The organism is Moorena sp. SIO1F2, from assembly GCF_010672755.1.
GTDB lineage: Bacteria > Cyanobacteriota > Cyanobacteriia > Cyanobacteriales > Coleofasciculaceae > Moorena.
Window position 1 is genome coordinate 1 of the sequence record NZ_JAAHFV010000025.1, and the last position, 44676, is coordinate 44676.

35 protein-coding genes and 1 pseudogene are annotated in these 44676 nt (G+C 44.3%); 14 read left to right on the plus strand and 22 right to left on the minus strand.

The window, feature by feature from the left end; genetic code table 11:
* From F6J94_RS05495 to F6J94_RS05520, 6 genes are all read left to right on the plus strand, one after another.
* On the plus strand, positions 1–303 hold a 303-nt coding region (locus F6J94_RS05495; RefSeq protein ID WP_367142167.1), incomplete at its 5' end, for a glycosyltransferase.
* Between the two features lie 282 nt (positions 304–585).
* Entirely contained in the window at positions 586–1752 is a 1167-nt protein-coding gene (locus tag F6J94_RS05500; RefSeq protein ID WP_293037813.1) for a class I SAM-dependent methyltransferase, read from the plus strand.
* Between the two features lie 105 nt (positions 1753–1857).
* Positions 1858–2550, plus strand: a complete 693-nt coding sequence (surE, locus tag F6J94_RS05505) for a 5'/3'-nucleotidase SurE (protein ID WP_293037816.1) — start codon at positions 1858–1860, stop codon at positions 2548–2550.
* 426 nt (positions 2551–2976) lie between these two features.
* A complete protein-coding gene (locus F6J94_RS05510; protein ID WP_293037820.1) occupies positions 2977–4893 on the plus strand; it encodes a vanadium-dependent haloperoxidase in 1917 nt (638 codons plus the stop codon).
* Positions 4894–5125: 232 nt separating this feature from the next.
* Positions 5126–5290: a hypothetical protein gene (locus tag F6J94_RS05515; RefSeq protein ID WP_293037823.1), complete on the plus strand. Its 165-nt coding sequence runs from the start codon at positions 5126–5128 to the stop codon at positions 5288–5290.
* Between the two features lie 74 nt (positions 5291–5364).
* A complete protein-coding gene (locus F6J94_RS05520) occupies positions 5365–6423 on the plus strand; it encodes a GDSL-type esterase/lipase family protein (RefSeq protein WP_293037826.1) in 1059 nt (352 codons plus the stop codon).
* Here F6J94_RS05520 and F6J94_RS05525 read toward each other — a convergent pair.
* The 6 genes from F6J94_RS05525 to F6J94_RS05550 all read right to left on the minus strand — a co-directional run bounded on the left by F6J94_RS05525 (position 6415) and on the right by F6J94_RS05550 (position 11051).
* Positions 6415–6621 carry a hypothetical protein gene (locus F6J94_RS05525; protein ID WP_293037829.1) on the minus strand — a complete coding sequence of 69 codons (207 nt, stop codon included), beginning with the start codon at positions 6619–6621 and terminating at the stop codon, positions 6415–6417. The two genes, F6J94_RS05520 and F6J94_RS05525, sit on opposite strands and share 9 nt — an antisense overlap.
* 308 nt (positions 6622–6929) lie before the next feature.
* Complete coding sequence (locus F6J94_RS05530; RefSeq protein ID WP_293037832.1) at positions 6930–7964, minus strand: polyprenyl synthetase family protein; 1035 nt, start codon at positions 7962–7964, stop codon at positions 6930–6932.
* Entirely contained in the window at positions 7961–8683 is a 723-nt protein-coding gene (locus tag F6J94_RS05535) for a trans-aconitate 2-methyltransferase (protein ID WP_293037834.1), read from the minus strand. Before F6J94_RS05535 ends, F6J94_RS05530 begins: the two co-directional genes overlap by 4 nt.
* Before the next feature lie 51 nt (positions 8684–8734).
* The gene (locus tag F6J94_RS05540) at positions 8735–8992 is read right to left on the minus strand and encodes a hypothetical protein (RefSeq protein ID WP_293037837.1); all 258 of its coding nucleotides are present in this window, start codon (positions 8990–8992) and stop codon (positions 8735–8737) included.
* 269 nt (positions 8993–9261) lie between these two features.
* Positions 9262–10287 carry a Gfo/Idh/MocA family oxidoreductase gene (locus F6J94_RS05545; RefSeq protein WP_293037840.1) on the minus strand — a complete coding sequence of 342 codons (1026 nt, stop codon included), beginning with the start codon at positions 10285–10287 and terminating at the stop codon, positions 9262–9264.
* Between the two features lie 182 nt (positions 10288–10469).
* Complete coding sequence (locus F6J94_RS05550; protein ID WP_293037889.1) at positions 10470–11051, minus strand: DUF1997 domain-containing protein; 582 nt, start codon at positions 11049–11051, stop codon at positions 10470–10472.
* A 195-nt stretch (positions 11052–11246) separates the two neighbouring features.
* Between F6J94_RS05550 and F6J94_RS34155 the strand changes: the two are divergent.
* Positions 11247–11318: pseudogene (locus F6J94_RS34155) on the plus strand (calcium-binding protein); the annotation flags it as partial.
* Between the two features lie 6 nt (positions 11319–11324).
* Positions 11325–11573, plus strand: coding sequence for a hypothetical protein (locus F6J94_RS05555; RefSeq protein ID WP_293037844.1), 249 nt, complete (start codon positions 11325–11327; stop codon positions 11571–11573).
* Positions 11574–11739: 166 nt separating this feature from the next.
* Here F6J94_RS05555 and dnaE read toward each other — a convergent pair whose 3' ends face one another.
* The 4 genes from dnaE to infC form a co-directional block, all read right to left on the minus strand.
* Positions 11740–15579, minus strand: coding sequence for a DNA polymerase III subunit alpha (gene dnaE, locus F6J94_RS05560; protein ID WP_293037849.1), 3840 nt, complete (start codon positions 15577–15579; stop codon positions 11740–11742).
* Positions 15580–15687: 108 nt separating this feature from the next.
* Positions 15688–16179: a Crp/Fnr family transcriptional regulator gene (locus tag F6J94_RS05565; RefSeq protein ID WP_293023467.1), complete on the minus strand. Its 492-nt coding sequence runs from the start codon at positions 16177–16179 to the stop codon at positions 15688–15690.
* Between the two features lie 249 nt (positions 16180–16428).
* Positions 16429–19422: an MFS transporter gene (locus F6J94_RS05570; RefSeq protein ID WP_293037852.1), complete on the minus strand. Its 2994-nt coding sequence runs from the start codon at positions 19420–19422 to the stop codon at positions 16429–16431.
* A gap of 200 nt (positions 19423–19622) precedes the next feature.
* On the minus strand, positions 19623–20153 hold the full coding sequence (infC, locus tag F6J94_RS05575) for a translation initiation factor IF-3 (protein ID WP_075901071.1): 531 nt from the start codon (positions 20151–20153) through the stop codon (positions 19623–19625).
* Between the two features lie 216 nt (positions 20154–20369).
* Here infC and F6J94_RS05580 point away from each other — a divergent pair, with 216 nt between their 5' ends.
* The gene (locus tag F6J94_RS05580; RefSeq protein WP_293037855.1) at positions 20370–21281 is read left to right on the plus strand and encodes an alpha/beta fold hydrolase; all 912 of its coding nucleotides are present in this window, start codon (positions 20370–20372) and stop codon (positions 21279–21281) included.
* 18 nt (positions 21282–21299) lie between these two features.
* On the opposite strand, the gene F6J94_RS05585 is transcribed toward F6J94_RS05580, so the two are convergent.
* Entirely contained in the window at positions 21300–21641 is a 342-nt protein-coding gene (locus F6J94_RS05585; protein ID WP_075901075.1) for a BON domain-containing protein, read from the minus strand.
* Positions 21642–22267: 626 nt separating this feature from the next.
* Between F6J94_RS05585 and ilvN the strand changes: the two genes are divergently transcribed.
* On the plus strand, positions 22268–22786 hold the full coding sequence (gene ilvN / locus F6J94_RS05590) for an acetolactate synthase small subunit (RefSeq protein WP_293037858.1): 519 nt from the start codon (positions 22268–22270) through the stop codon (positions 22784–22786).
* A gap of 18 nt (positions 22787–22804) precedes the next feature.
* Here the strand turns inward: ilvN and F6J94_RS05595 are convergent, their stop codons facing one another.
* The 10 genes from F6J94_RS05595 to dnaK all read right to left on the minus strand — a co-directional run bounded on the left by F6J94_RS05595 (position 22805) and on the right by dnaK (position 36508).
* Positions 22805–24421 carry an ATP-binding protein gene (locus F6J94_RS05595; RefSeq protein WP_293037861.1) on the minus strand — a complete coding sequence of 539 codons (1617 nt, stop codon included), beginning with the start codon at positions 24419–24421 and terminating at the stop codon, positions 22805–22807.
* Positions 24422–24624: 203 nt separating this feature from the next.
* On the minus strand, positions 24625–25578 hold the full coding sequence (locus F6J94_RS05600; protein ID WP_075901081.1) for a lysylphosphatidylglycerol synthase transmembrane domain-containing protein: 954 nt from the start codon (positions 25576–25578) through the stop codon (positions 24625–24627).
* A gap of 102 nt (positions 25579–25680) precedes the next feature.
* Entirely contained in the window at positions 25681–26130 is a 450-nt protein-coding gene (locus tag F6J94_RS05605) for a helix-turn-helix domain-containing protein (protein WP_293037864.1), read from the minus strand.
* A 182-nt stretch (positions 26131–26312) separates the two neighbouring features.
* Positions 26313–27905 (minus strand): hypothetical protein, encoded by a 1593-nt coding sequence (locus F6J94_RS05610; RefSeq protein ID WP_293037867.1) that lies wholly within the window; start codon positions 27903–27905, stop codon positions 26313–26315.
* A gap of 127 nt (positions 27906–28032) precedes the next feature.
* On the minus strand, positions 28033–29079 hold the full coding sequence (locus F6J94_RS05615) for a glycosyltransferase family 2 protein (RefSeq protein ID WP_293023494.1): 1047 nt from the start codon (positions 29077–29079) through the stop codon (positions 28033–28035).
* Between the two features lie 121 nt (positions 29080–29200).
* Positions 29201–29323: a hypothetical protein gene (locus F6J94_RS05620; protein WP_293037870.1), complete on the minus strand. Its 123-nt coding sequence runs from the start codon at positions 29321–29323 to the stop codon at positions 29201–29203.
* 500 nt (positions 29324–29823) lie between these two features.
* Positions 29824–30435: a hypothetical protein gene (locus tag F6J94_RS05625; protein ID WP_293037873.1), complete on the minus strand. Its 612-nt coding sequence runs from the start codon at positions 30433–30435 to the stop codon at positions 29824–29826.
* A 1299-nt stretch (positions 30436–31734) separates the two neighbouring features.
* Positions 31735–32985 carry a transposase gene (locus F6J94_RS05630; RefSeq protein ID WP_293037876.1) on the minus strand — a complete coding sequence of 417 codons (1251 nt, stop codon included), beginning with the start codon at positions 32983–32985 and terminating at the stop codon, positions 31735–31737.
* 230 nt (positions 32986–33215) lie between these two features.
* The gene (locus F6J94_RS05635; protein WP_293037879.1) at positions 33216–34259 is read right to left on the minus strand and encodes a J domain-containing protein; all 1044 of its coding nucleotides are present in this window, start codon (positions 34257–34259) and stop codon (positions 33216–33218) included.
* Positions 34260–34486: 227 nt separating this feature from the next.
* A complete protein-coding gene (gene dnaK, locus F6J94_RS05640; RefSeq protein ID WP_293037892.1) occupies positions 34487–36508 on the minus strand; it encodes a molecular chaperone DnaK in 2022 nt (673 codons plus the stop codon).
* 418 nt (positions 36509–36926) lie between these two features.
* Here dnaK and F6J94_RS05645 point away from each other — a divergent pair, with 418 nt between their 5' ends.
* The 4 genes from F6J94_RS05645 to F6J94_RS05660 all read left to right on the plus strand — a co-directional run bounded on the left by F6J94_RS05645 (position 36927) and on the right by F6J94_RS05660 (position 41363).
* Positions 36927–37910: an alpha-ketoacid dehydrogenase subunit beta gene (locus F6J94_RS05645; RefSeq protein WP_293023500.1), complete on the plus strand. Its 984-nt coding sequence runs from the start codon at positions 36927–36929 to the stop codon at positions 37908–37910.
* A gap of 266 nt (positions 37911–38176) precedes the next feature.
* Positions 38177–39568: a protein translocase subunit SecD gene (gene secD, locus F6J94_RS05650; protein WP_293023503.1), complete on the plus strand. Its 1392-nt coding sequence runs from the start codon at positions 38177–38179 to the stop codon at positions 39566–39568.
* Between the two features lie 362 nt (positions 39569–39930).
* The gene (gene secF, locus F6J94_RS05655) at positions 39931–40932 is read left to right on the plus strand and encodes a protein translocase subunit SecF (protein ID WP_293037882.1); all 1002 of its coding nucleotides are present in this window, start codon (positions 39931–39933) and stop codon (positions 40930–40932) included.
* 26 nt (positions 40933–40958) lie between these two features.
* Positions 40959–41363 (plus strand): hypothetical protein, encoded by a 405-nt coding sequence (locus F6J94_RS05660; protein WP_293023509.1) that lies wholly within the window; start codon positions 40959–40961, stop codon positions 41361–41363.
* A gap of 1 nt (position 41364) precedes the next feature.
* Here the strand turns inward: F6J94_RS05660 and F6J94_RS05665 are convergent, their stop codons facing one another.
* The gene (locus F6J94_RS05665) at positions 41365–44136 is read right to left on the minus strand and encodes a hypothetical protein (RefSeq protein WP_293037885.1); all 2772 of its coding nucleotides are present in this window, start codon (positions 44134–44136) and stop codon (positions 41365–41367) included.
* Between the last annotated feature and the right edge of the window lie 540 nt (positions 44137–44676).

The window sequence follows — 44676 nt, forward strand, 5'->3', positions numbered from 1 at the left end:
TTTGATCCCAGTGATCCAGCAGATATTGCTAGAGGAATCAGGGAAATACTTTGTGATCAACACCTGTGGCAAAGGTTACAGAAACGTTGTCAGCAGTATGTTTTGGAATATTACACCTGGGATAGCACCGCTTTAAACTACTTGAGCCGAATCAAACAAATTCTTTCTCAACCATCAGCAAATCCTGCTGCTGAATTACTTCCGCTCCATTCCTATTTCCGTGTTCCACAGCCAGAAAATGATATTTCTTTGGAAGAATTGAGCTACTGGTATTTTGTTGAAGATTATAGCAATCCTATCTGATTCGTCAAATCTAGTAGCCGAATAGTGGCGAAATATATCGCTATAACCCTTGCCCAGCAATGATTTACGATTTGACAGATTTTACAAATAATTGAGGATTGCTATAGCTGTCGCGCTTTCTTTTGATACATTTTTTTGTGGTTACGATTTTTTATGATACAATGCTTTAGGAACGAATTTGAAATTCCTTACAAGCCTGATCCAGAGAGACTTAGCAGTTGATTGAAGTGACAGAGTTGAGTCGATAGACGTTTGAAGTTCTAGTAGAAACCTACATTGGTTATGAAAGTAACTCCAGAGCAGATTAAGACTGTATACGACCAAAGCAATGCTGTTCAACATTACTTATCTAAAAGTCGCCGTGACGGTGTAAAAGTTGATTGGGAGGAGCCGTTCTCTCGTTCAGTGTTTAAGCAAGCAATCGCCCCAGTGAGCAAAAATAAGGGGGAGAAACTACGGGTTGTTGATATTGGTGCAGGCACAGGTGATGGATATGTTTTGCTGTCAACGCTATTGTTAAAAGACCCAGAACTAAGTGGTAGCTATGAGCTAGAGTACTTGGGAGTTGATATTAGTACCCAAATGGTGGAAACTGCCATAAATTTATATGGTAACCACAGTAACGTTGGGTTTGAATGTGCGGATATTCGGACTAGCAAGCTCGCTCGGCCCTTCGATTTATATCTTTCTTGCGGCGTTCCCTACTCTCATCTGACTCACAAGGAGCTTGACCAAGCCTTAAAGATGATTGTGACCAATGTTTGCGAGAATCGCTCCCGTTGTGCTGTGATTGTGGATGTTTTGGGGCGCTACAGTATCGAGTGGACACCCCAATGGCAGAACAGCCGTTGGAATTACTCCATGAGCTTTTTCCAGAGCGAAGGGGATAAAGACCCTACATGGATGAGTTTTTACTCCCATCAACACTTGCAAGAAATTATGCAGCAGGCAGCGAATGCCGTAGGCTGTCCTGTTGAGAAGTTTGAGTTTTTCGATCGCTCGATTATGGTTGGTCGCCATACCTCAACAAGGCAGTTTAACCCAGGGTTGCCCAACTATCGCGACCTAGTCAATAGTTTGCTCTCACCCTCACAACAGACAGACTTAAGCCAACTGATCTTCCAAGTGGAGTTAGGAGCGGCACCAGAGCACATCTTAGATTTCTTCAGGAAATTCTCTAGTTGGTGGAACCGTTTGGTGAGTGACGCCACAGAGCTATTGGGTGAGCCTTTGGCGATCGCGACCGTTGAGTTGCCCCCTGAAGTTCAAGGATTTAAGGCAGCCGCCCAGAAAGAATTGCAACAGATTTCTGACAAACACCTGTACCGACAGAAGCTAGAGTTTATGCTAGCTCAAGTGTTGCGGAAATTGGAGGCAACTCAGCAACCAGGCTATGGTGTGGGTCATGACCTATTTGGGGTGATGTGGTTAGACGCAACCAGACTCTAGCTTTTGTAGCTTCTTGATACTTTAAGTGGTTAGTAGGTCAGTAGAGATGGTATTTGCTCTGACTGATCTGCTATCCTCATTTTGTTTATCGGTGGAGCTGGGATTATGGCTTTTTTAGTAACCAATGATGATGGGATTGATGCTCCCGGCATTCACGCATTGCACAAAGCATTATTCCAAGTAACAAGCGATCGCATAGCGGTAGTTGCGCCTAAACACCACCAGTCCGGCTGTGGCCATCAGGTCAATATTCGCACAGTGATTCCAGTGGAATGGCGATCGCAGACTGAGGTGAGTGTAGACAGTACGCCCGCTGATTGTGTGCGTTTGGGGGTCAACTATCTCTACGACGATATCGAGTTTGTTGTCTCTGGGATTAATGGGGGCTGCAATCTGGGCTCAGACATTTATCCCTCAGGAACCATAGCGGCGGCTAGAGAGGCGACAATACACGGCCTTCGGGCGATTGCCTTTTCTCATTTTAAGAGAACTGACTGGGAACTTGACTGGGAAAGAGCAACACCATGGACGGTGCAGGTATTGCAAAAGTTATTAGACCAACCGTCTGAGCCTGGCACCTTCTGGAGCGTCAACTTTCCCCACCTAGAACCAGACGCACCCGAGCCAGAGATAGTCTTTTGTTCCCTCTGTACCCGTCCTCTACTGACAGAATTTGTAAAGCAAGAGGACGGATATCTTTATGTGGGAGATGACATCAACCGCAAATCTGATTCAGGAACAGACGTTGATGTGTGTTTGTCAGGAAATATTGCGATCGCTCAGGTTAGTTTATGGTAAATTTTGTCAAATAAGCCCATTATAACATTTATCCTAAGGTTAGGGAAAACCCATTCAATATACTACTTCAAAGCCTTTTACTGCCTATATTCTGCGTAAGCATATGCCCTACTTCACAGGCTAGAAGCCTGTGCCACGCACGCTACTTGAGGTGCAGTCACCCCTCAGCCGTTGGCCTTGGGCTTTTCTCTAGACTTTCAATTCTCTAAAATCTCGAAGTATAAAATTCTCTCGCAAGAGATTTATTTTCAGCCCTTAGCTGTCAGCTATCATGCTGTCAGCTAAGGGCTGAATGCTTACAAACCAACCCATTTTTTTTGGTGAAAAAAGTACCCTTGTGGGTACTGTCAGAGTCATAAATTACTTTGTACATTTGATATAGACATGTTCAAAACATATCAAAATTCTTTTTCCTAAGGAGTTCCCATGGCAAATCGTTCAGAGAAGTCCTTTGAGGTTCGCCTTGACGCTGCAAAACTAGCCAGAAGTCGAGACTATCCTACCCATAAAGCCAATGGGGATGAACAGCGACATGCTGATGATCAGTATTTTATGTCCTTTACCAAAGGGCTACCTCACAACCCTGATACAGGGCTACTACAAGACCCACAGGATTTTGTCGAGTTTCGCCGTGCAATAGACGATGGCTTTATTGATCCCTTCACTGATCCGGTACGTCATGGTGCCAAATTTGAGGTAGTATTTACAGGTCAAGACTACACTATTAAGGGTGAGACTAACCCTGATCTGCTTGAGCAATTTAGACAATGGGAAGCACCAACTGCAGGGGTTGTCTTTGAGCTAAACGGACCAGATCCACAAGCAGTTACCATGCCTCCGGCACCACCGTTAATGGATGCTAACGGTAAGGCTAACCCAGAGCTAATTTTTGAGATAGCAGAAGTCTACGAATTAGCCATACTGCGGGATCAGCCCCTCAATGACTTTGAGAAAAGAGGAGCGAATAGCAAAATCGAGAGTTCAATCAATCGTCTCAATGCCCTTGACTATATTCGCAACCAAACTGGACGACCTCGGAAGGTGAATTCCAAAGGCAGGCTTGATGAGCAAACCGTATTCCGAGGCTCTTCTCCAGGAGTGGAAGTCGGTCCCTATCTCTCTCAGTTTCTACTGATAGGTAATGTTGATCTCAATGGTGGTGGCAACGTTGCAGAAGGGAAAATTACCTATGGTGCTTTGCAAATTGATCAAAAGGTTCCCATTGCAACACCTAACCTAGATTACATGACCAACATGGAAGACTATGTCTTGGTTCAGCGTGGGATTAAGCAAGACAGAGAAAGCTATGTTTTAGAGAATGATCAAAACCCTAAGCTACCAGATCGTCCAGCTCGTCGGTTTATCTCCACTCCCCGAGATTTAGCTACTTATGTTCATTACGATGCTCTCTATGAAGCGTATCTCAACGCTTGCATCATTCTCCTGGGGATGCAAACACCCTTCGATCCTGGTTTTGATCATCTTTCTGGGGGTGGTGTGGCAGCAGGTAATCCAGCAACCCGTCGCAATGCCGCTGGTTTTGCCCTCTACGGCGGTCCACACATCTTAACGTTAGTTACTGAAGTAGCCACACGAGCACTCAAAGCTGTCCGCTTCCAGAAGTTCAATAACCATATTCGCCTGCGACCAGAGGCATTGGCAGCCCGGATTGAACTATTACGGCGATTTCAAGAGCTACCTAATGAAGCTAAAGCTAGTGTACCCAGAGCATTAATCAAGTACATTAGAAGGTTTGAACGTGAACTAGAAGGCAACGGTACTCTCAAGTCGATTTTGGAACTAGCCAATCAAAATGGCTCTGGCTCACCGAATTATCTACTACCAATGGCATTTCCTGAAGGGTCTCCCATGCACCCTGCCTATGGTGCAGGACATGCCACTGTTGCTGGAGCATGTGTGACCATGCTTAAGGCATTCTTTGATACCAGTGCAGTTTTAGTAGAAACACCAGTCAAAAACTCAAAACCGGGACAACCAAGGACACAGATCAGATTTAAACGCTATAGCCCCAAAGATCAGGGAATTGTGTTCCGTGCCCCTGATCTGTCTGGCTACACGAAAGGTGAGGCGACACTTGTTTCAGAGCGTACGAGGGATTTTTTGACTCTGGAGGGTGAGTTGAACAAGCTGGCTGCCAATATTTCCATTGGTCGCAATATGGCTGGCGTTCACTACTTTACTGACTACTATGATAGTTTGCGCATGGGTGAAGAAATTGCCATCGGTATGTTAGAAGAACAAGCATTGACCTATTCCACTGATCCCTTTGTGCTGTCTCTGCCAACCTTCGATGGAGACGTGATTCGGATCGGTGCCCGTTAAGCTATCCCTTCCTTAATGAATGATGGGGATTTCTTTGAATACCCATCATTAAGGAGATGGGGAGATGGGGAGATGGGGACCCACCCCTAACCCCTCCCAGGAGGGGAATGGGGAGATGGGGAGATTTGATTAAGGGTAATTATGTTGGCGTTGCTGAATAATGGAATGATTTTAAGAGTAGGTGCGCGCCTCCAAGGCCGCGAGCAATCCCTCGCGGCCTTGGGTCGCACCTGTGGAATGGGCATCTTGCGTGGAACTGGCATCTTGCGTAGAACTGGCATCTTGCGTAGAACTGGCATCTTGCCAGTTTCCTCCTTATTTCCGGGCGGGCAGGATGCCCACTCTACTCATATTCATTCAAACATTCAGCAACGCCATTATCCTGACACAATATTAGAAACGCTTTAAATTTGTCCGGATTTCCTCCATTGCTTGATGTGAAAAGAGTATAGAGAGGAAAGTGGGCAAATTATGAGCAATTTATATCTGTTAACAACAAGTCTATTGACTGGAGGAGCAATGTCTGCTCCACCACCACCACCCCTACCTGCCAATCCCTCAGATAGCCTCTCAAGCCTGTTAGTTTCAACAGCTAATAAAGCATTGCAGGCTGGGGTTAGTCATAAGATTGTCCCTACTGTAGAAACCACTGTAGAAAACTCCTCTCCTCAATTTAGTAGTCAATGGCAGAAACGTAGCCCTGCTAAAGTATTAAAGTATCAGCAAATAAAGTATCAGCAACGTTTACCCAACTATCGACCTGCTACTCCTTCACCAAAATCGGGAACGGAACTATATTACCAACGATTAGCTGCCCTCAGAGCTGGCAAACTTTATACTCGCTTACCTGCTCATAGTTTCTCATCGTTTTGGGCAAAGGGATTAAATCACAAAGGAGTCCCTCTCACAAAACCTACCTATCAGCAATGGAAACAACTCTTGGCACAGGAAGCCAGAGCTGTTACCTACGGACAGGGTAACAATCGTCTGTCTATGGTAGTGGGAGATTCCCTAAGTTTGTGGTTACCCGCACAGGGATTACCTAACTATCAACTTTGGCTCAATCAAGGTATTTCTGGTGAGAATACCAGTCAAATTTTGAGTCGATTATCGGCATTTTCCCAGACTCGTCCTGATACAATTTATGTGATGGCAGGTATCAATGATTTGCGTCAGGGGAAAACCGATCAAGTTATTCTCAACAACCTGGGCCAGATTACTCGTCAATTGCGGCAAAATCACCCACAAGCTCAACTAATTATCCAGTCGATTTTACCGACACGAGCTACTGCTATTTCTAATCAGCGCATTCGTAATCTTAATCAACAAATTGCTAAGATTGCTCAACAAGAAGGAGCAGCCTATCTCAATCTTCACAAGTTGTTTACTGATAGTAAAGGTCAGATGCAGCACAACTTGACAACCGATGGCATACACTTAACGCCTCTTGGCTATCAGGTTTGGCAAGAGGCGCTACAGTATACAGAATCGTTGATTGCTGCAAATCGAGCTAAGGCTTTATCACTGTGAACGGGATTGTCGGGAAACTAGTTTTTCAAAATTAGCTTGGGTTTGCTGCAATAGTTGCTCTCTACTATCTGCTGCTTTAGTGAGGTTAGGAACTAATTTGCGGGCGTGGAGTGCCATGTGAAACTGAAGCTCCGCGACATAATCGCTAATGCCTTCACAAGCATGATCATTGTGGGGTTGAGTAGAATGCAAATCCAAAGTGTCCTCCTTGTCTAACTTAACCATTAGGTAGTTCGAGAGCGGGAAAGCTGCGTGTCCAATCAGCCCATAGGAACCGCGACTCGATGTATCTTACAGAACATATCATGGTATGCCAAGGGCATATCTGATTTTGTAATGAAGTTTAAAATATTTGTTACGATTTATATAGTTTAGGTAATTTATACAACGTCGTTGTCGATTTTGTGGTACCACTATCTTGAAGCAGACTGGTCGGTGGTATCGCCGACAGAATAAATTTGCTAAGCTCTCGGAGCAAATTGAGGCAACATTAACGACTTGCTTACTTATCCCACACAATGCTTATCCAATACCAACATTTCGATGTTCTTCTTGAGCTGCGACAGGAACTTGTTCGAGGTTATTCTAACTAGAATTGAGGCGATCGTGTCTCGATGCACTGTCTTGTCTTTAGTGTAGAGCATCGTCTTACATCGCTTGTGTTCTTGCTTGAGGTAAGCTATACAGTCAGCATAGACACCCTTGTTGACCAGTATGCCTAGAATTTTGCGATAGCCATTCTCATCAATGGGTTTATGCCTCAATTCTTCGAGTTGGTCTCGCTCTTGCTCGTTGGCTCTTTGGGTCATCAGATACACTGCCAATGTGAGTTTTCCATTTATGAAGTCGGAAAATTGATCCTGATACGGTTTCTCCAGCTTCGAGAGACGCTGGACGGGCAGTGCAAAATCACCGAAATCATTGGCTGCCTGGGTGGCTGCCCCATAGATAGCACCCATCTCATAGAGCAATTCGTCAGGCTCCCCCGCAACGATCGATCCTGCGAAGAAACAGCTTCCGTAGAACACACCGGAGAGCAATCTACACCGCTGCTGATAAGCTTTTAGGAACTGATCATAGTCTGGATAGTCACTCATCTTAGAAACCTGTAGATCGTGAATGTCCATCCTCTGACCAAGATAGACTCGGTGATTGATGTTACTGAGGACTGGTAACAGCGAGGTCATGCCATGCTCTTCTAAGATCTGTTGAGCAACTTCTCTGAGTTGAAAGCCAGCTATGACCAGCTTGCGCTTACTTTCGACGCTGTCATACCCATGCTTCTCATCAAGGAACCAGTTGATCACATAAGTCGAGCAGTTGAGGATCTCAAAACTTGCACAGACAGGCAAAATCTCTTTCCAGTCCTGACCTCCGTTAATCTCATAGCCTGTTCGGATCTGAAGATCGCGCAGTCGAGGGTGACCATGCCGCTTCATGGGAAGCTGCTTCACTTCCGGGCTCAACTTCTTAGTATATTGCTCAATCAGGACATCAGTTGCCTGGGATGTCTCTTCCATAAGATTGAAATACTGATTCATTCAGAACCCTTTTTCTGATAGATGTGGTATTTGTTATGGTGATCAGAAATCGATCCGAGCCCTACCGCCACCAGCATTTCTTCGACGCGATCGAGATCAAGTAATCGCATTCGCACCCTCTGGTGTCCAACAAGACCTCCGTTCCTATGACACCTGTAGTCAAGGATAAGATATTGCTCCCCCTCAATCCCATCTTTGCTCACGGTTCTCTCGAATGTGACTTCCCCATCTAACTCCTCACGTTTGCCATGATTGGCATTCGACGAAATGATAATCAAGCGCCCTTCGTCACGTAAGTGTGCCGCAACCCGTTCAAAGCTCTGCTGAATAGCATCAAGATCCAGGATGTGGCTGGCAAGCAAGATGGTATTGCCATCATTGACAAAAGCCCAAGCCCCACCACGAGAATAGGCAAGGTCGAACATCTTGTCGAGGTGCAGATCAACGACATCTTGGCAGTGGAGATCTACTTGAGTGCCTAAGCATTGCTGAGCTTGTTCAAGTAGAGACGCGCTGGTATCCACCCCGGTGATCTGGAGTTCAGGTCGCAACTGAATAATTTGCTCTACAAGCAAACCAGTCCCAATTCCCACATCCAAGATGTCTTGCTGGTCGCCGAAAAGATCGATCAGCTCGGTCGCAATTGCTTTGTAATCTCGATTCCTTTGCACAAAGGCATTATAGAAATCGGACATACCTTGATATAAGTCGGTAGGCATTATTGAAATAAGTATTTCACGCTTTGTGAACAATACCGTTAATTAAATCCCTTAAACTTCCAACCCTGAAGGGCAGGGCTGTTTCATTTTCAATTTTTTGGTTCGCTGAACCTCCCGAGTTGCAGCAGTTTCGCGCCTGTTTTTATAAAATTCAGCCCAATAGCAGAAAAAAACGGCGGTTTGCTTACCAGATGAGGCTTTGACAGCCTGATCCATGAATTCTAGGGTCGAGAATGAAACAGCCCTGCTTTTACCTTGGGTAAGGGCAAGAATCAATAAATAGGCATAATTATGAACAATATTGATCAAAAAATGCAATAGTGCTGAGCAATCTTGGCTTAATATGGTGACAACCCATAGACTCTATCACATTTTGGCTCAATTTTTCTGGCGCTTACCCTGCACCGTTAACCGATGCACTACCGGATAAGCAATGTCCCTCAAAGGTTGCTGAGAATTGCAATATCATATAAAACCCTCTTGATTATTGCTAGCTTGCCTATTGCCTTCAAAGCATAAGCAATGTCGTTCAAAGGTTGCTGAGAACTGCTACAAGACTTTTATCTAAATTAATGCGATTAACCTTTGGTCACGCTACGCGATGAAGCTAAGCTTCCGCTAAGAGCGATCGCATTACCTGTAGCTGCCGATTCACGTAATGCATCTGCGACCTTGAGAGTATAACAACTATCTACAGTCGAGACATACAGGGGTGTTCCTTTAACTAGATGGTCAATTACCATAGCGGTATCTTTAAGAAACAAACCCCGTCGCCCTGCTACTTCAATTGGTTTGCTTTCCTCTGCCTTAATCAGATTTCCTTGGTCTCCCTCAAACAGCAGTGTGCCTTGGTCTCCATGGACTTCAAAATTCCGTAACCTCTGCCAGAACATTTCCCCTTTACCATAAGTAATATCTGCGATTAGACCACTAGTAAAGCGCAGTTGGGCATTACATAGACAGGCCGTAAAGTACTGATCACCAGCATCCCAAAACTGGGATTGACAATACACAGAAGCGACTTCACCAAACAAGTCTGTAAAGCGGTGAATGCGAGAAAGAGCACCAATGAAGGGAAAGCCAAATAGTTCCAGATTGTATGTCCAGCTGCGGGGTGCAGGGTGTTTGGGCGCAATAGTTACGTAACGGGCATAAACCGGTTGACCAATTTTGGGCAAGGATTGGCGCAAGGCTTGATGCAAGCCCCCTAGGAGCTCAATATGTTCTACATGGAGGAGCTTACCCTTAGCGTTGGCAAGGGTAATCAGGGATTCGGCATCTTTGGGGTCAAGGGAAAGGGGATATTCAGTGACAACATGTTTCCCAGCATTAAGGGCAGCACGGGCAATTTTGCCATGATCCCGATTAATCGTGCTAATAAATACTAGATCAAGCTCCGGGTGTTCTACCAATTGCTGCCAGGAATCCACCACTGTCGTGCCGTGGGTTTCAGCAAACTCTTGGGTTTTGGCAGGGGTATGACCACAGACCGCCAGTAAATGCGATCGCGAATCTGCTTGCAATGTCTGCGCTCGGAGCTTAGCCGCAAACCCAGTACCAACAATACCAGCTTTAATTGGGAGATCAGTAATACTCTTTGTCACAAGGAATTATGAAGGATGAAGGGTTAAGGGTTATTTTGAACATACTCCCTTAAGGAAAGGCAATAGGCAATAGGCAATAGGCAAAAATTACCGAGAAACTCCCCATCTCCCCATCTCCCCATCTCCCCATCTCCCCATCTCCCCATCTCCCCATCTCCCCATCTCCCACACCGATTGCTAGATCAAGTCGCGGGAGCTCCTGGTGGTTGGTGCTGAGTATAAATATTGGTTTGGGTGCCATTGCGAGCCCATTGACGATAATCCAATAACAGCTGGTGCATCAATGTTTGCTTAATCCTGACCAAAACGCTTTTGAGCAAACCATTGCCAGTGGTTTCTAAGATTGGCTTGGGAGTAAGGGAAAAAGGTAAGGGCACATCAACCTTGACAGTTAAATCCGCTCTACCGGTGAGCTTAGTCACTCCCTGATCTTCCCAAGGATGCAGTTTTCCGGTTAATTCTAGGGCAAAGCGTTGATTGATGTAGTCCAATCCTATAATTTCACAACCGACAGACCTCAGATGAACAGTAGCGTCAGATTCTGCCCACACTTCTAGATCTACCGTGGGCTGAAATGTCAAGGACATAAAGTGTAATGGATTCATTTTCAGGCGAAAACGCTTCTGAGTCAGTTGTTGGATGCGATTCAGGTCTGCGATCGCATAAACTATCCGTTCCGGCTGACGCAAGTAGTGCTGAATCGGCACAGATTCCTGTGGCACAGTCATTTCCACACACTGGGAAGCAAAAAACTGGGTGGTCATAGAGGAAAAAACACTCAATCGATGTATGGCTTTACTTAATATTAGTTTACAATTCTTCAGTTTTGGTATTATACTTTTCATTTTACCGGAGTATGCTACCCCAGAGAATACTTTTTTTTGTTTTCTAGAGATTTTTCTATCGATTTTTAATCGTCTTTTTCTGCTTCCACGATTCCCTCAACGGTTACTGATACTCTGACCGGTGGGGATAGTAACGATACTATTAACGGTGGGGATGGTAATGATCTAATTGATGGCAAAAATGGCAATGATTTGCTTAACGGCAACGCAGGTAATGATGCGATCGCTGGTGAGCGTGGAGATGATAGACTAATTGGTGGTAGTGGCGATGATAGCCTTTACGGAGAATTAGCTATTACTATCAACCCTAAAAATGATATGATCGCCATTGCATTTTCGTCTTCCTCGACAACAGAAGGTAATAATTATCTAGATGGCGGAGATGGTGATGATATTCTTGGTGGTGGCGGTAACGATGTGATTTTCAGTATTAATAGTTAGTAGTTATCTAAGCATTCAGCTATCAGCCATCAGCTTTCTGTAATAGAGATTAAACGAATGCTTACCTATGTAGACTGTTCCCGTTTGCCTAGGGTGCGCCGTTCGCGTAGCGTGCGCCAATGCGCAATGCGCATAAGCTGAATGCTTACACAAAACTACATAAACATTAACTAACTTTCTCAACTAACCCTAAAGGCAACTCCCCTAACTGTTTCAACTCCAATCCTCCCTCAAATATCTGATCAATTGCCAACATTTGACCATCAATCGTCATAAATTTATGATCGTTTGTGGCTCGAATCACTGAGCCATCTTCGAGAATATATTCAAACACCTCTTGCTCTCCCCGGTTATGCCACTGAGCAATAGGTTGGGTATAAACATAGCCATTACTATCAACGCTATAAACAGTACATAGGATACCTTTTTCGACAATCTCACCAATCGCCATCGGCCCATACTCTACTGTTATAATTTCGGTATCATAGCTGAGACAATATTCAGCAAATTTAATCATTTGGTCAAATAACTCTTCAGCTATGTCTTGAGTCACGCCATTTTTGGTTGAACCATCAATAAAAATTTCCCGATGCTTCTGCATCTCAGCCACTTTCTTCTTACCCATACAATTGTGAGCAATAAAGTCATTGGCAATAAAGTTATGAGTTTCAGCAATACTTAAATCAAAAACCTCCTCTTGGCCAAGATACTTCAGTTCAACAATCTCATCCCATAAAATATCTGAGTCAGCAATGCCTTGGTGACGTGCTAAACTCCGAGTCGCAACTGTTTGCGTTAATTCTTGTCCACTGTTCCCTGTTACCCTTTCCCTGTTACCAACTTCTGAAAGAAGTCTAATGATATTATCAGTTAGCTTACCTTTACTATTCGATAGTTCACGAGTATAGCTAATTGGTAATGTTTTCGCTAAACCGATCGGGCTTCCTATGGTAAACTCCTTCAGAGGCTTCCATCCTAGAGTGGTGTAGAAAAGATGATCATCCGTTGCGCGAATGTGGCGGTTAGTTTTGGTAGTAATCTCCCAAACATCACGAATCCCATTAGGATGAATTTCGATAATTGGTCGTTGGGTAATTTTTTTGGTCTTTAAATCCAGGGAAAAAACCTTTCGTCCCAACCAGTAACTAGATTTAGAAGCAATCTCCCTCAGGGAAACTAAACGACCGGTTGCTGGATCCACGATCTCAGTTGATCCACTCAAACACCGCCTCAGTAAATCCGCTTGACCTAGAGAATAACCGGCCAAATCCTGGGCCATCCGCATGATGCTTTCCTGAAAGCAGTTATGAACTACTACGCCATGAGCCAGAAAGTATGGGGAAGATTGTTCCTCCATTTGTAGATCAAAACACTCCTGTTGCCCACTCTCTTCAACAGCAGTAACATAAACTATCCGAACATCCCAAGTCTTGTAATGTGACTCTTTCGGTCTGGCTAGCGTTGCCTGTAGAGTTCCGTAGGGTGCGTTAGGGACGGGGTCGCCCTGATTTTCCGCCTCGTAGCCAGCTTTGGAACAGCCCGTCCCGTAACGCACCACCGGGTCTAAACTCTTGCTAGCTCCAGGGAATTTTTCATAAACTTGAGAAGCCAAACCATTAGCATTCTTGACGACTGGGTTTACTGGTTTCAGCTCATAGGCAAATTTGTCTCCATCTGGTGTTAAAAAGCGATGGTTTTTACTGGAATAGATAACTGTACCACTAGATAACGTAATTTTCAGGATGTCTTTGATACCACTGCGCCATTGTTTGGCTACCCTTGCTGGCCAAACTTGTTTACCATCAGAGGTTAATACTAGGTCGCCAGATTTAATTTCCTCAATGGGCACATAAGACCCATCGGGCTGATCAATTAACGTACCTTTCGGTAAACATAGAATTCCATAAGTCTCCCTTAAAATAGGCTCTAATAGAGGATGTTGATACTCTACTTTTTCTCGACCATGTTTACGATTAATAAACTGAGGAATCAGACCAGCATCCAGAGGACCAGGGCGATAAAGAGCTAGAATTGAAGAAATATCTTCAATACTGTCAGGTTTCAGGTCTCGCACCACCTGACGCATTCCCGAAGATTCTAATTGGAATACTCCTTCTAACTGGCCTTTTTCTAGAAGGTCGTAAGTTTTTTGAACATATGGGGGTTTTTTCTTCTGTTCACCTTTGGCTAAAATTTTCCTAGATTTAATTTCTTCTAGGGGAATCTCATCTAAATCGAGTTCAATATTTTTAGTCTTTTTAACTAACTCTTTGGTTTTCTGAATAGTCGTTAGGTTCTTCAGTCCCAAAAAATCCATTTTCAGGAGTCCCAGAGCTTCCAGGTCTTCCATAAAATACTGGGTGATCACTGCACCATCATTATTCAGCTGTAATGGCACAATTTCATCTAAAGGGTCTGCTGAAATAACCACACCAGCAGCATGGACACCAGAGGTTTTATTTGTCCCTTCAATCCGAATCGCCATATCCACCCAGCGACGAACTTCCGGATCTTGATCGTAAGCCTCTTTAAACTCTGGTGTTGGTGTCTGATCAGAAATCATCACTGAGAGTTTGGCTGGCTTACCTCGCGCCACTGGAATCATCTTAGCCATACGATTAGAGTCTTGGTAAGCAATTCCTAACACTCTCGCTACATCTTTTAATACCGCTTTAGAGGTCATGCGGTTAAATGTAATAATCTGGGCTACTCGGTCTTCACCATAAAGATGAGTGACATATTTAATCACCTCATCCCGTCTTTCAATGCAGAAATCTGTGTCAATATCTGGCATTGATTTCCGCTCTGGATTGAGAAAGCGCTCGAACAGTAGCCCATGATGTACGGGGTCAATGTTGGTAATTTCTAAGGCATAAGCCACTAGAGAACCTGCTGCTGAACCACGACCCGGACCAACGGGAATATCATTGTCTCTGGCATATTTGATGTAGTCCCAAACCACTAAAAAGTAGGTAGAGAATCCCATCTGCTGGAGCATTTTTAACTCATACTCCAGCCGTGCTTTATACACTGGATCAATTTCACTACGAGAGCGACACTTTAGCCGCTTCATCAGTCCGTTCCAGGTAATTTCTTCTAAATAGGTGTCAGGGGTATAATCCTTGGATACCTTGTAGTGTGGGATGCGAGGTTCCCCCATAATATTGTAGTGCTTGACTTTATCTGCCACTTCTAAGGTATTTGCGATCGCATCCTCTATCACCTGCGACGGTAAATGATCTCGAAACAGCCGTTTCATTTCCTCTGCTGACTTGAGATACTCCGTGCCACTATAGCGCATCCGTTTCTCTTCCGTAACCAGTTTAGCGGTTTGAATACACAGCAAAGCGTCATGAGCTTCTACGTCATAGCAGGAGATAAAGTGGGAGTCATTAGTCGCAATAATTTTAATTCCTAACTCATTAGCGATTTTGACAATAGCAACATTAACCACTCGGTCTTCTACAGAGCCGTGGTCTTGAATCTCTAAATAGTAATCATCCCCAAAAACCTCTTGGTACCACTTAGCTACTTTACGGGCTTCATCTAAGTCACCTTTTAGGATAGCTTGGGGAACTTCACCCCCCAAACAAGCACTGGTAACAATTAACCCTTCGTGATATTGCTCCAGTAATTCTTTATTGATACAGGGACGAGCAAAAATTCCTTTTCCTTGCATCCCTTTTAGGTTAGAAATAGTTGTTATTTTTACTAAGTTTTTGTAGCCTTGGGTATCTTTAGCTAAGACTACTTGATGATATTTTCGGTAACGCTTCTTGACCTCAATATCCCCATTAATCACATACATCTCGTTACCGATTATCGGCTTAATGCCCTTTTTTAGGCAAACTTTAATCAGTTCAATAGCACCATACATCACACCATGATCTGTCAGTGCGATCGCAGGCATTCCCAACTCAACAGCTCGATCCACCAGTGCTGGTAGCTGAGATGCTCCATCTAGTAGGCTATAATCACTGTGAATGTGTAGACCAACAAAAGACATAGTTACTGTTAATTATAAACCGATGTTGCTGATTAAGTTAATGATTAACGGACCTACGAGCCACGTCTAGTACCCAAAAAAACTAGTATCAAAAAACTAGGACTTATCTTAAGCACGGAAATCAGTTAAACGACTTCCGACCCTTCTCAAATCCGATGGTGCTTTTTTAACCTGATCAGCATTCAAATTTCTGTTAAGTTCGCGAATACGGCGGGACAGCATACGAATAATCTTAATTGCAAATTCTGGTGTCTCATCAATGGCATCATAGAGTTGTAGCTGTGTCAACATCAAACAATGGCAAGGTTCGATGGTGGTCACAGAAGCGGAACGAGGTTCTGCATCAAACAAGGACATCTCCCCAAAGCAGGCTCCTTGCTTGAACTGTGCCAAATTCCGCTCACCAATGTGAACTCTTACCAAACCTGAGACTACAATATAAAGTTCCCTACCCTCTTCCCCTTGAGCAAAGATGGTATGGTTAGAAGGAAAGTCTAGCTCGTCCATCACAGAGGCTAGTCGCATCAGAAAATCGTCCCGCAATTCGTGAAAAATTGGGACACCCCTGATAAAAATTAAACGATCAATGCTAGATAACATTGGTTAGCGGTTAGGTTAGCGGTTGGCTGCTAGGGATTAGCCGTTGTGTAGTAAAATACAAGTTTAACCCATACCGCTAATTGTTGATAGTTAATGGTTAACTAGACCTAGACGTGGAATTAAGATTCAACCACTGTACTGTGGTAATTTCAGACATTATTTCACCCCTAGGTCTACTGTCCACTGCCATCAGAGATTAGAGATGATGCCAGCAAAGTGTACAAACAATAGGCAACTATACTGATCAAACTATCCGATAATCTCTTGTGCTTGAGCAGCTACCAAGGGATCTGGGTCATTCCTAAGCACTGGCAACAACTCTGCACAAGCACGAGGTGACATCTCTTTGAGATAAGCCACAACCGCTTCCCGCACAAAACCGGTAGGATGACGTAGGCAACTCATAGCCGCTGCTGGTGCTAGGGAACAGTGTGCTGCTCTGGCCACATGAAAACAACAGGCTAGGGGCCAATCTGACAAGAAATGTCGTAACTCGATTAACCGACGTAAGCGATCGCTTACACTCATGGGTTGATAAGGCACTAAATCCACTAGGGCAGCTAATTTTTCTTTCAGAGAACGCCGGTCTAAAATTGACAAAAATGCTTTCTTATTAGGAATATCTAGGGTATTATCCAAAATTTCTAACCCTAGGGCAATGTTTGACCGAGAATGGGATGCTAGATTAAACTCAGCTGCTTTGATGGCACTTGATGGATAAAGAAACTTCATGAGTAAGAAACACACCTCTACAAGATCTTGTTGAAGATCATTAAGCCCCTGCCGCAGCAAATCTGCCTCCAGTCCAGCTATTTTCTTTGAGGTCAAATCCAGCAGTGCGCCATAAATTTGACCCAAAAACATCAATTCTTGCTCAATTAAGGCTTCTACGACCCTACGCCCTAACTCGTTCATCACCGCTTCAATCCCAACTTCCCCTGGAATCTTCAGCAGGATCGTGAGAATATTACGACGGGTTGTCCCCCAACTACTCATCAACTGTTGTACCAAATGCTTCATAGCTTCAGGAGTACCCTTCTGAGTTATAGCCTGGAGTCTGCCAATCTCACCGAGAGCCATCCAAGCTTGCCGCCTGACTGGGTCTGGCTTGTGAATATCTTCAGACAAAACCCTCAATAAAGGAATGGCTTCATCCCCTTGCTTGACCAACGCCATACGAGCAGCATTGCGGGTAGAGGTGTAGTAGAGTGCCTTGACTAAAGACGGATAGTACTTTTCAAATCTTTTAGCAGCAATCACCTCTAAACAAGCACAGCGTACCTTTAATGACTTATCCCTTAACAGGTCATCAATATAAACCACCAAGGATTCCAAGTAATCCATCTCTGCCAACGCTCGGGTACCCATCAACCGTTCTTGCTCTTTTTTTGAGGTGAGCATCCGCCGCAGGGTTTTGACGGCTTCAAATTTCTCTTTTGGTGTACCCCGACCCATAATTAATGCAGCTGCTGTAGCTCTTACAGTTGGGTCAACAGCCGGTTGTAGATAAGGCTTAATTGTCCGAATATTCAGGTCTTCCTGAGCCAGCCAAAGATAGCGCAATGCTAAGGCCAGGACTTCTACTGGTGGTCTTTGATCAATCAACCCAGACACATCTTTTAGACAATCTGGGTTGGGATAGGGCAACATCACCTCTAAACTCTGGCGCTGCAAATCTGTAGACATTTCTCCCAGCAAGGGAGAAAGAACCTTACTCGCTTTTTCCGGAGCCATTTGATACAACAGTTGAATGTAAGCAGAGCGGTTCTTCGGCTCAGTTTTCAGTCGCTTTACCGCTTCCTCAAAGACGGTCTTAGTATCCAGCAAATTGGTATTGGCAGAACCCAAACGTCCTTGCTCAGCATTGATCAGCAGCAATGAACCATAATTAGCCCGCATCAACCAGGTACTCAGCAGCCATAATAGGGCAAAAATCACTACCATTAGAATAAACACCCAATGCCGCAATGGCTCAAAATTGGGGAAAGCCCAATCCAGCAGCCCAATGGTAGCTAAAATCCCAAGACCAGTAATGCCAGTAGTCATGGGTTTGGCAATCCCTTGTACAGTAGTCTGCACCACAGAGCGTAACCCTGATGGTAAGGCTTGGAAGAGTACCGGTTGAACACTAGCAATTAAAGTAAAGCGCAATAGTTCATCAACGAATCGGAGTAAGACTACACTAATAAATAGCCCTGTTATCCAGCTAGGCAACAACCCAATATTAAAATTTAGCCAACTTGCCATGTTAGCTAGGGTAACTAAGCCAATCACAGATAAAGAACCAGGTAATACCATAGCGCTTAGGAACAGACCAAAGCGATCAATCACCCGACTAGAGATAAACCATTGGGTCACCAGTTCAAAAAGTCCCAAAGTGCCACTGAATATACCCAGAAAACCAGCAATGGCTGAACTATCCAGTTTGTCCTCCAATTGACCCATATACTGAAATTCAATTAGGAGGTACAGGGCTTCCCCTAAGATAAAAAAGGCAAATAAAGGGATGACATACCGTCTGAGGGATTGACTCGGCTGACGCACAGCAAAGTCTGGCTCCATTTCTTCCCACTGTCGTGCTGGGGAGTTAGGAAAGGCTTGCTGGTAGTGCTGACATAGATAAACCAAGATCAGTGCTCCGAGGAGCATCATGCCAGACCCAAAAGCCACCACATTGTTGAGTCCCACTAACAGCAATAATAGAGGTAATGAGAAGCCAGAGAGGACATCAGCTACCAAAAGTCCACTGGAGATGAGGGGATAAGTACGCTTAATTTCCCGAATGTTGAATAATTGATTAGCCGCTACCTGGGAATTAAGGTCATTGAGGATGTACACCGCATCCATCCACAATCGCAATAGAAAGATAGTGACTACAGTAATATAGCCATACTCAATCTCCAAGCCTAGGCGGAACACTAACAAGGGTAAGGCAGCTAGGATTGCGATCGCTACCAAGACTGACCTCAGGGGTAAAATGCTCTGCAACCAGGAGTATAATACTCCCAACCCAGAGCAGATCACGGAACTAGCAATATAAATCACCGGTAACCACTTCGCGCCATATTTCTCTAGAAACAAGGCAATGGCACTGTACTCTAACCAAAGCAGTCCAATGGAAGTGGTGGTATGGAAGGCGAACATCAACAATGTCCGCTCGCCTTCTTCTGGGCGAAGATTCACCCACTCTAGGATTGTTCTAACCCAGTCACCCTTCAGGCGAGTCGGAGATGGCAATTTCATATAGTCCTTCGTCCTTCGTCACTAGTCCTAAGTCACTAGTCCTTGGTATTTTAAGCTGCTTGCTCCGTGCATACGTATTCAGACATGAATTCCAGGCACCTGCACATGTGGCTACCAATGACTAATGACCAATGACTAATGACCAATCACTAATGACCAATCACTAATGACCAATCACTGATGACCAATCACTATAACCACTATTTTTTGGGGGAGAGCAACATCATCATGTTGCGACCTTCCCGCTTAGGGGCTTGCTGGACTTCTGCCAATTCCTGTAAATCATTAGCCATGCGCTCGAGTAGTGCCATAGCTAAATTACTGTGTTGGATTTCTCGACCTCGGAAGGTAATGGTAGCTTTGACCTTATCGCCAGATTTCAGGAAGCGCTCCGCTTGATTGACCCGCACATTGTAGTCATGGTCTTCTATTTTGTAGCGCATCTTCACTTCTTTGACATCAGCCGTGTGCTGCTTCTTCTTGGCTTCACGGGCTTTCTTCTCTTGTTCAAATTTGTACTTGCCATAGTCCATGATGCGACAAACTGGCGGATCTGCCTTGTCACTAACCAGGACAAGATCTAACTCCTTTTCCTCAGCAATCCGCAGGGCATCTTGAGGTGTGATTATACCCAGCTGTGCCCCATCGGTATCAATGGCTCTAATCTTGGGAAACCTAATTCTTTCGTTAATTTGGGGTAGATCGCGTTGGCGTCTTCTATTATCACTCACAGGCGTTTGTTTATTTTCTTAAGTGGATTAATCAAAAAATAGACTTACTACATACACTTGCCATTTTACTAATTCCTTTCTTGTTTCTGTTCAAATTATTAACATCACGTAGGAAACTAAGGCCGATGGAATAGTTATAACTTACTCCTTTGCCTGATAGGGAAGGCATAATGGACTCAAGAAGCTTTGTAAATATTTTTGAAGTTGAGGCAGGTTGTGACCAAATCTTTGCATTGGCAGCAACGAGTTGGTAGTCAAAGGGATTGGGTCTGGCGGGGTTGGCCGATCCGTTATACCTATTTTCGCCCACCCCAACCCCTAACTGTCCAGCCGACAACACCAGTTATTCTGCTTCATGGGTTTGGTGCTTCGGTCGGGCATTGGCGTAATAACCTAGACGTAATCGGTCAACATCATACCGTTTATGCTTTAGATCTGCTGGGTTTTGGGGCATCCCGGAAAGCTGCGGTTGACTACACCATTGACCTTTGGGTAGCTCAGGTTTATGAATTTTGGCAAACATTTATCCAAAAACCCGTAGTGTTAGTAGGTAACTCCATTGGTTCCCTAGTTGGTCTAGGAGCAGCAGCGACCCATCCAGAGATGGTTAAAGGTCTGGTGATGATTAATTTACCAGATTTCCAAGCCCGAGAAGAAGCCATTCCTAGTTGGCTCGGACCGATAGTCTCAACAGTTGAGAATCTAGTGGCATCACCAGTGCTACTCAAAGCCCTATTTTACGTAGTACGACGTCCAACGGTTGTTCGTAAGTGGGCAGGGTTAGCTTATGCTAATCCAGAGGCAGTTACAGATGATTTAGTAGAAATTCTGAGTGTACCTGCCACCGATCCCGGAGCTGCGGCAACCTTTAGTAGACTTTTGAGAGGGATGACCGCTCCTAACTTTAGTCTACCGGTCAAATCCCTATTACCTACATTAGATATTCCTATGCTATTGATGTGGGGACTAAAAGACCGAATGATTCCCCCCATCTTAGCTCACAAGTTTGTTAAACTCAATCCTAATTTAGAGCTATTGGAGTTAGATCATGCTGGTCACTGTCCCCACGATGAATGTCCGGAACAGGTGAATCTGATCCTGTTAGAGTGGCTGGGAGCTAAGGTTTGATTATCCCCACAATTGGTATTAGCCGACGCTCACTTGATCAGTGTCAACCTCCGTGCAACCATCTACACCTGAGGCAACATCAACCATCTTATCTAGAACCTCCTGGCTAGCTACTTCTCCTTTCAGCACAACTTTACCGCCAGTTTGAGCAACCCAGAGCCTCTCCTCGTCATCCAGGTCGTTGTCTTGGTCAAAAGCCCAAACAACTCGCTTGGCAAGGCCGCTTTGGTCGTATTCTCCATTTAACCCCAGTCGTTCTGGGGGAATGTCATCTCCTGCTGGTGCATCTTCTGAAGGGGTACTAGCTGCGGCAGCTTCCTCTGGGCTTCCAAATCCAAAAAGTCGTTGTAACCAACCCATAAATATTGTGTTTCACTCCAATCAGTTTTTATCGATTTTTATGTTACCGAGGAATTTGGCAATTAGCTGCCTAGTTTCAGAAAAAATATATCTTTAGATACAGCACACTGTTACTAGAGTTCTTGGTTACTCAAAACCTGGATAAAATGGTAGTTGGTTTACCGTTGACCGTTGACGCTTAGCTTCAAAAAACTTAACAGTTAACCGTTGCTCATCCCTTATCCCCCCTTAAAAAAGGGTTAGTAAACAGCTAGAGAAAATGTCGCAGAGTCTCCCAAAAACTCTTATTATTTGTTAGAATTAAATTATGGTAACACCGACAGGGATTATTATGTAACTTAAATTAAAGCCGAAAACCAAGGGTTTAATAGTTGCGCTCTCTATCCCGGTGGAACCAGCTTTTTTGACATTTTTATGGCGCTCGCGGGATATTCCGTCAGAGAAGCGCGGAGATACCCCCTGGATGTGAAAGCATCTTGCATTGGCGGGCAAAAGTCTATCTTGGTAGACTTTGGTAGCTAAAAAGTATCGGGCTAGTCAACACTTAACCACTCAACAGTCTCACCAATAAATCACGTTGATAGCAATTTAGGCAGCACACGCCCCCACCACTCCCAAGTCAAACTATGAAACATACCCTTTCCGTTTTAGTTGAAGATGAAGCCGGTGTTCTAACTCGCATTGCTGGTTTATTTGCCCGTAGAGGCTTCAATATCGAAAGTCTTGCCGTTGGACCAACTGAGCAGGTTGGTATATCTCGAATTACGATGGTAGTACCTGGAGATGACAGCAGCATTGAGCAGCTGACTAAGCAACTCTATAAGCTAATTAATGTCCTCAAAGTACAGGATATTACCACAATTCCCTGTGTCGAAAGGGAGTTGATGCTGCTAAAGGTTAACACTACTAGTTCCACCCGCTCCGAGATTATTGAATTAGCCCACGTGTTTCGTGCCCATGTTGTAGATACATCTGAGGAGTCACTAACTCTAGAAGTTGTGGGAGACCCAGGTAAAATGGTAGCACTGACCCAAATGCTGAATAAGTTTGGTATCCGCGAAATTGCCCGGACTGGCAAAATCGCCCTAACCCGAGAATCGGGAGTCAATACTGAATATCTCAAGTCTTTGGAGGCAAAAGTTTAATTAGTCATTAGTCATTAGTCATTGGTCGTTAGTCATTGGTGATTGGTTCGTCTCTTTTGCCTGCAAGCCTTTATGATATGAACCTACAGGAATTGCGATCGCAAATTCTGTTCCCTTACCGGGATTAGAGGTACATAGGATTTGACCGCCATGCTGTTCAACAACGATTTTCCGGCAGATATCTAGCCCTAAGCCAGTTCCCTTGTCGATTGATTTGGTGGTGAAGAATGGTTCAAATATCTTCTGTTTAACCTCTTCTGTCATTCCCGGACCATTATCGATGATTCTGATCACGACCTGTCCACCAGAACTGTCCCCAAGATCACCATTGCTGCCTATAAATTCTGTCCGAATGGTGATATTAGGCAGTGCTGGTGTCTTTTGATTTACACCTTGCGGGGAATCAGAAGACTGAGGGGAAACTCGAACCTTAAACCTGTCTACCTGAACAGGTGAAGAACCTCTAACAAAGAACCTATTAACCTGTGCCTCTTCTAGAGCATCAATGGCATTGCACAGCAGGTTCATCAACACTTGGTTGATTGGACCAGAGTAGCACTCCACTAAAGGGAGTTTTCCATAGTCCTTGGTCACGGTAATCCCGGGATTGTTTCCTTTGGGCTTTAAGCGATTATGGAGGATAGTCAGAGTACTATCAATCCCTTGATGAATATTCACGCGCTGCTTTTCATCGGTCTGCTGTCGGGAAAAGTGGCGCACTGACTGCACAATCTGTTGCAAGCGTTCTGCACCTAATCCCATGGATGATAGGGCTTTGGGAAAATCTTGGATTAGGAAATCTAGGTCAATTGCATCGGCGTACTGTTGAATTTCGGCTACAGGCTGGGGATAGTGTTTGACATATAATCCCAACAGTCTTAATAAATCTTCGCTATAGTCCCTTGCTGGAGTCACATTTCCACAGATAAAGTTAAGTGGATTGTTGATTTCGTGAACAACACCAGCGCATAACTGTCCTAAGGTGGACATTGTTTCACTTTGCTTTAACTGCTCTTGAGCCAGTTGCAGCTTCTTTAAGACATTCTCCAGTTCCTGGCTTTGGGCTTCTAATTTTGCTTGTGCTGCTTGTAAAGCTGCTTCAGTTAATTTTTGTTTAGTAATATCTTTTACAAAACCTTCGTAGTATAGAATGTAACCAGTAGCATCACGCACTGCCCAAGCACTTTCGCAAATCCACATTAGGGTGCCGTCTTGGCGATAGACCTGGGATTCAAAATCCTCTACCAAACCCCTCAAGTGCAGTAGGTCAAGGAATTGATAGCGTCGCTGGGGATCTTTGTGAAGGTACTCCCCAACACCAGTTACATGACTGAGGAATTGGTTAGGTGATTCATAGCCATATAGTCTAGCTAGTGATGGGTTGCAGGCTATATAGTAACCATCAGGGGTAATTTTAAAGATACCATCAGTGGAGTTTTCAAATAGAGACCGATATCTCTGTTGGACTGCTAAGAGAGATTTTTCCACTCTTTTACGGTCAATTATTGGCTCAGCTAGTGTCTGATTGGTAGGTTGCCAACTAGTTTTCCACTTGGTGAAGTTTTTATGAACCGTTGGATTAGGTTTGACCCGCTTGCCAGAGCTAGGGGGTAAAGTTCTGCGACTGATTAACATAGATTGTTGCCTCACCTTTTTCCCTCACGACCATGACTATTGAGCATTTTAGCTGCCTGTTGAAGGATGGGTTTCCGCTACAGACTATAGTATTTGCTGTTGGGGAATTGTGCCATCCCTGAGCGGTTGTTTAAAAAAATATTAACTAAACTGCTCCGAATTTAAATAAATTTAACATACATCTCCCCTTGACAACAGTCAAATTAAGAAGGTTTTTTTCCCAAGTTACGCACTGTAGTCAAATATTGTCCTAGAAAGGGTAATCCACCAATGGCGGGAAGTAGGTAGCGGGAAGTACACAGCAACCCTAAGGCGGCAGCTGTAGCAGCCGGAAAATAGGGTTGGTAGAAGAAAATTAGCGCAGCGTCACGGGTGCCAACCCCCGCAAAGGTTAGTGGTAACAATCCCGCTAGAATGGCTAGGGGGGAGAGAGCGAGATTGGTTAAAAAGGGTGTCCAGGCGTTGAGGGCGAGGATAAATAACCAAATTTGCAATAAGTGTAAGAACCAGATAAAAATTGAAGTTAGGGTAATTTTGAATAACTGCTTGGGGTCATGCCAGAAGTAGCCGTGCATTTCCCCCCAAGAAGTTTGCATTTTTTCTAGCTTTGAGCGGAATTTTTTGGGTGCAATTTTTTTTGTCAGCAAGAAAAATAAATGGGCAAATTTGCGGGAGCTTAGCAGGAAAAGCCCTAGAATTAACCCGAAAATTATCCCAGCGGTCATCAGCCAAAAGAAGTCATTTTTGCCCGGATATAGTAATAAACCAAAGACACACCATAGCAGTAGAGACAGCATGTCACAAGCTTTTTCGAAAATCACGATGGCTAACGACAAGCTCCCAGCTAAATTACCCCGCTGCTTCATAAAGTAGGCTTTAGCAATATCTCCCATTTTGGAGGGCAAGACCATATTCAGGGTACTGGCAGCTAAAATCAGGCGATTGGCTTCCCAAAATCGGAGTTGGGAACCCGTCGGCATTAGTTGTTGCAGTCGCCAAGCCGTAAACAGGGTGATCGGAATCACCATGCCCAGACTAATCGCCATCCACATGCGATCGCATTCTTTAAATACAGCGATCAGTTCGGGAAAGTCAATTTTGGTATAAATTACCCCTAGGATGATTAGGCTGATGGCAATGGAGATTAGTCGTTTCATGGATTAGCAGCAAAAGGCAAAAGGCAAAAGGCAACCGGCAACGGTCAACCTTCAATCTACCCTAGGGGAACGCCAAAGGCGAACAACCTTCAACATCTGATGCTAACTAAAAACTTTGGTGAGAATTTCAACAGCGGGGTCAACTTCTAGCCACACCGTAGCCCCACAATGCTTAGGACAATTGGGTTGATAAACTAAGCGAGATGGGCCTTTGATTTCTACATAATGACCGTAGGTGTTGCGGTTGCCTTGTTTGACGGTCAAAACAGGCTTGTAAGTATCGTATTTTCTATTCTCCTTAATAATTTGCTGGTTGACGTGGATGTAAGTCGCCACCTTTTGAGCAACTTTTTTCCAGGTTCCTTTTGGTCCACGCTTACCAGGAATGACTCTGGGCATGCCGTTAAATAGGGGAATTTGCCAAAATCTGCCAACTTTTTGAGCGCCTTTAATTCTGCCGCTTTTCAGGAGTTGGCGAACTCGTTGGACACAAACACCTAACAGATAAGCTGCTTGAGTGGTTCCAATTGTAGTTATCTGTTGTGCTGCCATGTCTTTGCCTTTTAGTATAGCGCTATTGTTTTTTCATGATTTTAATATAACACAGATTTTTAAATAGCGCTAGTGTTTTGCAAAAATATGTTACATAACTTAATATCATGTTGTTTATATAGTGTTATAAGTTTGAGTTTAGAGTGGAAAGTAAAGTACTAGATCGTTGAGGTAATCTGATCTCAAAAACGCTGCTCGAACTTCAACCATTCATAATCATCCAAGGTTTGCACCTCATCACTTAGGTCAACCCAGGCTTGTAATTGTCCTGCTTGAAAAGTACGACTCATGACCACATAAATCGATGTCTGGTCCCCACCAATGCCGACACTTTGTACCGATTTCCAAGACTTAGCTTGTAACTCATCAATTACTAACCATCGCTCACCTTGCCAATAAAAATATCGGCGAAAGCAGAAGGGAGCGTCTTTTTTACCAGTAATTAATAATTTCTGCAATAATTTCCGAATTAAATTGGGAAAGAACCGTCCTATCGTTAACATCACTCCCCGCAGAATTAGTAAATTCATTGGAGTCATTTGCTTCTGTTTCGCCCATCCCAAGTTTCCCTCAATCAGAATTTCATCTTCACTGACTTTAACTTGATAGTCATCAATCAGATGACCAACAGCATTTTTAAATTTACCTCTTTCTTGTACTAATATAGAAAAATGGGTATCTGAAGCAATTAATTGATTGTCTCGAAATATCTTAAAAACGCCTCCTTTATTCAAAGCTAAATAAAGTTCTGTACCTCGACGGCGGTCAATTAGGATGTTGGCGTCTTTCAACCATACGCGACCACTGCGACGGGGAGTTGGTTTGGGTCGGTTGCTGACAAAATCCCGCCAAGATAGGAGATAATTCCATGTATGGTGACCAATAATGTGATCATCGGCGTAACAGGGACCAAGACCATTAGCTAATCCCACCAAAAAGCGGTCATTAATCTCTAGGGCTTCTGGAAACCAGCGTCCTACTAATTCAAAGCCATGGGGAAAAAAGTTGTAAGTGTTACGGCTAGTGTATTCTCCACCATAGGAACCATCGGGATGGATGAATTGTGCGGCTAATTCGACAGCTTTGATCAGAGCTTCTTTTAGGCGTGGGTCTAGTCTCAACAGATAAATCCTGGCTAGACAGGAAATCGTTAAGGTGTGGTAGCCTGGGTCGCAGCCTTCGTATTCTATAAACCAGCCTTCGGGACTTTGCCAGGATAATACTTGCTCTAGCCTTTGCGATCGCGCTCTATCCCATTGATTGGTATGCAAGAGTTCCGATAGCAGGTCTAAACATAAGACAATCAAGGCTTGGTGGTTGCTCAGCTGTCCACTTTCCATGTGATGGGCTAGCCAATCTGCTCGTTTTTCAAAGAATTGTAAGGCAATGGGGTTATGGAGTCCCATGGCTTTGTAACTTTCGATGCTAGCCAATAAGGAAAAGGCGGCGGCTCCAGCAGCACGCTCATAGGGGAAATAATCATCACAGGAGCCATCGGGATGGGAACTGGATGCAGCAAAAAGTATCCCTGCTTCGACCCAATCGAGAATTACTGGTTGCTGGTAGAACGGGTTATCTGGCAAGTGGGTATGATAGGCTAGTGCTAGGGGCCAGACAAATTCCTGTGCCATCCCACTAGGAAAATCAATTATTTTATAGTGCCAGAAATTACGGTCGAAGCACCCGTAAGTGGGGCTGTGGGGATTTCGGTCTAGGAGGGTAAGGATTTTAGGGATTTGGTTTAGGGCGTGACGGGCGAATAGGTCTCTGGTCATTATTTACTGCTGAGTGCGTTAGTCCGAGAGTCCGAGAGTGATTAATTCTTTTCAGCCAAAAGTAGTCTTAAGAGCTTCCCACTATAACAAGTAGTCTTAAGAGCTTCCAACTATAACAATGGGAGTGTCAACGATTCAAGAAACTATTGACAAATTCTTCTCCTTCTCCCCCCTCATCACGGTTTTCCCGCTGTTGATGATTTCCGGTTGATGGCAAATGGGGAGTGTGATTGGAGTCAACTTCCAATCGACGTAGTCGTAGTTGGATGTCTTCTAGAAGTTGACGATTGACTGCCATTAGGTCTGCCACTAAACCAAATATCCACAGTTGAAAGCCCATTAGAATCAGAATAGCAGCTAAAACTAGGCTGGGTACGTGAGCTTTGGGAGTACCAGCGAAGTATAGGATTAACCAACGAATCCCCAGTAAGGTTCCTAGGGTAAATGGAATTGTCCCCAAGGTGATAAAGAATCTCAGGGGATTGTAGGTCATGGAGATTCGCAGGATAGTTATTAGCGATCGCTTAACATAGGCACTGATACTCTTGACTAGACGGGACGGGCGTAAATAGCGATTGGTGCGGATTGGTACAGACGTAATAGCGATGCCTTTTTGTCCAGCTTGAATAATAGTTTCTAGGGTGTAAGTGTATTCATTAAAGACATTTAGCTTTAAGGCGGCTTCTCGGCTAAAGGCTCGGAATCCACTGGGAGCATCAATGATATTAGTATTGCTAGCAATTCGGACTACCCAACTACCGAATTTTTGTAGACACTTTTTAATAGGGGAGAAGTGCTTAATCTTCTGAATCGGTCGCGCCCCGATCACTATTTCGGCTCGACCTGATATAATAGGTTGTATGAGTTTGGGAATGTCATCAGCGCAGTACTGATTATCCGCATCGGTATTGACAATAATGTCCGCATCTGCTTTCAAGCAAGCTTCGATTCCTGCCATGAAAGCTTTGGCTAGTCCCTGATTGTGTTTAAAATTGACAATGTGGTCTACGCCATAGGAGCGGGCTACGTCTACGGTGCGGTCTGTACTGCCATCATTGATAATTAGCCACTCAACGGTATCTACACCCCTCAGTTGACGGGGAAGCACCGAAAGGGTAATCCCTAGGCTGTTTTCTTCGTTGTAGCAGGGGATTTGAATAATTAGTTTCGTCATCGATGGTGACGGGTTTTGCTTCAAGAATGGGAAAAACTCCGGTGCCTTTGATTATCGCAGACCCAGGCAAAAGAGTTTTGGTTTCTTGATTATGGTAGGTTATTGAGGATTATACCAGTTGTTAATGGAGAGTCAAGGGAGTAGGGAGTAGGGAGTAGGGAGTCGGGAGTCGGGAGTCGGGAGTCGGGAGTCGGGAGTCGGGAGTCGGGAGTCGGGAGTCGGGAGTCGGGAGTCGGGGAAGCAAAAGTTGTGTTTTTTACATATTTGTGATCATAAAGCAAATTAGAGCAATTTAATATAGCGCTATAGTTAACTAAAAATTATGCGATCGCAGAACTGCTGATGATAGTTTTACCACTATCGAATTTTGTGCTATCGATTGGTTTAATGGAAATTACGCGATTGGCCTACGGCCACGCTACGCGAACGAATTGCTAATCATGACTTGAGCAAAGCACAAATTTTGCGAAGCACGAATTTATGCGATTGGCCTACGGCCACGCTATGCGATCGCAAAACTGCTGATATGAGGGGGGTATGACAACCGGATTTAGTTTAATTATTAAAGTCGCCACGGGTCGCACCTAAAAGATACATGCTGTTTTGGACGGGACCTTAGACGTAGTTATAAGGGCTTGAGCTTCCATAAAATCATTCGTAGGGTCAATTTGGGAGTTTATCTTCCCTAAGATCATTGGCATCAAAGCCTTATCTAGTAAGCTTTTCAGGGCTCATGTCACCCCCTCAGATAATTTCTCCTATCCACTCTAAGAAACCCACAAGAGAATCCATAACTTCAGGAGTGACTTCACCAGCATCTTCTAGTAATTCAATTGTCTCATCTCGGACTTCTCCTATTTCAGAAAAATTTTCAATAGTGACTTCACCTGTCTCATGTAGGACTTCAGATCCTATGTTAGTAAAATTTTCAATAAAATTATTTGCATTGGCTAATAAATCCCTTAGATAATACTCTAAAGTTTTTAGATTATCGTGTTCCATACTAAACATATCATTATTATTTTCAAAAACAATTTTTAGTGAAATTGTCATTATTTTATTATAACGTTTAGCCATAGATAAACCAATTTTTCGAAATTTTTGGCGTAACTTATTATCAAGATTACTTACACTTTTTTTAAACTCATCATTCTTACTTACATCCACAACTGTATTAGCAATTTCAGGCTCTTCCAGGAGTCTAGCGACAACTCTTGCAATAAGTTTAGGATTACCATTAAAATTTTTGATTATATTCTTCAATTCTGGAGAATTTTGCATTATATCTCCTATTACAATAGTTCCTGCAATACCTAAACCTGCGGCCTCAGTCAAAGTTTGATCTTTGTTCAACATGTTTTTGTTTGTATGGTTCTTCAGTACCTGGTATGCTAAATTTCCAGTTAAGAAACTTATAAAGCTTACTGTATAAGGATTTTTAGGCTATTCAACTAACAAAATTTTCCTTTATACGGCCTCTGACCCCAGATCCGCTGTTCCCAGATCCGCTGTTCCCTCTTACATACTGTTTATTTAGCATAACAAGTACGGAAGAGCCGTTTGTATAAGCATTTAGAGACCGCTGCCACGTGAATACATCCATAATTCAACCTACCTATTTATAGTCCTTAATTACATATCTGCTTAATTTAGAATTTTTATGCTAAGCAGGTACACAAAATTAATTATAGCGGTTTTTAGCCTAATGAGGTACACAGGATTTTTTACCTGTCCCATCAAACCAGGTAATCTGTACCTCACCAAATTTAAAACCGCTATACACATTTACAAAAAACTCAAACCATTACAATGTAAGGGTTGCAGAGATTGCGAGTAGGTAATTAATTATGGGATCGGTGCTTATAATTTCAAGCCTAAGGGGGTGACAACATAGCTAGAATGTCACCAATATATTCAAGGGTGGGTTTGATTTAGTTTCGTACTTCTGTTAGGGCTGCTTGGCCTAGAGAACAGGGTAAACGCATCTAATTTTTTTATTTCTACATATAGTGTTTATTGAATTGCATGAAAACTATATATATAAAGTCTATTCTCAATAAGCACAATAAGACCGGGTTTATTGAGAAATACCCCCGGTTACCCAACAAGATGCGCTTACCCTGCTACTTATCGGGTTTTACTATAGCGCTAGTTTTAATAAAAATTATCCAATTGCAATTGCATAACTGATCAGAGTTTTAGCCCTATCGAATTGTACTAAGCCCGCTATACTCAATTCATTATTAAGCGATCGCATTGCTAATCATTATTTGAGCGCTATCAGATTTTACACTACTATATTATTATGTGATCCCATTGTTTCTAATGAGTTTCCTAAATATCCGCGTTTACTAAGACCGCTAGAATTACTCCCAATTAAGGGATCACAGGGTGCATCTCAATCCATGCTGTTTAACACGGTTGGTGGAATGGGCATCTTGCCCGTTACAATCGGACGGACTGTTCCAAACTGGCTACCGCGAAAATCAGGGCTAGTCCATCCCTAACGCACCCTACAGAACATTTTCAAACAAAATAATAACGCCTTTTTCGGGCATCAATTATTATTAAATAATCATGGGAGTTGTCAACAATAAACACTCATCTTTGCTTCAGGCTTAAATAAGTGACATACTCCCGACGCCGAATCTTTGATTACGGCGCGGGCTTCTTAACCTCACGATTAAGAGTTTCTGCGTAGCACTTATCTAGGTACAAAACCCCCGACAGTACGCTATCAGCAGACAGTTTCCTTTCCCCAATTGTCCTTGGGTACTTATTGATTCCACGATTACGCATTACTTCGGCTGAAGCGACATCTCTATGGTTGGAATACCCGCATTCATCACAGGTATGCCAACGGATTGAGAGGTTATTATCCCACTCGGTTCCACATTCAGGACATTGCTTTGATGTCCCTTTATGGTCAACTTCTGCGAAAAACTTTCCTCGTTTCCAACATACCCATTTCAATAATTCTCTGAACTGACCAAAGCCAGCATCAAGAGAATGCTTACCCAGAAAGCCCTTTGCCATTACTCTGTAATCAATGTCTTCTACAAAAATTGAATCAGCCTGGTCACAGAGTTGATGTGCAACTTTAAGGTGAAAATCTTTACGGGTATTACCAATTTGGTGATGTAACCGTGCTACCTTGATTTGTGCTTTTTCGTAATTCTTAGACCGTTTCTTTTTTCGAGATGCTCTACGTTGCAGCAATTTCAGCTCGCGTTGTAGGTCTATGAAAAACCTCGGTCTAGGAATCGTTAAATTATCTGATGTAGCTAGGAAATCAATCAACCCGACATCTACTCCGATTGCTCGTCCAAAAGCCTGGTTTTCCGGAACAGAAACATCAGCTTGAATGGTGATAACAACAAACCATTTTGTTCCTCGACATCTTGATACAACTCGTACAGTCTTGATTTGAAATCCTTCAGGGATTTCTCGATGTAATCTCAGATCTACAAGCCCAATCTTGGGTAGTTTGATTTGATCCCCCTTAATTGGATTAGTCGCAAACTGAGGAAACAAAAACGATTGATAGCGACCGTACTTTTTAAATCGTGGAAAACCTTTTCCTCTTTGTCTGAACGACTCCCAAGAAGTATGTAATCGCTTAATGACATCTTGAGTGACTTGAGAGTGAACTTCTTTCAAGTCAGATTCAGTCTTTTTCCATTGCGTTAACTGTCGCTTCTGTGACCTGTATCCGGGGAATGGAATGTCAGGCGACATGATATATTCCCTATTAAGCGAGCACCGATCAACTGCACACTTCCGACTATTCATCCAGTCCTTTAAGTCTCCCAGGCAACGGTTATAAAGTCGTCGGCAAGTTTCTAGCCAACTCAACATTAATTCCTGTTGAGCTGTATCTGGATAAATTCGATAAGTGTAGTTCATGATTAGTGCCATCAAAATATCTTAACACAAACCAGGTGAATGATAACTGTTAATTTACATAAACCCTGTCCCGGCTATCATCCCGACACCAAATCAAAGATTATGGTGCGGGGCTTCTCGCCGGGGTAGCTAAATAATTCATCGGTTGTTTTTCCCAGACTTATTCAGCAAGCCCTACCTAGGCATCGACTCTAACCATACTTGTGGATGCTTGGATGTCAGCCTTTTTCCTAGACCGGTAAATCCTGGCGAGGATTAAAATTATCAATCTGCCGTAGTTTTTCGTAGAGTTCTCTGACCTCCTGAGTGGCTTCGGTTGGCACAACAATCTGAATTTCTACTACCTGATCCCCTCGCACCCCTTCTTGATTGGGATAACCCTTATTTGCCAAGCGCAATTTTTGTCCTGACCTCACGCCACTAGGAACATTAATTTGCACTATACCATCCAAGGTTGGAACTTCTATTAAGTCACCTAATACTGCTTCAGCAGGTGTTACTGGTACTACACAAATGACATCAAATTCCTCTAATTTAAAGAAGGGATGAGGTGACACAGTGATTTTTAAATTTAAACATCCACCATCAATACCTTGACCTTGGAGCCGGATCAGGGCACCGGTTACCATCCCAGGAGGTAGCTCAACTTCTAAAGCCCGTCCATCTTCTAGGCGAATTCGCTCTCGACCCCCTTTATAGGCTTTTTCCAAAGGTAGGGTTAATCGAGCGTCAATATCTTGAGGTTGAGGTTTGGGATAAGGTTGAGGCTGAGGCGGGGATTTCGGTTGAGGTCTCAGACGAGAACTAACAGTGTAGGCTGTTTTAGTTTTCCCTGGTCGAAACGCACTGTCGGAACTTACCCGAGTCCCTGGAGGTGGGGTTGATGTTGCTTTTCTAGTAGAGCGGCGTCCGAGTAGTTGATCAACGAAGGTGTTAAAGTCCCGGTAATTGCCATAATCCTCTGCTTGGTATGAACCACGACCATTGCCGTTCCAGCCTACATTTTTAATCAAACTAGCCGCTTTAGCCGCTTTTCTACCAAAATTCTTCTGCCAATATCGACTAAATTGGTCGTACTGCGATCGCCTATTCGGGTCAGAGAGAACTTCATATGCCTCACCAATATCCTTGAACTTGTCTTCTGCTGTCTTATCTCCAGGATTCAGGTCAGGGTGATACTGTCGAGCTAACCGCCGATAAGCCTTTTTAATTTCCTCGCTGGATGCCTCTGTGGGTACACCCAACATTTCATAGTAATCTCGATAGTTTTGCATAGTCATTGGTCTTAGTCATTGGTCATTAGTCCATTGTCAGTGTCTTAATGCATTCCCTCATCGGGGAAACCCCCGTATTAAGGGGCTGCATCGCTTTTTTGATCTATTCTTGATTAATGGTCAATTGTCAGTATTTTTTGAAGCGAAGAGCCCAGTTTGCTTTTACCTAAACACTAATTGCTAATTAGTTGTGGCTACTGACTACTGACAACTAACTATTGACTAATTTAGAACCAATCATCATCCTCATCCCAATCATTTTCAAGGGGATTTCTGCGATAGCGATCGCGACTGGATCTCGATGAACTAGCCCCATAGGAGTCATAGGAGTCCCCCCCCCGGCGGTAATCCCGTTGAGAATATCTGTCTGTGTCACTATCTCCGGTAAAGGTGCGACGAATTGAGCCAAAGAAGTCATCATCCTCTTCTTCCTCATATTGCAGCCGTACCTCTCGCTTGAGCTCATAGAGGGCATCTTGTAGATCACCTTGAGCCCGATCAATAGCCCGGTCATCATTTTGGGCAACGGATTGACGCATCTCCTGAATTAAGCCTTCAATCTGACGCCGATAACCACTAGCAAACTGTCTACCAAAATCTAGGGCTACCTCCCTCAGTTGCCGTTCCGCTTCATTAGCCAAACTTTCTGCCCGATTGCGCTTTTCTACTCGTTCCCTTCGTTCCCGGTCAACCTGGGCGTATTCTTCTGCCTCACGAATCATTTTGTTGACTTCCGCCTCACTCAGGGTAGAAGCCCCTTGAATGGTAATGCTTTGTTCTCGACCAGTAGTTTTATCCAGTGCCAATACCTGCAAAATCCCATTGGCATCAATATCAAAAGCCACCTGAATTTGGGGCACTCCCCGTGGTGCTGGGGGAATACCAGTCAACTTAAACCGACCCAAGGACTTATTATCTGTTGCCATATCCCGTTCCCCTTGCAGCACATGGATTTCCACCAAAGTCTGATTATTTTGGGAGGTGGAAAAAATATCAGACCGCCGGACTGGGATAGTCGTGTTGCGAGGGATTAATTTTTTCATCACCCCACCAATAGTTTCCAAACCCAAGGACAACGGGGTTACATCCAGCAATAGGATATCTTTGACTTCACTGTTGAGAATTCCTCCTTGAATTGCAGCTCCTACTGCCACTACCTCATCAGGATTAACGTTTTGATTTGGTGCCCGATCGATTAAGCTGCGCACCAATTGTTGTACCATAGGGGTGCGGGTCCCCCCTCCTACCAAGATCACTTCATCGATTTCCATAGGAGTTAAGCCAGCATCTTTGAAAGCTCGTTTTAGGGGTCTGCGCAAACGACTAACTAGATCCACACATAGCTCTTCAAACTGGGAGCGCTTCAGCCTAGTTTCTAGGTGTTTTGGACCATCTTCTGTAGCTGTGATAAAGGGCAAATTAATATCAGTTACACCCACCCCAGACAGCTCGATCTTGGCTTTTTCTGCAGCTTCAGTCAGCCGTTGTAGGGCTTGGCGATCGCGTCGCAGATCAATTCCTTCTGATTCCAAAAATTGCTCTGCCAACCAGTCAACAATTTTTCGATCAAAATCATTGCCCCCCAGTTGAGTATCACCACTGGTGGATAGGACTTCACACACCCCATCCCCCACCTCTAGGATAGAGACATCAAAGGTACCCCCACCCAAATCAAATACTAGGATTGTTTGACTTGCCTCGAGATCCAAGCCATAAGCCAAAGACGCTGCTGTTGGTTCATTAAGAATCCGCAGAACCTCTAACCCAGCAATTCGTCCAGCATCTCGTGTGGCTTGCCGTTGAGAATCATTAAAGTAAGCCGGGACTGTTATTACTGTCCCTGTTACCTCCTCTCCCAGGTAGCGGCTGGCCTCATCCGCCAACTTCCGCAGAATCATCGCAGAAATTTCCTCTGGGGCGAAGTCTTTTTTCAAGCGGGGGCACTTAATTCTCACATTACCACTTTCATCCCGACGAATAGTATAAGCAACCCGCTTCGACTCTGGATTCAGTTCAGCATACTTACGTCCAATATACCGCTTCACCCCATAGAAAGTATTTTGGGGATTAAGCACAGCTTGGCGGCGTGCCAATTGTCCTACAACCCTTTCCCCATCCTTACTAAAGCCAACCATTGACGGAGTTGTGCGCATACCTTCCGCATTAGCAATTACCACCGGCTTACCGCCTTCGATGACAGCCACCACGGAGTTTGTTGTACCCAGGTCAATGCCGACTACCTTGCCCATGCGTCCTTTATTCTCCTCAAGATGAATGCTGTCAACTCGTTCAATGAATTTCAACTACTATATATATAGATGATATTTTGATTAAAATTGTATATAGCCAGTGGTTCGGTTTTCCGAAGCGTAGTCACCCTAGACCCCTGACGGTTGCAGTTATGGTAAGGGATGCCCCGAAGCCCTGAATCTATTTTATCCCTTGACTTCTTCTCCAATGGAGCAGAATTTTAAAGTAAGCATCGTATCATAATAAAGATTATGTTAGCAAACTCGAACATCGGGTTAAGTAGTAGATTCAATACTATTGATTAGCGCTACCACAGCTCAATCTGCCCGACTTACCTGAGGGAAACTTCCCTGTGCATAATCATTCGAGGGCTCTGGCAATGCTAGGATCACAGTAGCCCCCTATATTGAATTATTAATGGCAGAAACACTATTCTTTAATGCTCTGCGTGAAGCCATAGACGAAGAAATGGCACGGGATGAGACAGTATTTGTAATCGGTGAAGATGTTGGTCACTACGGTGGTTCCTACAAAGTTACCAAAGATCTGTGTAAAAAATACGGTGACTTGCGGCTTCTGGATACCCCCATTGCCGAAAATAGCTTTACTGGTCTAGCTGTGGGTGCAGCAATGACAGGTTTACGACCAATTGTCGAAGGCATGAATATGGGGTTTTTACTCCTGGCATTCAACCAAATTTCCAACAATGCTGGGATGCTGCGCTATACCTCTGGTGGTAATTTTAAAATCCCAATGGTGGTTAGAGGCCCTGGTGGTGTCGGACGTCAGTTAGGGGCCGAGCACTCCCAGCGTCTAGAAGCCTACTTTCAGGCAGTTCCCGGTCTCAAAATCGTTGCTTGCTCCACCCCCTACAATGGGAAAGGGTTGCTGAAATCTGCCATTCGAGATGATAACCCAGTACTGTTCTTTGAACACGTCCTGCTTTACAATCTCAAAGAAAATCTGCCAGAACAGGAGTACTTGGTACCCCTTGATAAAGCTGAAGTTGTACGCTCCGGTAAAGATGTTACCATTCTCACCTACTCCCGGATGCGTTACCACGCCATGCAAGCGGCTAAGCAGCTGGAAAAAGAGGGGTATGATCCTGAGGTGATTGACCTGATTTCCCTAAAGCCTCTAGACTTTGAAACCATTGGTGCTTCACTGGCCAAAACCCACCGAGTCATTATTGTAGAAGAGTGCATGAAAACCGGTGGCATTGGGGCAGAATTAACAGCATCGATTAATGAGCGCTGGTTTGATGAACTCGATGCACCAGTGCTTCGGCTTTCATCTCAAGATATTCCCACTCCCTACAACGGGACTCTGGAAAATCTCACCATTGTCCAACCCGATCAGATTGTCGAGGGTGTGAAAAAGATGATGGCTTTGCGGATTTAACTTAAAGCTTGGCAAATAAAGCTTAGGCATTAGCCATGCAGGGGGCGTTGCTGATTGGTAGATGCTGGAGGTTAAAAAGATTCCAATTGGTGACTAACTATACTAAGTAACCAATCGATGGAATACTTAAACCTCCAGCCTTGAGAGTTCAGAGTTCAGACTTTAGACTTTAGACTTTAGACTTTAGACTTCAGACTTCAGACTTTCTCAGTTACTACACTCGCCAAAACAGATTATCATAGCATTTGTTGCGGCGGGTCGTAGTCATGCAAAAACAGCGTTCACTATTAGCCTTAATCCTAGTACTTGTAATTACAGCAATCATAGTACTGGTGCAAATTCCGATCCGGTTAGGACTGGACTTGCAGGGAGGGGCTCAACTTACAATTCAGATTAACACTACCGAAGAGATTACGGAAATCACGGCTGAGCAATTAGCCGCAGTTAAAACGGTTATAGAAGGCCGAGTCAATGCCCTAGGGGTTTCTGAGTCGGTAGTGCAAACCGTTGGCAAAGACCAGCTTTTGGTACAGCTACCTGGTGTCAATGACCCGCAACAAGCGGAACGGGTACTAGGGGGAACAGCACAGCTGGATTTTTTGAATCAAAAGATTGGTACAGAAGCACAGCTGCGGGTTGAACAGCAAGTGCTACAAGAACAACAATTCAACCAAGAGGTATTACGCAACAGTGGTGATGGAGATGCGATCGCAGAAAATCAAGCTGCTATCAATCGTAGTAACCAAGCCATCCTTGAACTATTTGAAAGTACTGGTCTGACTGGCAAAAACCTCAAAGATGCTCGTCCCCAACCTCTTCAAAGTGGTAGTGCTTGGGAAGTAGCTATCCGATTTGATAGTGAGGGAGCTCAAAAGTTTGCTGAGCTGACCAAGAACATTGCCGGTACAGGACGCAGCATTGGTATTTTCCTCGACAATTTACTAATTAGTGCTCCGAGTGTGGCAGCGCAATATGCTGAAAATGGCATCAGTGGTGGTGCAGCAGTGATTACGGGTAACTTTGATGCCGAAAGTGCCTATGAATTTGCTGCCCAGCTGCGGGGAGGTTCCTTGCCTTTGCCAGTGGAAATCGTGGAGAATCGCACCGTAGGGGCAACCTTAGGACGAGATAGTATTCAACGTAGTATCTATGCTGCTGTAGTGGGTCTGATTTTAGTATTAATCTTTATGGTGGTCTATTACCGACTCCCTGGCATCATTGCTGATATTGCTCTGAGTATCTACGCTTTACTTACCATCGCAGCATTTGCCCTACTAGATGTTACCTTAACCCTACCCGGAATTGCTGGTTTTATCCTTAGTATCGGTATGGCAGTTGATGCCAATGTGCTGATTTTTGAGCGGACACGGGAAGAATTACGTGCTGGTAAGACCTTGTATCGCTCAGTGGAGTCCGGGTTTTACCGAGCATTTTCTAGTATTGTAGATGCAACTGTGACCACATTAATCGCTTGTGCAGTACTGTTTTGGCTAGGCTCAGGTCTAGTCAAAGGCTTTGCCGTCACCCTAGGCATTGGGGTAGGAATCAGTATGTTTACCGCCCTTACCTGTAGTCGCACGCTGATGCTCGTGACAGTTTTAGGACTTCCAGGGGTACGTCAGAAACCAGAACTCTTCTGCCCTAATTTACCAACCTAATAGTTTAGAAATTAGCAACTAGGAAGTAGGAACTAGGAAGTAGAAACTAGGAAGTAGGAAGTGTAATTCAAGGGTTTGGATAAAGCGTTTATTTGACCATGATCCGGTTTAACTAAAAAACCTATTTCATCCTTCATCCTAGTTGTAGATAAAGTGGTGAATAGAGTTGTGGATAAAGTGTTTAGTTGACCATGATCAGTTTCCATCAACAAACCCATTTCATAATTCATCATTCATAATTCCTAGGTTATAGCAATCCTAAATTAAATTAATTGTGATAATTTTGTTCCCTACTCCCTACTCCCTACTCCCTACTCCCTACTCCCTTTGCTATATCAGGATTTACTAATAAAAAAGTCAATATGAAACTTAATGTAATTAAAACGCGATCGCTTTGGTGGAGCATCTCAACCGCCCTGATTACCGTCGGTATCATTGCCATGGTGATTTCTTTTCTCCAACTAGGAGCCCCTTTACGGTTAGGTCTGGATTTCGTTGGTGGTACCCGCGTACAGCTAGAGAGAGACTGTACTCAACCTGGAAACTGCGACCAACCCATTGATGTGGCTATGGTACGGGAGGTGATGACAGTACAAGGTCTTGGCAATAGCAGTATCCAAATTCTAGGGGAAGAAAAACAAGCCCTAACAATTCGGACTAAAACATTAGATGTTGAACAACGCACCCAGTTGCAAACTGCCCTAACCGAGCGTCTTGGTGTTTTCAATCCCAAATCTACTCAGATTGACACCGTTGGTCCGACCTTGGGCAGACAACTGTTTGTTTCTGGCTTAATCGCTTTGTTTATGGCCTTTGTGGGCATCTTTGTCTACCTCACCTTCCGATTCGAATTTGACTATGGCCTATTCGCTTTCGTTGCCCTGTTCCACGATGTCTTAATCGCCATTGGTCTTTTCTCTATCCTAGGTTTGGTGCTAGGGGTAGAAGTCGATACCTTGTTTGTGGTTGCCCTATTGACAATTATTGGTTTTTCGGTTAATGATACTGTGGTGATTTACGATCGGGTGCGAGAAGTAATTAAACTCAAGCCAGGTCAACATATCAATCAAATTGTAGAGGATGCTGTTAATCAAACCTTAACCCGTTCCATCAATACCACCTTAACTACCTTGCTACCCCTGTTAGGAATCTTGCTGTTCGGGGGAGAAACCCTAAAATTCTTTGCCTTAGCACTGATTATTGGTTTTATAGCAGGGTCTTACTCCAGTATTTTTATTGCCAGTACCCTCTTAGCTTGGTGGAGAGAGCGCACTGGTAAAGCTCAGTCTGTAGTAGAGGTTCCGGTTAATCCCGAAAAGGAGGGGAATTCAGTGATTGAAGCAGAATTTTCTGATGAAGTTTAGTTCTAATTTTCAATAGTTTTCTGATTATGGAGCAGCCAGGTAGCCAAAGAAGAAAAATTACCCTTGACCCCATCTTTAAGGCCAGGGTAAAACGATTACATCAAATAACTGTTTATGGTAGGTGGGTTTTCGTAGGCATCCTCTGGATAACTGTTGCTCCATTAAGCCTGTGGGGTTGGCACTATGAAATTTCCCTGATGCGATCGCATTTTACCTGGGCAGCACTCCGGTATAGTATTATCTACAACCATGTGCCTGCAATAGGTCTGGCTATCTGTATTGGCACAACCTTAGCCGTCTTAGTTTGGCAAAGTCGCAATATTTTATTTGGATTACCACCCTTAGAACAGAAACGCCTGGAGCAACAAGTACAGAGGATTTGTCAGCAAGGACCAACACACCCACTCTGGAAGTGGGTGTGCGGCTCTTGAATTAAACGACTATATCCTCCTCAACAATAAAATCTTCCGCTGTGAGCTGACTCGCGGATACCCCGAACACCTGTGCTAAGACTTCGCCATTGGCAGTAATAGTAGTCGCCCCACCGCTACCAGCAATTGCCAGCTGAGCAAAGGTCAGATCTCCACCTAACTTGAACATATCGATTCCATCTTCAAAACCAAACACAGTATCTGTTCCCTCACCAGGGTTCAAGACATAGGTGTCAATACCGCCTTCGCCAGATAAGATATCATTCCCTAATCCGCCTTCTAAGATATCATCACTGTTACCACCAAACAGCGAGTCATTACCCTCACCACCGATCAAGGTGTCTGAGTTTTCTCCCCCAGACAAGTTATCATTACCAGCTCCACCATCGAGGAAGTCGCCATTAGTCCCACCATCAAGGACGTCATCACCGTCACCACCGAGTAGGGTGTCTGAGTTATCTCCTCCAACCAGGCTATCATTACCAGCTCCACCGTCGAGGGAGTCATTGCCTGAGCTCCCTTCTAGGGTATCGTTGCCATTACCCCCAAGCAAGGTATCATCCTGGAAAGTACCAATCACCGTCGAGTCATTATCTTGGATGGTAATCAGAGTAGCTACCTCACTGACGTTGTTGAAAGCTAAACCATCATCAACCACAAACTGGATAATGCGACCAGAGGCATCAGTCACACCAGATGTGTTTTCATACTCTAGGGTGTTGAGGACTTGCTGGTAATTTTGGATGGTATCTTCCCCACTTAAGGTAAGCATACCACTGTTGGCATCGAAGTTAACCGCTATCGAGGTATCAGTGTTGTCAACACTCAGCAGTTCCTGTGTGGGATTCAGAAGATTAGCAATTGTTACTGTTGCGCCAACCAGAGTGGTGTTATTAGCATCACTCAGAGTCAATTTGTTATCTGGGAACAGTGCCAGCTGATTACCGGTAAATGTGATAGTAGCATCAATGCCGTCGGTATCTGGAGCTGGGGCAGCTGCAATAGCTGGGGCAGCTGCAATAATTGGCTCGGTCGTGGTATCAGTCGTGGTATCAGTCGTGGTATCAGTCGTGGTATCAGTCGTGGTATCAGTCGTGGTATCAGTCGTGGTATCAGTCGTGGTATCAGTCGTGGTATCAGTCGTGGTATCAGTCGTGGTATCAGTCGTGGTATCTGTGACCGATACACCATTGAGGTCTATCACTGGAGCATGATTACCGAATAGGACATAGCTATTCCCTGGGGTGTTGCCATTGTCTCCACTAAGTTCAAGACCAGGTGCGCCGATAATTAGGTCATCAATGCTATCACTATTAACGTCTTTTGCTCCACTTACTGAGAAGCCTAGGGAGTCGCTACCTTCGATAACTAAGCCATTTTCCCCGTCTAGGGTAGAAAGGTCTACACTGCCAGTAGCTCCCAACTCTTCACTGCCGAACAGCACATAAACTTTACCTGCACCTTCAGCTCCAATCGCAACATCAGCAAACCCATCATAGTTGAGATCCCCAGCATAACTAACTGACGAGCCCAGGAGACCCTCTGCTTCAATCCCTGTGATAGCAAAGCCATTGGTACCGTTGAGGCTTGCAAGGTCTAAGTTCCCTGTACCAGCAACATCTGTGCCGCCAAAGATTACGTAAGCCTGGCCAACATCAGTCTGGTCACCAGCGTCAACAAAGGGAGCCCCAATGATTAAGTCACTAACACCATCACCATTGACATCCCCAGCATCACTCACGGACCAGCCTGCCCTGTCACCGAGATCAGAGCTGGAACCTTCATCAATACCATTAATGACGAAGCCAGTTTTGGGCTCGGAGGAGGGTATCGATGAGAGGTCTAGAGTTCCAGTGGCACCCAGACCTGAACCACCGAAGACTACATAAGTCTTACCAGCAGAACTGTTGTCAGTCCGAGCATCATTACTACCAGGAGCACCGATAGCGAAGTCTTTGATGCCATCACCATTGATATCCCCAGCACTACTGACTGAGAAACCTGCCAAGTTTCCGGCAACACCACTGGTGAGGAGGAAGCCATTAGTGCCGTCCAGAGTGGAGAGGTCTAGGCTACCGCTAGTACCTACTGTATCCCCAAATACCACATAAGCCTTGCCAGGATAAACAGGCTTAGAAGAAATAGGCAACGAGGCATTAGGCAAAAAGGCATCAGGAGCACCAATTAAGAGGTCATCTTTACCATCGCCGTTAACGTCCCCTAAATTGCTGATGGAATGACCAGAAAATAATGCATCATCGACGCCATTGATAGCGAAGCCATTGGTACCGTTTAGAGCTGAGAGATCTACGCTACCAGTAGAGCCGACAGTGGAATCGCCAAATATTACATAGCTCACGCCATTCTTGTTGTCGGGACCAGCACCAGGAGCACTTACCAGTAGGTCATTCGTACCATCACCATTGATATCTCCACCACTGCTAACCGAGAAGCCTAAGAATTCATTTGAATTAAGACCCTTAATAACGAAACCGTTAGTACCGTCTAGCTTATCAGTACCGTCTTCGTTTTTGAGTGCGATGCTACCGCTAGCACCTACATCTGGACCACCGAACACCACATAGCTTGTACCTGAAAAAAGGCCATTGGGATCAGCTCCTGGGGCTCCGATAATCAGGTCAAGATTGCCATCACCGTTGATATCTCCGGCGCTGCTCACTGAGTAGCCGGAGCGGTCACCTAATGTAACACCATTAATAGAGAACCCAATTCTGCCGTTAAGGTTTGAGATATTGAATAGTTGATTTGACATAGTTAAGTTGGTAGATGTATATATCCTTTCGATTTGCCATCATCTCAGTTAATCCTAGTGATTGGGACTAGGATTGTGATAAATTAATCAAAATTTTACGTAATTCTGAGGCAGTCTAGGGGAAATCTTTATATGTTGATGGGAAATAATTAATTACTTTAAAATATCTACTACGCCGTTTGAGGTATTAAGTCAGTCAATATAATTAGAATTTATGGAATTTTCATTGTTGGTAGGTAATTGGTGTTGCCGAAAATTCCGCTAATCAAGGGATAACCTTCCTAGACAATCCACCACTCAAGCTTCTTGGTTTTGTTCAAATATTTATGCACTAAATAAAATTAGTTATGTAAAGATTTGGCAAAACCGCCAATTTGGCCCGACACTATTATTGAATTGTGCTATTCACCTGTGTTTGTTTACACCTAATTTCTCCATCTCCCCATCTCCCCATCTCCCCATCTCCCCATCTCCCCATCTCCCCATCTCCCCACCTCCCCATCTCCCCACCTCCCCACCTCCCCATCTCCCCATCCCCCC

Bases quoted from the DNA above. Each gene is read 5' to 3' on its own strand.
- F6J94_RS05500 (WP_293037813.1), top strand. From the start codon at position 586: ATGAAAGTAACTCCAGAGCAGATTAAGACTGTATACGACCAAAGCAAT.
- surE (WP_293037816.1), top strand. From the start codon at position 1,858: ATGGCTTTTTTAGTAACCAATGATGATGGGATTGATGCTCCCGGCATT.
- F6J94_RS05510 (WP_293037820.1), top strand. From the start codon at position 2,977: ATGGCAAATCGTTCAGAGAAGTCCTTTGAGGTTCGCCTTGACGCTGCA.
- F6J94_RS05520 (WP_293037826.1), top strand. From the start codon at position 5,365: ATGAGCAATTTATATCTGTTAACAACAAGTCTATTGACTGGAGGAGCA.
- F6J94_RS05530 (WP_293037832.1), bottom strand. From the start codon at position 7,964: ATGAATCAGTATTTCAATCTTATGGAAGAGACATCCCAGGCAACTGAT.
- F6J94_RS05535 (WP_293037834.1), bottom strand. From the start codon at position 8,683: ATGCCTACCGACTTATATCAAGGTATGTCCGATTTCTATAATGCCTTT.
- F6J94_RS05550 (WP_293037889.1), bottom strand. From the start codon at position 11,051: ATGACCACCCAGTTTTTTGCTTCCCAGTGTGTGGAAATGACTGTGCCA.
- dnaE (WP_293037849.1), bottom strand. From the start codon at position 15,579: ATGTCTTTTGTTGGTCTACACATTCACAGTGATTATAGCCTACTAGAT.
- F6J94_RS05565 (WP_293023467.1), bottom strand. From the start codon at position 16,179: ATGTTATCTAGCATTGATCGTTTAATTTTTATCAGGGGTGTCCCAATT.
- F6J94_RS05570 (WP_293037852.1), bottom strand. From the start codon at position 19,422: ATGAAATTGCCATCTCCGACTCGCCTGAAGGGTGACTGGGTTAGAACA.
- F6J94_RS05585 (WP_075901075.1), bottom strand. From the start codon at position 21,641: ATGGGTTGGTTACAACGACTTTTTGGATTTGGAAGCCCAGAGGAAGCT.
- ilvN (WP_293037858.1), top strand. From the start codon at position 22,268: ATGAAACATACCCTTTCCGTTTTAGTTGAAGATGAAGCCGGTGTTCTA.
- F6J94_RS05595 (WP_293037861.1), bottom strand. From the start codon at position 24,421: ATGTTAATCAGTCGCAGAACTTTACCCCCTAGCTCTGGCAAGCGGGTC.
- F6J94_RS05600 (WP_075901081.1), bottom strand. From the start codon at position 25,578: ATGAAACGACTAATCTCCATTGCCATCAGCCTAATCATCCTAGGGGTA.
- F6J94_RS05605 (WP_293037864.1), bottom strand. From the start codon at position 26,130: ATGGCAGCACAACAGATAACTACAATTGGAACCACTCAAGCAGCTTAT.
- F6J94_RS05610 (WP_293037867.1), bottom strand. From the start codon at position 27,905: ATGACCAGAGACCTATTCGCCCGTCACGCCCTAAACCAAATCCCTAAA.
- F6J94_RS05615 (WP_293023494.1), bottom strand. From the start codon at position 29,079: ATGACGAAACTAATTATTCAAATCCCCTGCTACAACGAAGAAAACAGC.
- F6J94_RS05625 (WP_293037873.1), bottom strand. From the start codon at position 30,435: ATGTTGAACAAAGATCAAACTTTGACTGAGGCCGCAGGTTTAGGTATT.
- F6J94_RS05630 (WP_293037876.1), bottom strand. From the start codon at position 32,985: ATGAACTACACTTATCGAATTTATCCAGATACAGCTCAACAGGAATTA.
- F6J94_RS05635 (WP_293037879.1), bottom strand. From the start codon at position 34,259: ATGCAAAACTATCGAGATTACTATGAAATGTTGGGTGTACCCACAGAG.
- dnaK (WP_293037892.1), bottom strand. From the start codon at position 36,508: ATGGGCAAGGTAGTCGGCATTGACCTGGGTACAACAAACTCCGTGGTG.
- F6J94_RS05645 (WP_293023500.1), top strand. From the start codon at position 36,927: ATGGCAGAAACACTATTCTTTAATGCTCTGCGTGAAGCCATAGACGAA.
- secD (WP_293023503.1), top strand. From the start codon at position 38,177: ATGCAAAAACAGCGTTCACTATTAGCCTTAATCCTAGTACTTGTAATT.
- secF (WP_293037882.1), top strand. From the start codon at position 39,931: ATGAAACTTAATGTAATTAAAACGCGATCGCTTTGGTGGAGCATCTCA.
- F6J94_RS05660 (WP_293023509.1), top strand. From the start codon at position 40,959: ATGGAGCAGCCAGGTAGCCAAAGAAGAAAAATTACCCTTGACCCCATC.
- F6J94_RS05665 (WP_293037885.1), bottom strand. From the start codon at position 44,136: ATGTCAAATCAACTATTCAATATCTCAAACCTTAACGGCAGAATTGGG.